At 67.6% G+C, this 57671-nt stretch carries 52 protein-coding genes (2 of these 52 running past the window's edge); 27 read left to right on the top strand and 25 right to left on the bottom strand.

Features of this window, described 5'->3' with window-relative positions:
• The 4 genes from OG394_RS34340 to OG394_RS34355 form a co-directional block, all read left to right on the top strand.
• Positions 1 to 829 carry the 3' portion of a 4-(cytidine 5'-diphospho)-2-C-methyl-D-erythritol kinase gene (locus OG394_RS34340; RefSeq protein ID WP_328991359.1) on the top strand. Its footprint begins 104 nt before the window's first position, so 829 of the gene's 933 nt are visible here — the last part of the coding sequence; the start codon falls outside the window, past its left edge; the stop codon is at positions 827 to 829.
• A complete protein-coding gene (locus OG394_RS34345) occupies positions 829 to 3153 on the top strand; it encodes an ATP-binding protein (protein ID WP_328991360.1) in 2325 nt (774 codons plus the stop codon). Before OG394_RS34340 ends, OG394_RS34345 begins: the two co-directional genes overlap by 1 nt.
• A gap of 158 nt (positions 3154 to 3311) precedes the next feature.
• Positions 3312 to 5159, top strand: a complete 1848-nt coding sequence (locus tag OG394_RS34350; RefSeq protein ID WP_328991361.1) for a translation factor GTPase family protein — start codon at positions 3312 to 3314, stop codon at positions 5157 to 5159.
• Positions 5160 to 5606: 447 nt separating this feature from the next.
• The gene (locus OG394_RS34355) at positions 5607 to 7421 is read left to right on the top strand and encodes an ABC-F family ATP-binding cassette domain-containing protein (protein WP_328991362.1); all 1815 of its coding nucleotides are present in this window, start codon (positions 5607 to 5609) and stop codon (positions 7419 to 7421) included.
• Between the two features lie 566 nt (positions 7422 to 7987).
• Here the strand turns inward: OG394_RS34355 and OG394_RS34360 are convergent.
• Complete coding sequence (locus OG394_RS34360) at positions 7988 to 8476, bottom strand: MarR family winged helix-turn-helix transcriptional regulator (protein ID WP_328991363.1); 489 nt, start codon at positions 8474 to 8476, stop codon at positions 7988 to 7990.
• 171 nt (positions 8477 to 8647) lie between these two features.
• On the opposite strand from OG394_RS34360, the gene OG394_RS34365 reads away from it, so the two are divergent.
• On the top strand, positions 8648 to 9454 hold the full coding sequence (locus tag OG394_RS34365) for a trans-aconitate 2-methyltransferase (protein ID WP_328991364.1): 807 nt from the start codon (positions 8648 to 8650) through the stop codon (positions 9452 to 9454).
• Complete coding sequence (locus OG394_RS34370) at positions 9455 to 9802, top strand: VOC family protein (RefSeq protein ID WP_328991365.1); 348 nt, start codon at positions 9455 to 9457, stop codon at positions 9800 to 9802.
• Between the two features lie 263 nt (positions 9803 to 10065).
• On the opposite strand, the gene OG394_RS34375 is transcribed toward OG394_RS34370, so the two are convergent.
• The 14 genes from OG394_RS34375 to OG394_RS34440 form a co-directional block, all read right to left on the bottom strand.
• The gene (locus tag OG394_RS34375; RefSeq protein ID WP_328991366.1) at positions 10066 to 12522 is read right to left on the bottom strand and encodes an ABC transporter permease; all 2457 of its coding nucleotides are present in this window, start codon (positions 12520 to 12522) and stop codon (positions 10066 to 10068) included.
• Position 12523: 1 nt separating this feature from the next.
• Positions 12524 to 13294: an ABC transporter ATP-binding protein gene (locus OG394_RS34380; protein ID WP_328991367.1), complete on the bottom strand. Its 771-nt coding sequence runs from the start codon at positions 13292 to 13294 to the stop codon at positions 12524 to 12526.
• 132 nt (positions 13295 to 13426) lie between these two features.
• A complete protein-coding gene (locus OG394_RS34385) occupies positions 13427 to 14122 on the bottom strand; it encodes a GntR family transcriptional regulator (protein WP_328991369.1) in 696 nt (231 codons plus the stop codon).
• Between the two features lie 47 nt (positions 14123 to 14169).
• Positions 14170 to 15459 (bottom strand): alpha/beta fold hydrolase, encoded by a 1290-nt coding sequence (locus OG394_RS34390; RefSeq protein ID WP_328991371.1) that lies wholly within the window; start codon positions 15457 to 15459, stop codon positions 14170 to 14172.
• Complete coding sequence (locus OG394_RS34395; RefSeq protein WP_328991372.1) at positions 15456 to 16301, bottom strand: ATP-binding cassette domain-containing protein; 846 nt, start codon at positions 16299 to 16301, stop codon at positions 15456 to 15458. The genes OG394_RS34390 and OG394_RS34395 overlap by 4 nt, the downstream gene beginning before the upstream one ends.
• Entirely contained in the window at positions 16298 to 17101 is an 804-nt protein-coding gene (locus tag OG394_RS34400; protein WP_328991373.1) for an ABC transporter ATP-binding protein, read from the bottom strand. Before OG394_RS34400 ends, OG394_RS34395 begins: the two co-directional genes overlap by 4 nt.
• Positions 17098 to 18081, bottom strand: a complete 984-nt coding sequence (locus OG394_RS34405; RefSeq protein WP_328991374.1) for an ABC transporter permease — start codon at positions 18079 to 18081, stop codon at positions 17098 to 17100. The genes OG394_RS34400 and OG394_RS34405 overlap by 4 nt, the downstream gene beginning before the upstream one ends.
• A complete protein-coding gene (locus OG394_RS34410) occupies positions 18081 to 19034 on the bottom strand; it encodes an ABC transporter permease (RefSeq protein ID WP_328991375.1) in 954 nt (317 codons plus the stop codon). The genes OG394_RS34405 and OG394_RS34410 overlap by 1 nt, the downstream gene beginning before the upstream one ends.
• 3 nt (positions 19035 to 19037) lie before the next feature.
• Entirely contained in the window at positions 19038 to 20732 is a 1695-nt protein-coding gene (locus OG394_RS34415; protein WP_328991377.1) for an ABC transporter substrate-binding protein, read from the bottom strand.
• Positions 20733 to 20779: 47 nt separating this feature from the next.
• Entirely contained in the window at positions 20780 to 22687 is a 1908-nt protein-coding gene (locus OG394_RS34420; RefSeq protein ID WP_328991378.1) for a glycoside hydrolase family 127 protein, read from the bottom strand.
• 43 nt (positions 22688 to 22730) lie between these two features.
• Positions 22731 to 23402, bottom strand: coding sequence for a response regulator transcription factor (locus tag OG394_RS34425; protein ID WP_328991379.1), 672 nt, complete (start codon positions 23400 to 23402; stop codon positions 22731 to 22733).
• Positions 23399 to 24583 (bottom strand): sensor histidine kinase, encoded by a 1185-nt coding sequence (locus tag OG394_RS34430; RefSeq protein ID WP_328991380.1) that lies wholly within the window; start codon positions 24581 to 24583, stop codon positions 23399 to 23401. Before OG394_RS34430 ends, OG394_RS34425 begins: the two co-directional genes overlap by 4 nt.
• Positions 24584 to 24659: 76 nt before the next feature.
• On the bottom strand, positions 24660 to 25301 hold the full coding sequence (locus OG394_RS34435; RefSeq protein WP_328991381.1) for a TetR/AcrR family transcriptional regulator: 642 nt from the start codon (positions 25299 to 25301) through the stop codon (positions 24660 to 24662).
• A 78-nt stretch (positions 25302 to 25379) separates the two neighbouring features.
• Entirely contained in the window at positions 25380 to 26399 is a 1020-nt protein-coding gene (locus OG394_RS34440; RefSeq protein ID WP_328991382.1) for an acyl-CoA desaturase, read from the bottom strand.
• A 295-nt stretch (positions 26400 to 26694) separates the two neighbouring features.
• On the opposite strand from OG394_RS34440, the gene OG394_RS34445 reads away from it, so the two are divergent.
• Complete coding sequence (locus OG394_RS34445; protein WP_328991383.1) at positions 26695 to 27282, top strand: suppressor of fused domain protein; 588 nt, start codon at positions 26695 to 26697, stop codon at positions 27280 to 27282.
• Between the two features lie 5 nt (positions 27283 to 27287).
• On the opposite strand, the gene OG394_RS34450 is transcribed toward OG394_RS34445, so the two are convergent.
• Positions 27288 to 27881: a DinB family protein gene (locus OG394_RS34450; RefSeq protein WP_328991385.1), complete on the bottom strand. Its 594-nt coding sequence runs from the start codon at positions 27879 to 27881 to the stop codon at positions 27288 to 27290.
• 166 nt (positions 27882 to 28047) lie between these two features.
• On the opposite strand from OG394_RS34450, the gene OG394_RS34455 reads away from it, so the two are divergent.
• The 3 genes from OG394_RS34455 (at position 28048) to OG394_RS34465 (ending at position 29729) form a co-directional block, all read left to right on the top strand.
• The gene (locus tag OG394_RS34455) at positions 28048 to 28680 is read left to right on the top strand and encodes a hypothetical protein (RefSeq protein WP_328991386.1); all 633 of its coding nucleotides are present in this window, start codon (positions 28048 to 28050) and stop codon (positions 28678 to 28680) included.
• 129 nt (positions 28681 to 28809) lie between these two features.
• Complete coding sequence (locus OG394_RS34460) at positions 28810 to 29424, top strand: hypothetical protein (protein ID WP_328991387.1); 615 nt, start codon at positions 28810 to 28812, stop codon at positions 29422 to 29424.
• Positions 29421 to 29729 carry a hypothetical protein gene (locus tag OG394_RS34465; RefSeq protein WP_328991388.1) on the top strand — a complete coding sequence of 103 codons (309 nt, stop codon included), beginning with the start codon at positions 29421 to 29423 and terminating at the stop codon, positions 29727 to 29729. Before OG394_RS34460 ends, OG394_RS34465 begins: the two co-directional genes overlap by 4 nt.
• 200 nt (positions 29730 to 29929) lie before the next feature.
• On the opposite strand, the gene OG394_RS34470 is transcribed toward OG394_RS34465, so the two are convergent.
• Entirely contained in the window at positions 29930 to 32656 is a 2727-nt protein-coding gene (locus tag OG394_RS34470) for a substrate-binding domain-containing protein (RefSeq protein WP_328991389.1), read from the bottom strand.
• Positions 32657 to 32726: 70 nt separating this feature from the next.
• Between OG394_RS34470 and OG394_RS34475 the strand changes: the two genes are divergently transcribed.
• From OG394_RS34475 to OG394_RS34495, 5 genes are all read left to right on the top strand, one after another.
• Positions 32727 to 33773, top strand: coding sequence for a LacI family DNA-binding transcriptional regulator (locus OG394_RS34475; protein ID WP_328991390.1), 1047 nt, complete (start codon positions 32727 to 32729; stop codon positions 33771 to 33773).
• A gap of 140 nt (positions 33774 to 33913) precedes the next feature.
• Complete coding sequence (locus OG394_RS34480; protein ID WP_328991392.1) at positions 33914 to 35923, top strand: glycoside hydrolase family 6 protein; 2010 nt, start codon at positions 33914 to 33916, stop codon at positions 35921 to 35923.
• A gap of 4 nt (positions 35924 to 35927) precedes the next feature.
• On the top strand, positions 35928 to 37214 hold the full coding sequence (locus OG394_RS34485) for a glycoside hydrolase family 5 protein (protein ID WP_328991394.1): 1287 nt from the start codon (positions 35928 to 35930) through the stop codon (positions 37212 to 37214).
• A gap of 93 nt (positions 37215 to 37307) precedes the next feature.
• Positions 37308 to 37919 carry a pYEATS domain-containing protein gene (locus OG394_RS34490; RefSeq protein ID WP_328991395.1) on the top strand — a complete coding sequence of 204 codons (612 nt, stop codon included), beginning with the start codon at positions 37308 to 37310 and terminating at the stop codon, positions 37917 to 37919.
• A gap of 35 nt (positions 37920 to 37954) precedes the next feature.
• Positions 37955 to 38500, top strand: a complete 546-nt coding sequence (locus OG394_RS34495) for a DinB family protein (protein WP_328991396.1) — start codon at positions 37955 to 37957, stop codon at positions 38498 to 38500.
• 162 nt (positions 38501 to 38662) lie between these two features.
• Here the strand turns inward: OG394_RS34495 and OG394_RS34500 are convergent, their stop codons facing one another.
• Positions 38663 to 39157 (bottom strand): hypothetical protein, encoded by a 495-nt coding sequence (locus OG394_RS34500; protein WP_328991397.1) that lies wholly within the window; start codon positions 39155 to 39157, stop codon positions 38663 to 38665.
• Positions 39158 to 39259: 102 nt separating this feature from the next.
• Between OG394_RS34500 and OG394_RS34505 the strand changes: the two genes are divergently transcribed.
• Positions 39260 to 40552 carry a hypothetical protein gene (locus tag OG394_RS34505; protein WP_328991399.1) on the top strand — a complete coding sequence of 431 codons (1293 nt, stop codon included), beginning with the start codon at positions 39260 to 39262 and terminating at the stop codon, positions 40550 to 40552.
• 45 nt (positions 40553 to 40597) lie between these two features.
• On the opposite strand, the gene OG394_RS34510 is transcribed toward OG394_RS34505, so the two are convergent.
• From OG394_RS34510 to OG394_RS34520, 3 genes are all read right to left on the bottom strand, one after another.
• On the bottom strand, positions 40598 to 41101 hold the full coding sequence (locus OG394_RS34510; RefSeq protein ID WP_328991400.1) for a DUF2199 domain-containing protein: 504 nt from the start codon (positions 41099 to 41101) through the stop codon (positions 40598 to 40600).
• A complete protein-coding gene (locus OG394_RS34515) occupies positions 41094 to 41483 on the bottom strand; it encodes a hypothetical protein (RefSeq protein WP_328991402.1) in 390 nt (129 codons plus the stop codon). The genes OG394_RS34510 and OG394_RS34515 overlap by 8 nt, the downstream gene beginning before the upstream one ends.
• Positions 41484 to 41575: 92 nt before the next feature.
• Positions 41576 to 42553: a helix-turn-helix transcriptional regulator gene (locus OG394_RS34520; RefSeq protein WP_328991403.1), complete on the bottom strand. Its 978-nt coding sequence runs from the start codon at positions 42551 to 42553 to the stop codon at positions 41576 to 41578.
• A 91-nt stretch (positions 42554 to 42644) separates the two neighbouring features.
• On the opposite strand from OG394_RS34520, the gene OG394_RS34525 reads away from it, so the two are divergent.
• The 4 genes from OG394_RS34525 (at position 42645) to OG394_RS34540 (ending at position 46288) form a co-directional block, all read left to right on the top strand.
• Positions 42645 to 43064 (top strand): VOC family protein, encoded by a 420-nt coding sequence (locus OG394_RS34525; RefSeq protein WP_328991404.1) that lies wholly within the window; start codon positions 42645 to 42647, stop codon positions 43062 to 43064.
• 10 nt (positions 43065 to 43074) lie between these two features.
• Positions 43075 to 43695: a hypothetical protein gene (locus tag OG394_RS34530; RefSeq protein ID WP_328991405.1), complete on the top strand. Its 621-nt coding sequence runs from the start codon at positions 43075 to 43077 to the stop codon at positions 43693 to 43695.
• A gap of 176 nt (positions 43696 to 43871) precedes the next feature.
• Positions 43872 to 45311 carry a bifunctional UDP-N-acetylglucosamine diphosphorylase/glucosamine-1-phosphate N-acetyltransferase GlmU gene (glmU, locus tag OG394_RS34535; protein WP_328991406.1) on the top strand — a complete coding sequence of 480 codons (1440 nt, stop codon included), beginning with the start codon at positions 43872 to 43874 and terminating at the stop codon, positions 45309 to 45311.
• A complete protein-coding gene (locus OG394_RS34540) occupies positions 45308 to 46288 on the top strand; it encodes a ribose-phosphate diphosphokinase (RefSeq protein ID WP_328991407.1) in 981 nt (326 codons plus the stop codon). The genes glmU and OG394_RS34540 overlap by 4 nt, the downstream gene beginning before the upstream one ends.
• Here the strand turns inward: OG394_RS34540 and OG394_RS34545 are convergent.
• Positions 46285 to 46668 (bottom strand): MmcQ/YjbR family DNA-binding protein, encoded by a 384-nt coding sequence (locus OG394_RS34545; RefSeq protein WP_328991408.1) that lies wholly within the window; start codon positions 46666 to 46668, stop codon positions 46285 to 46287. The genes OG394_RS34540 and OG394_RS34545 overlap by 4 nt on opposite strands.
• A 141-nt stretch (positions 46669 to 46809) precedes the next feature.
• Between OG394_RS34545 and OG394_RS34550 the strand changes: the two genes are divergently transcribed.
• Positions 46810 to 47538: a DUF1932 domain-containing protein gene (locus OG394_RS34550; RefSeq protein ID WP_328991409.1), complete on the top strand. Its 729-nt coding sequence runs from the start codon at positions 46810 to 46812 to the stop codon at positions 47536 to 47538.
• On the opposite strand, the gene OG394_RS34555 is transcribed toward OG394_RS34550, so the two are convergent.
• Both OG394_RS34555 and OG394_RS34560 read right to left on the bottom strand, forming a co-directional pair.
• Positions 47535 to 48209, bottom strand: coding sequence for a hypothetical protein (locus tag OG394_RS34555; RefSeq protein WP_328991410.1), 675 nt, complete (start codon positions 48207 to 48209; stop codon positions 47535 to 47537). The two genes, OG394_RS34550 and OG394_RS34555, sit on opposite strands and share 4 nt — an antisense overlap.
• 38 nt (positions 48210 to 48247) lie before the next feature.
• Positions 48248 to 48916 (bottom strand): hypothetical protein, encoded by a 669-nt coding sequence (locus OG394_RS34560; RefSeq protein ID WP_328991411.1) that lies wholly within the window; start codon positions 48914 to 48916, stop codon positions 48248 to 48250.
• 184 nt (positions 48917 to 49100) lie between these two features.
• Between OG394_RS34560 and OG394_RS34565 the strand changes: the two genes are divergently transcribed.
• Together OG394_RS34565 and OG394_RS34570 are read left to right on the top strand one after the other, a co-directional pair.
• Positions 49101 to 51050, top strand: a complete 1950-nt coding sequence (locus OG394_RS34565) for a sensor histidine kinase (RefSeq protein WP_328991412.1) — start codon at positions 49101 to 49103, stop codon at positions 51048 to 51050.
• On the top strand, positions 51038 to 51679 hold the full coding sequence (locus OG394_RS34570) for a response regulator transcription factor (RefSeq protein WP_328991413.1): 642 nt from the start codon (positions 51038 to 51040) through the stop codon (positions 51677 to 51679). The genes OG394_RS34565 and OG394_RS34570 overlap by 13 nt, the downstream gene beginning before the upstream one ends.
• Here OG394_RS34570 and OG394_RS34575 read toward each other — a convergent pair.
• Positions 51657 to 52367: an ABC transporter substrate-binding protein gene (locus OG394_RS34575; protein ID WP_328991414.1), complete on the bottom strand. Its 711-nt coding sequence runs from the start codon at positions 52365 to 52367 to the stop codon at positions 51657 to 51659. The genes OG394_RS34570 and OG394_RS34575 overlap by 23 nt on opposite strands.
• Positions 52368 to 52593: 226 nt before the next feature.
• Between OG394_RS34575 and OG394_RS34580 the strand changes: the two genes are divergently transcribed.
• The 4 genes in view from OG394_RS34580 to OG394_RS34595 are tightly spaced (at most 55 nt apart) and all read left to right on the top strand, a layout consistent with a single transcriptional unit that may run on beyond the window.
• Positions 52594 to 53220 (top strand): 50S ribosomal protein L25/general stress protein Ctc, encoded by a 627-nt coding sequence (locus tag OG394_RS34580; RefSeq protein ID WP_328991415.1) that lies wholly within the window; start codon positions 52594 to 52596, stop codon positions 53218 to 53220.
• A gap of 55 nt (positions 53221 to 53275) precedes the next feature.
• Positions 53276 to 53860: an aminoacyl-tRNA hydrolase gene (gene pth, locus OG394_RS34585; protein WP_328991416.1), complete on the top strand. Its 585-nt coding sequence runs from the start codon at positions 53276 to 53278 to the stop codon at positions 53858 to 53860.
• Positions 53857 to 57489 carry a transcription-repair coupling factor gene (gene mfd / locus OG394_RS34590; protein WP_328991417.1) on the top strand — a complete coding sequence of 1211 codons (3633 nt, stop codon included), beginning with the start codon at positions 53857 to 53859 and terminating at the stop codon, positions 57487 to 57489. Before pth ends, mfd begins: the two co-directional genes overlap by 4 nt.
• 15 nt (positions 57490 to 57504) lie before the next feature.
• Positions 57505 to 57671: the start of a hypothetical protein gene (locus OG394_RS34595; protein WP_328991418.1), read on the top strand. Its footprint extends 505 nt past the window's final position; the window shows 167 of its 672 coding nt (coding positions 1-167); its start codon is at positions 57505 to 57507; its stop codon lies off the right edge, out of view.

The raw sequence follows: 57671 nt of genomic DNA on the forward strand, positions 1-57671 counted from the left end.
CACGGTCTACCAGGCCGTCGCGCTGTACGACGACGTCACCGCGGTCTCCCGCGAGGATGGCGAGATCACCGTCGAGGTGCTCGGCGACTTCGCGACCGAGGTGCCGGCCGACGACACCAACCTGGCCGTGCGGGCCGCTCGGCTGCTGCAGTCCGAGTACGACGTTGACGCGGGCGTAGAGCTCACTATCCGCAAGACCATCCCGGTGGCGGGTGGGATGGCTGGAGGCTCTACGGACGCTGCCGCCACCCTTGTCGCGTGTAACCGGCTCTGGGGCCTACAACTGGCCTCTGCCGACCTGGAACGGCACGCGGCCACACTGGGCAGCGACGTACCGTTCTGCCTGGTCGGACACACAGCACTTGGCCGTGGCCGCGGTGAGCAGGTAACCGAGGTCATGTCGCGCGGGACGTTCCACTGGGTCTTCGCGATCGCTACAGGCGGTCTATCCACGCCCAAGGTGTACGGCGAGCTGGACCGGCTCAGGCCGCTGCGCCGGGTGGAGCCGCCAGAGGTTGCTCCCGAGCTCCTGTCGGCCCTCTTGACGGGTGAGCCGGCTGCACTTGCTCCTGCGCTCAGCAATGACCTGCAGGCGGCAGCGTTGTCCCTACGACCTGAGCTGGGGGAGACCCTGCAGTTCGGTCTGGACAAGGGTGCGCTCGCTGCGATGATCTCTGGCTCTGGACCCACCTGCTTGTTCCTCGCTCCGGACAGTCGCCGGGCAGTGGATCTAGCAGTTCACCTGGCCGACTCCGGGCTCTGCAGGATGGTCCGGCAGGCCGAAGGACCTGTGCCGGGTGCACGAATCATTCCGGGGCCGGCGCGCTAATGCCCGAGCCCTTCGCAGTGCTGCTGACCCGATGCCGTCGGGAGGCTGGACTGACGCAGGATGAGCTCGCCCATCGCTCTGGTCTGAGCGTCGAAGCCGTCAGCACGCTCGAACGTGGCGCCCGGCGCTATCCCCGCCGGGTCACGGTCGAGCAGCTCGCGGCGGCACTCGGCGTACCGGCGGATCCGCTGCTGGAGGCCATCCCTAGCCGCCGGGCCATGCCTGTCGTCGCGCCGCCGGACGTGCCTCGGCAACTGCCTATGGCGGTCAGTGACTTCACTGGCCGGACTGAGGATGTCTCGCGCCTCACGGACTTGTTGTCGTCCAGGCGAGGGCCGGTGGTCGTCGCGGTTACTGGCATGGGCGGAATCGGCAAGACCACGCTCGCGATCGAGGTCGCGCAGGCGGTCGCGGACGACTACCCAGACGGACATCTCTGGCTCGACCTGCGCGGCCAGTCGCCGATCGAACCGCTGTCGCCGCTTGACGCGCTGGGGCAGTTGCTGCGCGGTTTGGCCACTCCCTCGGACAAAATCCCGGCGGAGACCGGACTGGCCGCGGCAAGGTTCCGCTCGCTCTTGCACGACCGGCGGGTTCTGCTCGTCTTGGACAACGCGGCGAACGTTGCGCAGGTGCTACCTCTGCTACCAGCCGGTCCAGGCTGTGCCGTCGTCATCACTAGCCGCCATACGATGACCGGTCTGGCCGGGGCTCACCAACTGCCGCTAGGCCTGCTGGCGCCCGACGAGGCCGAGGGCCTCTTGCGATCAATGGTCGGGCCAGCCCGGCTAGAGGCCGAACCGGCCGCCGTAGCCGACTTGATCGAAGCTAGCGGGCTACTGCCGCTGGCTGTTCGGTTGGCCGGCGCGCGGCTTGCCGATCGGCCCAGCTGGCCCGTGGCCTACTTGGTCCAGCGGTTGAAGGCATCCCGGCTCGACGTCCTCGATGGGGCTGATGCCGGCATCCGAGCCGCCTTCGCAGTGTCGATCGATCAGCTCGCCAAGAGCTCTTCGGAGAGCGACCGGGCTGCGGCGGAGGCTTTCGCTAAGCTTGGCGCCTTCGATGGTCCAGACCTGTCGGGGCTGGTGGCAGGCGCCATGCTCGGGGTAGAGCCGTATGAGGCTGAGCGTCTGCTTGAGCGGTTGGCCGACCTACACCTGGTCGAACCGACTGCCGACGGGCGATACCGCTTCCACGACCTACTACGGGTCTACGCGCGCGAGCTCGGCGTACAGCCTGATGTGGAAGGTCTGACGGCTCTATTCAATGCAGTGGCGTGGCGGGCGTGCACACTGAACCGCCCGACCAGTGCGCGCCTGGCTTGGGCCGATGGACGCTGGGCCGGGGACGCACCTGAGCTGGGCGATCTCGTCACGACCCTCGATTGGCTGGAGGCCGAACATGCGAACCTGGTCGCGGCCGCTCTGCAGGGCACGCCTTCGGTGCTGCCGCTGGCGGTCGGCCTGGCGCAGTTCGGGATGTCGCGCGGCTACTGGCTGGATCACTTCCGCATTTGCGAGATCGGCCTGCGGGTCGCGATCGAGATGGGCGACCGGATGGCGGAGGGGTTCGTGCGCAATGACCTCGGCCTGGTCCGGGTCGATCTCGTCCCGGCCGGCCTGAGTTCGTTCGAACGGGCGCTGGACGAATTCCGCGAGGCACTACGGGTCTTCGAGCAGGTCGGCTCGGCTGGGGGGATCGGACAGAGCCTGGTCAACCTCAGCTATGGCCTCGAGGCGGCCGGGCATCCCACCGACGCCGTGCGCTACGGCGAACGCGGTGTCGAGCACGCCCATCAGGTGGGCGACCGCCATGGCGAAACCTGGGCCCGGATCAATCTCGCCCGGATCTACGGCGGGGTCGGGCGCCACCAGGCCGAAGTGGCCGAGTACACCCAAGCGCTCAGCCTCAGCGAAAGTGACGGCTCTACGTTGGCCGCGCTGCTCGGCCGGGGTGCGGCGTACCGGGGCCGAGGCGACTACGCCGCCGCCGAGCGGGACCTGCGCCAGTGCGCGGAGATCGCGGACCGCCTCGGGCATCGCGGCAGCCAGGCCCGGGCCCGCGCTGAAGTCGGCCGGCTGGCGCAACTGCGCGGCGACCATGAGACGGCCCTGCGCGAGCTGACCGCGGCGCTGGAACTGGCCCGCCGGTACGACGATCGCGGTGGCGAGGCCTCGACCCGTCATGGCCTGGGCCTGTCGCTGCTGGCGCTCGATCGCGAGCCGGAGGCCCGGGCGGAGCTGGCGGCGGCGCGGGCGATCTACGAGGTGACGGGCGAGATCGAGCTGGCCGCCGAGATGGACCGGATAATTCGCGAGCACTGACGGCGATTCGGCGGTACCGTCAGCGTGTTCATCGAGTGTGAACGTGTGTGAATCGTGGATGTGAGAGGAGTCGGGGATGCGCCAGGCGTCGCAAGACATCGGGACCTCCTGTCTCTTCGCACACCCTTGGACCCTTCTTGCGTACCTCTGCTCTGACCATGGGGATTCTGGCCCACGTTGACGCCGGAAAGACCAGCCTGACCGAACGTCTGCTCTGGCAGGCCGGGGTCATCGACACCGTTGGCCGGGTCGATGACGGCAGTACCCAGACCGACTCGATGGACCTCGAGCGCCAGCGCGGGATCACCATCCGCTCGGCCGTGGTCTCGTTCCCGCTCGGCGATCTCACCGTGAACCTGATCGACACCCCGGGGCACTCCGATTTCATCGCCGAGGTCGAACGTGCTCTGCGCGTGCTCGACGGCGCCGTACTCGTCATCTCGGCGGTCGAGGGCGTTCAGGCCCAGACGCGGCTGCTGATGCGGACGTTGATGCGGCTGCGCATCCCGACCTTGTTGTTCGTCAACAAGATCGATCGGGTCGGCGCGCGGTACGACGATCTACTCGAGTCGATCGCGGCCAAACTCACGCCGACCGCCGTACCGATGGGCTCGGTGACGGACCTCGGCACCCGCGTCGCGTCGTACCAACCCTTTGCCCCAGGCAACGAAAAGTGGGTCGACCGGGTCCGCGAGGCGCTGGCCGAGAACGACGACTCCTGGTTGCAGGCGTACATCTCCGGCTCATCGCCGGTCGCTGCTTTTGACGGCTTGGTCGATCAGACCCGGCGGGCGCTTGTGCATCCGGTCTACTTCGGCTCGGCCATTACCGGCGAAGGCGTGCCTGAACTCGCCGAGGGCATCCGCACTTTCCTTCCGGCCGCCTCCGCCCAGCCTGCGGATGGCGCGTTACAAGGCGAGGTCTTCAAGATCGAACGAGGTCCGGCCGGCGAACGCATCGCTTATGCCCGGCTCTTTGAAGGCGCGCTCGCTGTCCGGGACCGCGTCAGCCTTTTCGACGGGCCGACGTCGTACGACGGAAAGGTCTCCCGGCTGCAGGTCTTCGAAAGCGGTAAGGCCGTCCCGGTCGACCGTGCGGAGGCGGGCCGGATCGCGAAGATCTGGGGGCTCGGCGAGGTCCGGATCGGCGACCAGCTCGGCCGGTACGACGAACGCGCGGGCGCCATCTCGTTCCCGCCGCCGACGCTGGAGACGTCAGTGCGGGCGGCTGATCCGTCGGACCGGGTCCGGCTGTTCACGGCGCTCCAGAAATTGGCCGAACAGGATCCGCTGATCCGTCTGCGGGTCAATGGTCACGAGGTGTCGGTATGCCTCTACGGCGAGGTGCAGAAGGAGGTGCTCAAGGCCCTCCTGCTGGGCGATTTCAACGTGGCGGCCACGTTCGAACAGACCCGGCCGATTTTGCAAGAACGCCCGATCGGCATCGGCGAGGCCGTCCGCTTCATGGGCGAACCCGGCAACCTCTGCATAGCCACCGTCGGCCTTCGGATCGAACCAGGTGCCGGTGTTGGATACCAGCTCGAGGTTGAGCTCGGTGGTCTGCCGCGTGCCTTTCACACGGCGATCGAGGAGACCGTGCATTCCTACCTTCGGCGTGGCGGCCTGCACGGCTGGGAGGTGTCGGAGTGCCTCGTCACGGTGACCCACACGGGGTATTCGTCGGTTGCCAGCACGGCCGGCGACTTCCGCCGCCTGGTCCCCGAGGTCCTGCACCTGGCCCTCGAACGCGCCGGCACCCAGCTCTGCCAGCCGATGAACCACTTCGGCCTGGAAATCCCCGCCGACACCCTCGCCCCCGTACTCGCCAAGCTCGCCGAAAACGCCGCCATCGTGCAAGAAACCACCGTCACTCCCACGTCGGCCCACCTCACCGGCCTCATCCCAGCCGCCCGAACCCACACCTTCGAAACCCACCTCCCCGCCCTAACCCAAGGCGAAGCCCTCCTAACCACCACCCACCACACCCACCACCCCCTCCCCCACTAGCCCTCCCTCCCAACCCACTCATCGGTCCCTTGTGACGCGGCGTGTTGCCCTTCATCGGTCCCTTGTGACCAAAGGAGTTCTGGCGGGCCTACCGCACTTTGCATTCATTCGTCGGAATCCGCCCTCGTGGTCACAGCGGACCGGTGCAGGGGAGTTGACGGGCGAGGGCGGATTCCGACGAATGAATGCAAAGTGGAAGGCCCGGGCGGGACGCCGCGGAAGGCGCACGTGTGGTCAAAAGGGACCGATGAACCCCGACACACCGCGTCACAAGGGACCGATGAACGCCACCACGCCCGGTCAGAACGGTTCGATGACGCGCCGGGGTTTGGTCGGAAGGGACCGATGAACGCGGACACGCCGGGTCACGAGGGACCGATGAGCGGGATATCAGGGGGTGGTGGGGATTCGGGTGGGGGTGGGGTGGGCGGTTAGGCTGGGCGGGTTATGGCCGCTCCTGTCTCGAACCTTGTCAATCTCGAAGCCGTTACCAAAGGCTTTGGGACCCGGATCCTTCTCGATGCCGTCAGTCTCGGGGTGGGCCGCGGTGATCGTATCGGTGTGGTCGGCCGCAACGGTGACGGCAAGTCGACCCTGTTGCGGGTGCTCGCGCGCCAGGAGGAGGCCGACTCCGGCCGGGTGACGCATAACCGCGACCTGCGACTCGGATTCCTCGGTCAGACCGATGACCTGGATCCGGACTCGACGGTCGCGGCCGCCGTACTCGGCGACGTCGAGACCTACACCTGGGCCGCGGATCCGCGCGCGCGTTCGGTGATGGAACACCTGCTCGGTGGCGTCGACCACGAGGCGAAGGTCGCCAGCCTGAGTGGTGGGGAGCGGCGTCGTACCTCGCTGGCGAAGCTGCTGCTGACCGATGTGGACCTGCTGATCCTGGACGAGCCGACCAACCACCTCGACATCGAGGCGGTCAACTGGCTGGCGGCGCACGTGGTCGACCGGGCCGGCGCGTTGATCGTGGTCACACACGACCGGTGGTTCCTCGACGCCGTGTGTACGAACACGTGGGAGGTCCACGGCGGCGACGTGACGTCGTACGAGGGCGGTTACGCGGCGTACGTGCTGGCCAAGGCCGAGCGCTCCCGGACGGCGAAGGTCACCGAGGAGAAGCGGCAGAACGTACTGCGCAAGGAGCTGGCCTGGTTGCGTCGCGGTGCACCCGCGCGTACGTCGAAGCCGAAGTTCCGGATCGACGCGGCCAATGCGCTGATCGAGAACGAGCCGCCGCCCCGCGACCGCCTCGCGCTGGCCCAGCTCGCCACCTCGCGGCTGGGCAAGGACGTGTTCGACGCCGAGCACGTTTCGCTTGCCTATGGCAACAGAGTGCTGTTCGACAATCTGACCTTCCGGATCGGACCGGGCGATCGGCTCGGGCTGCTCGGGCCGAACGGCGCCGGGAAGACGACGTTCCTGCGACTGCTGACCGGCCAGGTCACACCGGACAAGGGGCGCGTCAAGCAGGGCAAGACCGTCAAGATCGCGCATCTCTCGCAGGCGCTGGAGGACCTCGACGGCTCGCTGACGGTGCTCAGCCACATCACTGGGATCCGTCGGGCGGCTCAGCTCGCGGGCTCGGGCGGCGAGATGACGGCATCGCAGTTGCTTGAGCGGTTCGGCTTCACGGGCGACAGGTTGACAACGCGGATCGGTGATCTGTCGGGTGGCGAGCGGCGCCGGCTGCAGTTGTTGCGGGTGCTGCTGGATGAGCCGAATGTGCTGATCCTCGACGAGCCGACCAACGATCTGGACGTCGAGACCCTCACGGTGATCGAGGACTTCCTGGACGGCTGGCCCGGCACGGTGCTGGTCGTCACCCACGACCGGTACTTCCTCGAGCGTGTCAGTGACAGCGTCTACACCGTGCCCGGCGACGGCACGGTCGTGCACCTGCCGCGTGGGGTCGAGCAATATCTTGAGCGACTTGGTACGACGCCCAGGCGGCGTACGGTGGCCGCCGCGCCGGAAGTTGCCGAGGACAACGATCCGGCGCCAGTCGTCAGTGCGGACGAGGCGCCGGCGGTGGATCCCGCGACGGCCCGGGCGGCGAAGAAGGAGCTGAACCGGATCGAGCGGCAGCTCGCGAAGCTGACCGAGACCGAGGCCAAACTGCACGACCAGATGGGCGCGAACGCCAGCGACTACGCCAAACTGGCCGAGCTGGACGCGGAGTTGCGCAAGATCGCCGACGAGCGCGGCGAGCTCGAACTCGCCTGGTTCGAAGCGGCCGAGCGCGCGGAGTAGCACCAAAGCGCCGAAGTGGTTCGCGGCCGGGTGGCGGCGGGTGGTGCACAAGACTGCGACGATCGGTCCCAATTTGCCGCTCTTCTGCTGCCTGTCAGCTGATCGCCGGCGGCCAGCGGCAAATTGGGACCGATCGTCGCAGTCTTGAGTAGGCGTGCGCACCTGGTCTTGTGTAGGCGGGCGTCTCGCGGCGGCGGTGCGTGGGCACAAGGGACCGATGAATGGCGACGTGCCGTGTCGTAAGGGGCCGATGAGTGGGGTTGGTGGATCCGCGACGTACCCTCCCATCCCCTGTCGTGGGGAGGGTACGGCGCGGATCCTGGGTCGGGCGGTCCCCAGACCGGCCGGTGTTGTCCGAGCCCCGAGCCCCGGACAGAACCAGCCGCTTTCGGCGGACCACCTCATTCCGCCGAAGCTTCGCAGGTACCGAATCGGACTGTAGTCAGTTGCTCACCAGGTGTCGATGGGGTCCGGACACAGCGCCTTTTCGATCTCGTTGCAACTAGCAACGATCGGTGACGCCACAAAGTGACGCGCTGGATTTTCAGATATCTCTGATCACGGTTTCAGGCGTCGAACGGCCGCACGAGTTCGCGCAATACGCGCGCGATCCGGAGCTGATCGCGCTCGCTGATCGAACCGAGCAATGCCCGCTCATGCGCGAGCAGATCGGCCATCGCGGCGTCGACCGAATCACGGCCGGCATCGGTCAACTGGACCAGCACGCCACGACGATCGGCCGGATCGGGCAGGCGCTCGACCAGTCCACGCGCGGCCAGCCGGTCCACCCGGTTCGTCATCGTGCCCGACGTCACCAGCGTCTCCTTGAGCAACCGCCCGGGGGAGAGCTGGTACGGCGAGCCGGCCCGGCGCAATGCCGCCAGCACGTCGAACTCCCAAGACTCCAGGCCGTACGACTCGAAGGCCTGGCTGCGGGCGCGGTCCAGGTGGCGGGCCAGCCGGCTGACCCGGGACAGCACCTCCATCGGCGCGACGTCGAGGTCGGGCCGCTCACGGCGCCAGGCCTCGATCAGCCGGTCGACCTCGTCTTCCATGGTGTCGAGCCTATGTCATCAAGACTCTTGACATCAAGACAACTCGCCAGCAAGATATCTTGATATCAAGAGACTTAATGGCCGGCACGGGAAGTTCGTCGAGTGGCTGCGGCGCCTAGGCACGCACCTCGACGAACTTCCGAGCCGATCACCTAGCGTCAGGAGGCGACGATGCGCACCTCACCGGTGTGGAATCCCCAGCAATACGGCAAGTACGCGGACCAGCGCGGCAGGCCGTTCGCGGATCTGCTCTCCCGGGTCCGGGCCGATTCGCCCATCACCGTGGTCGACCTCGGGTGCGGTCCGGGCAATCTGACCGTCACGTTGCTCGACCGTTGGCCGGGTGCTTCCGTGCACGGCGTCGACAGTTCGGCGGAGATGATCGCGGCCGCGACGGAGTTCGAGGGGGAGCGACTGACCTTCGAGGTGGCGGATCTGCGCGAGTGGATCAAGGTCACGCCGGCCGAGTCGGTGGACGTGATCGTGTCCAACGCGACGCTGCAGTGGTTGCCGGACCAACTCGACCTGCTGCCGGGGCTCGTCGAGCGCCTGCGTCCTGGTGGGTGGCTCGCGATCCAGATCCCGGGCAACCACGATGCGCCTTCGCACGAGATTCTCCGCGAGTTGGCGACCACCGCGCCGTACGCCGAATTCGCCGCGGCGAACGCCGTACGGACGAATTTGCCGGAGCCGTCCGACTACCTGGACGTGTTGACGTCGGCCGGGTGTGAGGTCGACGCGTGGGAGACGACGTACAGCCATGTCTTGCAGGGCGACAACGCGGTGCTCGAATGGGTCAAGGGGACGGGTGCTCGTCCGGTGTTGCAGTCGTTGCCGGATGAGTTGCGGGTGGAGTTCGAGCGGGAGTACGGCGAACGCCTGGCGCGGGCGTATCCCCGGCGGGCGTTCGGCACGGTGTTGCCGTTCCGCCGGATCTTCGCGGTTGCGCACAAGTCGGCCAATGGGGAGGAGAAGTAGATGCGGCTCGACCATGTGCAGGTCTCGTGCCCGCCGGGTGGTGAGGAGATCGCCCGCGCGTTCTACCGCGACGCGCTCGGCATGACCGAACTCGACAAGCCCCCGCTACTCGCGGCCCGCGGCGGCTGCTGGTTCCGCCTGGGTGAGGCCGAGATCCATATCGGCGTCGAGGCGGACTTCCGCCCAGCCCGCAAGGCCCATCCGGCGCTGGCGGTGGACGACCTTGACCACTACGCGGAAGTCCTTGCGGCCAGGGGCTTTCCGGTCACCTGGGACAACGAGACGATCCCCGGCCGCCGCCGCTTCCATACGGTCGACGGCCACGGCAACCGCATCGAACTCGTCTGACTCTGAAACTCCTTTTGTCCGCGAGTGGTCACATCTGGTCCGCACGGTCGCCTCTGCCGGAGCGCCGCCCGGACCAGATGAGACCACTCGCGGACAAAAGGAGTGGGCCCGCCGGACAATGGGGCCGCTCGCGGACCCAGGAGTCGGCCGCCCGCCGCTAGACCGCCCGCCCTGGACCGCCCGCCCTGGACCGACCGCCCTAGACCGCGCGCCGCTGGGCCGGCCGGCGCTGGGACGGCCAGCGCCGGACGGCCAATCAAGGGTTACTCGGTGGCGAGGGCGCCGGCGGGGGCTACCTTGGCGGCGCGGCGGGCGGGGAGGACTGAGGCGAGTAGGCCGGCTGCGGCGGCGACCAAGGCGATCGTGAGGAGCAGCCCGGCCGGCACGGCGTACTCGATGGTCTTGGCCTGGTTCCCCATCAACGCGGCGGTTCCGGCCCAGCCATAAGCCAGCCCGAGCGCGACGCCGAGCCCGGCCGCGACCAACGCCATCAGCAACGACTCGATGGCGAGCATGCTGCGCAGTTGGCGACGGGTGAGCCCAAGAGCGCGGAGTAGCGCGTTCTCCCGGGTGCGCTCGAGCACCGACAGGCTGAGCGTGTTGCCGACCCCGACCAGCGCGATCAGCACGGAGACCCCGAGCAGCGAGACCCCGATCGCGAGCAGTACGTCGAAGATCTTGGTGTAGCTGCTGCGCTCGGCCAGCCCACCCATCACGCCGAGATCCTTCACACTGGGGATCGACTGCGACACGTCGTCGACCACGCGGGCGCCGTCGGCCTTGGCGTTCGCGTCGAGCCAGTAGCCGGAGATCGCCGCCTTCGGAGCCAGCTTCCGCAGATCCGTCGAGCTGAGCACGACCGGGTCGAACCCGTCCGCGCGATGGACCTTCACCCGCAGGGACCTGCCGCCCTGCGTCAGGGTGATGTTGTCGCCTTCCTTCAGCTCGAGCCCCATCATCGTGTCCCGGTCGACCAGGGCGACACCCGGCTTCAGCTCACCGATTTGGGTGCCGCGGGCAACGGACTTGGCGGCGGCCGGGTCGATTCCGGTCACGTAGACCTCGTTCGCCCCCTTCTTCACCATCACGCTGCGCACCGGTACGACCTGGTCGATACCGTCGATCTGGTCGAGCTGGGCCTGCGCGTTTGCCGGCAGCTTCTCGCTGGTGCTGACGATCAGGTCGACCGGATACTCGTCGTCCATCGCGGTATCGAAGGTCTTCTCCACCGAGGCGATACCGACACAGGTCAAGCTGATGAGAGTCACACCGATCAGCAGGGCGGACGTAGTCGCGGCCGTACGGCGCGGGTTGCGAATCGCGTTGCCGACGGCGATCCGGCCGGGCACACCGCCACGGCGCGAGGGCAGTACGCCGATCACCTTGATCAGCGCGGGGACCAGCAACGAGCCGATGGCGAGAATGCCCGCGAACGACAACACCCCGCCGGCGACACCGATGAGCACCTGGACCGAGCTGGCGGCGACGTACAGCATGAATCCACCGGAGGCGATCAGTAGGAACCCGAAGGCCAGTCGGACCCTGCCGGCCTTCGACGCGGCGGCGGGCGCGGCGTCGGGCCGGAGCGCGGCCAGCGGCGCGACCCGGGTTGCCCGCCGGGCCGGCACGACGGCGGCGAGCATGGTGGCTACCAGGCCGAGCAGGAACGGCACGACCAGGCTGATCGCATCGGCGTACAGGCTGATCTTGGGAATGCCCCAGTCGAACCGGGTCGCCAGGGACAGACCGACGGCGGCGAGCAGTAGTCCGAAGGCCACGCCGATGGCGGAGGCCACCGCACCGACGATGGTCGCCTCGGCCAGCACCGTCCGGAAGACCTGGCGGCGGGAGGCCCCGACGCAGCGCAGCAGGGCCATCTCGCGGGTCCGCTGGGCGAGCAGAATGGTGAAAGTGTTGGCGATCACCAAGCAGGCCACGAACAGCGAGATCAGCGCGAACATGCCGAACACGCCACCGAGTACGTCGATGCCGTGCGTCATGCTCTGCACCTCGTGCTGGATGAACGCCTCGCCCGTGAACACCTTCATCCCGGGCACGGAAGTCTCGATGGCGGCGACCAGCGCCTCGGGCGTGACACCGCTCTTCGCGGCGACCAGCACCTGGTCGATATAGCCGGAGGGCGACCACTTCTTCACCGCGCCCGGGGTCGCGACGGTGTCGGATTCACCAAAGGCGGTGGAGTCGTCGATCGTGCCGACCACTGTGACGGGGTACGACCTCTCGGCCCGGCCTTCCCTGCTGGTCAGGGTGAACTTCGATCCGATCGGCAGCTCGCGCTTGACCGCCACCGAGGCGGGCAAGGCGACTTCCGCCGCGGACTTCGGGAACCGGCCGTCCTTCAGCTTCGGACCGGGCAGGCGCGGCTCGTTGCTGAGCGCCTGAATGCCGAGGTAGCTCGGCCGGACATCACCCTTCCAGGTGGTCTCCAGGTAGGCGCGGTTGGTACCGACGGCGACCTCGGTCTGCGGCAGCGCGCGAATGGTGGCGAGGCTCTTGGCGTCGAGCGACTCCTGCTCGCCCCGCACGACGGCGTCGACGCCCTTGTACTGCGCGCCGATGGTCTCGTCGATGCCGTGCGAGGCGGACGCCCGCGCGGACAGGGCGAGGGTGGCGAACCCGACGCCGAGCACGATCGCAAGGCAAGCGGCGACCAGGCGGCCCAGGTGGGCTCGCAATGAGTTGAGCACGGAACGACGCACGTCAGGCCCCCAGCCTGCGCAGCGCGTCGAGCACGGACTCCGGCGTCGGCTGGTCCAGTTCACCGGCCAGCTTGCCGTCCGCGAGCATCACCACGCGATCGGCGTACGACGCGGCCAGCGGGTCGTGCGTCACCATCACCACGGTCTGCCCGAACTCGCGCACCGACCGCCGCAGGAACCCCAGCACCTCGGCGCCGGAACGCGAGTCCAGGTTGCCCGTCGGCTCGTCGGCGAACACGGCCTCGGGCCGCCCGACCAGCGCCCGGGCCACCGCGACCCGCTGCTGCTGGCCGCCGGACAGCTCCGACGGGCGATGCGTCAGCCGGTCCCGCAGGCCGAGCACGTCGATCAGGGTCTCGAACCAGGCGGCATCGGGTTTGCGGTTGCCGAGCTCGAGCGGCAGCAGGATGTTGTCCTTGGCGGTCAGCATCGGCAGCAGGTTGAACGACTGGAAGACGAACCCGATCCGGTCCCGGCGGATCTTCGTCAGCTCCGCGTCGGGCATGCCGGTCAGCTCGGTCTCGCCGAGCAGGACCTGGCCGGACGTGGGGGTGTCCAGGCCGGCGAGGCAGTGCATCAGGGTCGACTTGCCCGATCCGGACGGTCCCATGATCGCGGTGAACCGGCCGACACCGAAGTCCACCGAGACGCCGTCGAGGGCGGCCACGGCGGTATCACCCTCGCCGTACACCTTGCGCAGGTCTTGGGCGCGGATGGCGGTTCGATGGCCGGCGGCGGGAGCCTGCGACAAAGTAGCCGCGGGGATCGTCATGGTTCTCCTTGGACACGGGCGGCAAGTTCGTCTCGCCGCGCTACCCAAGAAGCTATTGATCAATCGACCGCATTCCGTCCGACCATCGACTGCACTCCCCGTACGACCCTGGTCGTACACGGGGTCCGACGACTAGTCCTCTGGATGAGGGCCGGCCCAGAGGCCGCGGACGTGACCGATGTGCCGCAGCATCAATTGTTCGGCGCCGGCGGCGTCGCGGGCCTCGACGAGATCGACCAGTTCGTGGTGCTCGGCGGCGGACTGGCCGAGGCGGCCGCTCTCCACCAGCGGGGTCAGGCCGAGCAACCTGGTCTGTGAGCGCAGGTCGGACACGACGTCCACGAGCCGCGAGTTGCCGCTGTACGCCAGCAGGGTGACGTGGAAGACCCGGTCCGCCTCGATGTAGTCGATCAGGTTGCCGGCTTCTGCCGCGACCACGATGTCCTCGGCGAGCTCCCGGAGCCGGGGGAAGTCCTCCGCGGGGATGAGCGGTACGACGTCGCGCACGGTCGGCGGCTCGATCAGCAGGCGCAGCGAGGTCACGTTGTCGAGATCGTCGTCCGACATCTCGGTCACCCGGAAGCCCTTGTTGGGCAGCGAGATGACGAGACCCTCCTTCACCAGGTCGAGCATCGCCTCCCGCACGGGAGTCGCCGAGACGCCGAACTTGGCGCCCAACATCGGCGCGGAATAGACGGTGCCGGGCTCCATCTCGCCGGAGATGACCGCGGCGCGCAGGGCGTGCGCGACGTTGTCACGCAGGCTCTCCCGTTTGAGCCTGCGCACGCTGGGCAGCGGACGGGCGCTGCTGGCCTTCTCGGTCGACACGTCCACATTGTGGTCCACGATCGGTCCGAGGGGGAAACGACCGGCCGTCACGGCGTCGCTCGGACCCCGCCGCCAATGGATCGGACGAGTTCTGTCAGCCGGCAGTACACCTGTTCCGAGCTGAGGCCGTCGTGCTCGTACTCGTTGGTGACCCAGGCCTGCAGGTTCCCCACTCGTGCCGCCGTTTCCAGCTGCAGCCCGGAGTCGACGTACATGTCGTCGAAATAGACCGCGGCGGCCACCGGCACCTCGTTCGACGCGAGCCGGTCCAGGTCGTACAGCGGACCCCACGGTGAGCGCGCGGCGAGCAGCTCCACGGCGTCCCGGAACGGCCTGAGCACCCGGATCTCCTCGAACATCCAGGGGTACATCATCTCGCCCGTGAACAGCAGCGGCCGGGCCGATTCCGCAAAGGCAGGACGGGCCGCCCTCTCCCGCTCCGCCGCCCAAGACGTTCCACTGTCGCCGGATCCGTAGATGCTCTCCTGCAAAGCGGCGAACAACGGCCCGTCACTGAACGACGTACGGACGGTCACCTGGCTGAGGAACGTCTCGGACAAGTCGTCCCCCGTGAACGCCTCATCGAGCAGCCAGTGCATCCGCTCGTACCCCGGCTTCATCCCGAAATCGAGCCCGAGCGACTGGAACCGCCGTACGGTCAGCAGATCGCCATCCGGCAGCCGCACGTCTCCCACCGCCAGCCGATCGGCGATGGCCGCGACGACGTCGACGTTGTGCGGATAGCGGCGGTAGAACTCGCGGTTCTTCGCCTCGACGCGCGGATACGTACGCCGGTAGACCTCGGCGGCATCCGGCGTGACGGACGCGAGCCCGCCGGTGACGTAACAGGCCAGTAGACCTTCAGGCGCCTGCGAGAGGTACGTCAGCGTGATGAAGCCGCCGTAGCTCTGGCCTAGCGTCGACCACCGAACGCCGCCGTACACCGTAGTGCGCAGGTGTTCGGCGTCAGCCACGATCGAGTCGGCCCGGAAGCACGCCAGGTAGTCGGCCGCCTGCTCCGCCGTGTCGAAGGAGCTCATCCGCCGCCCGTCGACCGGCGTACTCCGGCCGGTGCCGCGTTGATCCAGGAGCACCACGCGGTACGTCTTCAGCGCCTCGCCGATCCAGCCCTTCGCCTCGGTCGGCCGTGGCGCCTTACCGCCCGGGCCGCCCTGGAGGAACAACAGGCAGGGCAGGTTCTCGTTCTTCCGCACAGGATCCACGAGCTCCCGCGCGAAAACGGTGATTCGCCGCTGGTCGGAGTCGTCCCACCAGTTCAGTGGCACCTCCAGCGTGTGCTCGCGGACGTGCATGCCGGGAATCGTGTAGCTCGTCATCTGGTGAGAGTCCGTTCCTGTTCGCGCGACCGACGCCGCCGGTCCCACTCCGGGTTGATCCGCGGAACGGCGGCCAGCAACGTCTTGGTGTATTCGTGCTGGGGCTGGTCGAAGACGGCGTCTCGCGACCCCAGTTCGACAATTCTGCCCTGGTTCATCACGGCGACCCGCTGGGCGATCTGCCGGACCACGGCCAGGTCATGCGCGATGAAGATGTAGCTGAAGCCGCTCTCGCGTTGCAACCGCATCAGCAGGTTGAGGATCTGCGCCTGGATCGACACGTCCAGCGCCGACACCGCCTCGTCGCAGATCACCAACTTCGGGCCGACCGCGAGGGCGCGGGCGATGCCGATCCGCTGGGCCTGACCGCCGGAGAACTGGGACGGATACCGCGCCGAGTGATCCGGGTTCAGCCCGACTCGCTCCATCAGCTCCTTGGTGAAGGCCCGGCGGCCGCCCTTTGGCGCGATGCCCTGGTAGGCCAGGGGAGCGGTGACGATCCGCTCCACCGTGTAGCGCGGGTTCAGTGACGAGAACGGATCCTGGAACACCACCTGTACGTCGTTGCGGAACCGCGCCAGGTCCTTCCCGGTCGCGCGCGTGATGTCCCGCTCCTCGTACTCGAGCGTCCCGCTGGTCGGATCGATCAAGCGGGCGGCGATCCGCGCGGTGGTCGATTTGCCGCTGCCCGACTCGCCGACGATCGCCAGCGTCTCCCCGAGTTCGACGTCGAAACTCACCCGATCCACCGCGGTGAACGGCACCTTAGGCGCCAGCCAGCCGCGGCCCTCGCCCCGGGTGACGAACTCTTTGGTCACTTCGCCCAACCGCAACAAGCTCATAGCGACACCTCATCGTCGATCCGCGGTACTGCGTCCAGCAGCGCGCGGGTGTACTCGTGCTGCGGATCCGAGAAGACCTGCTCAGCCGTGCCGTATTCGACCGGGTCGCCCGCGCACATCACCAGCACCCGCTTGGCGATCGAGCTGATCACCGCAAGGTCGTGCGTGATGAAGATCAGGCCGGCCCCGGTCTCGGCCTGCAGCTCGGCCAGCAGTTCGAGAATCTGCGCCTGCACGGTCACGTCGAGCGCGGTCGTCGGCTCATCCGCGATCAGCAAAGCGGGGGAGCAACACAGCGCCATCGCGATCATGATGCGCTGGCGTTGACCGCCGGAGAACTGGTGCGGGTAATGGTCGATCCGGCGTGCCGGGTCCGGAATACGCACCCGTTCGAGCGCCTCGATCGCCACCCGCCGGGCCTCGCGACGGGTCCCGCCCCGATGTGCCCGGTAGCCCTCCTCGATCTGCAAACCCACTGTGTAGTAGGGATTCAGGGACGACAACGGATCCTGGAAGACCATCGAGATCGCGTTGCCACGGATGCTCCGCAGCTCCGCCTCCGAACGGCCGAGCAACTCCTGGCCGTCCAGCCGAATGCTGCCGGTCGTCCGGCCACCCGGCGGCAGCAGCCCCAGGACGGCGAGCGATGTCATCGACTTGCCCGAGCCGGATTCGCCGACGATGCCGAGTGTGTCGTCGCGGTCGACCGTGAAGGAGACGTTCTTCACCACGTCGACCGGACCGCGACTGGTGGGCAGGGTGACGGTGAGGTCTTCCACCACGAACAGGGATTCGCTCATGACGACGTGACCCTCACTCTCGGATCGAGGGCGGTGTAAATGAGATCGACCACAACGTTGCCTAGGACAACGAAAAACGCCGCCAGCAGGGTGACCGCCATGATCACCGGCTGGTCGTTCTTGGCGATCGAGTCGGCGGCCATCTTCCCGATCCCGTTGAGGCCGAACACCGTCTCGGTGATCAGCGCACCGCCGAGCAGCCCGGCGAAGTCCATGCCGAAGATCGTCGTGATCGGTGTCAGCGCAGGACGGAGCGCGTGCCTGCGCAGGATCAACGATCGGTTCAGTCCCTTCGCCCGGGCGGTCCGGACGAAGTTCTCGGCCAGAGTGTCGATCACGTTCGCCCGGGTGAGCCGTGCGTACAGGCAGGCATAACCGACTGCCAGCACCGTCCACGGCATCAGGTAGGACTGGAACCACAGCCCGGGGTTCTCGCCGAATGCCGGCGCCGACGGGAACGGCAGGATCTGCAGCTTGACCACCAACACGTACTGCAGGACAAGCGCGAGCACGTAGTTCGGCACGCTCACCCCGGTCAGGGCAAGGGCCATCGCGCTCCGGTCCCACCAAGTGCCCTGCTTCACCGCGCTGATCAGGCCACCGACCACTCCGGCGAGAAGCCAGAGCACGGCCGCGCCGACAGCCACAGTGATACTCACCGGGAGGCGGGCAGTGATCATGTTCCACACCGGCTCGTTGGTCTGGAAGCTGTACCCGAGGCAGGGCGCCGAGCAATGCGCCGTCCCGTAATCGCGTCCAGCGAAAATGCCCTGCAGGAACTCCCAGAACTGGGTCAGCAACGGCTGGTTCAACCCGAGCACCGTGCGGATCGAGTCGATCCGCTCCGGCGTACAGGTCTTGCCGCAGATCATCACCGCGGGATCCGGCGAGAGCTTGAAGAAGATCAGGTAGGTGAACAGGCACACCGCCAGCAGGATCACCAGTACGCCGCCCAGCCGGCCGATCACGTAGCGCGTCATCAGGCCGCCTCTCCAGCGTCGACCACCGAGCGGATCTTGTCGCCGAGCACCGTCAGTGACAGCACGGTGAGGAACAGGAACGCGCCGGGAATGGCGAAGAACATCGGGTCCACCGAGTACCAGCTCACCGAGTTGGAGATCATCTGGCCCCACGACGCGGTCGGCGGCGACACTCCGACGCCGAGGAACGACAGGCCGGCCTCCGTACCGATATAGCCCGGTACGGCAAGAGTCGACATGACGATGATCGAGCTGCGCAGGTTCGGCAGGATCTCCCGGAACACCAGCGCGAGACTCGTCGCCCCGGAGGCGCGCGCCGCCTCGACGAACTCACGCTCGGCCAGCGTCATCGTCTGACCGCGGATCACCCGGGCCAGGTACGGCCAGCCGAACGCGCTGATCACCACGACCAGCAGCACCGGGCGGTTCCCGGCGGGCAATGACGACAGGATCGCGATCATGAAGATCAACGCCGGGAACGCCATCAGGAAGTCCATCAGCCGCGAGATCACCTGGTCCACCCAGCCGCGGTAGTACCCGGCCAGCATGCCGAACACGACCCCGAGGATCCCGGTCAGCACGGTGGCCGAGATCGCGATCGTGATCGAGATGCGGGCGCCGTACACGATCCGGGCGAACAGGTCGCGGCCGTTCTGCGGCTCGACGCCGAACCAGTGGTCGGCACTGACCCCGCCGAGCGATCCGTGTGGAACGCCGCCGAGATCGGAGTTGATCGCGCTCGAGTCGAACTCGTACGGCCCCCACCCGCTGATCTTGGTGATCAACGGGGCGAACGCGGCCATCAGCACGACGAGCAGCAGGAATGCGAGGCAGCACACCGCAGCCTTGTCATGCAGGAGTCTGGTCAGGATCCGGGAGGTCGGGGCCGGGGGACCGCCAGGCGCGGCGGTCCCCACCTCCTCGACCTCGAGCAACGTCGGGGCCGTGGACATCGGCTACTTCCCGGCGTCCGACACACCGACCGAGACCAGGTCGATACCACCGGAGAATCCGTCGTGCAGGTAGGCGCCGGCAATGTTGCTACCAGCAACGATCAGCACCTTCTCGTACAACAGCGGAACCACGGGCGCGAGCTTCATGATCTGCTTGTCGAGTTCGCCGTACGCCGCGTTGGCCGCGTTCACGTCCTTCTCGGCGGCGATCTTGTCGATGCTGGCGTTCACGCCCGGGTCGTTCAGCTGTGCCAGGTTCGAGTTGCCCTTGGCGGTGATGTTGCGACCGTCGAACAGCGGCGGCAGGAACGTCGCACCGGACGGCCAGTCCGGGCACCAGCCCGTGATCGCGGCATCGTGCTGCTGCGACGGCGTACCGATCACCTCGTAGTACGTCGAGGTGTCGATCGTGTTGATCTTGACCGTGATCTTCAACGGCTGAAGGGCCTGCTGGACCGCCACCGCCATCGCCTGCATCTTCGGCTGCGCGCGGGTGTCCAGCGTCAGGGTGAAGCCGTCCGCCTTGCCGGCCTCGGTCAGGAGCTTGCGCGCCGCCTCGACATCGCCCTTACCGTCCGGGCTCGGGTACGGGTCGTAGTCCGTGCGGCCGACGACGGTCGGCGGCTGGATGCTGGTGGCGAGGTCGGCCAGAGTCGAGCCGCCGACAGCGTCCCGGACGGTCTGCTTGTTGATGGCGAAGTTGATCGCCTGCCGGACGCGCACGTCGTCGAACGGTTTCTTCGTCGTGTTCAACCCCATGTACGTCGTACAGCCGCCGAGGCCGGACAGCGTTCGCTGCTTGAGCTGCGGGGTCTGCACCCGGGCCACCGTGGCGGCCTGGATCGTGCCGGCGATGGCGTTCGCGTCCGTGCCCTGGCCGGCGATCATCCGCTCGTCGATGGTGGCGCCGTCGAGCCCGAAGGTCCACTGGAAGCCGTCCGGCTTGGCCGCGCGAATGGTGTCGGTCTTGGCGTCCCACTTGTCGTTGCGGACCAGCTTCAGCGAGGCGCCCGGCTTGTACTCCGAGACCTTGTACGGCCCGGAAGCGATCGGCTTGCTGTCGAACTCGGTGCCCGCGCCGGTGCCCTTGGGGAACGGGACGAAGGTGTTCTGCGCGACCACGCTGCCGAAGTCGGCGTACGCCTTCTTCAGATGGAAGACGACGGTCTTCGCGTCCGGCGTCTCGATGGTCGGCAGGTCGCCCGACTTGTACGGACCCTCGTAGTTCGCGGGCGCGGCGATGATCTGCTTCGCATACGGCGAACCGATGCCGATCTCGGGATCCCAGGCCCGGGACACCGCGAACTTCACGTCAGCGCTGGTGATCGGAGCACCGGTCTCGAAGAACAAGCCGTCCTTGAGGGTGAACGTCCAGGTCTTTCCGCCATCGGTCGGCTTGCCGGTATCCGTCGCGAGGTCGGGCTCGATCTTCGTGCCTTCCGCGCCGGGCGCCGCGCCTTGGGTGGTCAGCGTCCGGTAGATCAGCCGGTAGAAGTTGTTCACCCCGCCGTCGAAGCCCCGCACCGGGTCGAGGTGCGAGAAAGCGGTGGTCGCGAGGACCTGCACCGTGCCGCCGGTCGCGGCCGGTCCACCTGGCCCGGCCGAGGCCTTCTCACCGCCGGCCGCATTCCCGGAGCAAGCCGTCAGCACGAGCGCGCCGGATAGCACGAGCCCCACCAGCATCGTCGATCTCTTCATGGATCCTTCTCTCACTTCGCGGGCTCGGCGAGCCCCGGATGGTGTTGTCAGCGGTTCTGGCGCAGCCAAACGCGCATCGCACGGGGTTGGCGGTTGCCCCAGAGGAAGTACGGAACGAACGTCGCCGTCAGCTCGCTTGCCGGGCCATCGGCTTTGGCTGGTAGGACCGGGTAGAGCTCGTCGGACGGAGGCGGCGCGACCCCGACCGTCATCTCCAGTACGACCGAATCCGTCGTCGGGACTGCGCGGGCGTCGGCCACTGCGGCCGGATCCAGCAGCAGGTCGTCGACGGCGGCCGCCACATCTTGTTGCTCGAGGCAATAAACGAGCGGCCCGCGCGCCACCGCGACGGCGCCACGAGTCGCATCGAGATAGGGGTGCGAACCATGCGCCCGGGCCGGCATCCGCAGCACAAGTCGTACGACGTCACCGGCGGCGAACTGCCGGCTCACCGTCAACCAGCCGCCGTCGGTCTGGCCGTCGGCCGGTACGTCGTTCAACTCCACGCCGTCGGCCCATGCTGGAACGCGCAGCGCTAGGGTCCGCTCTTCAGCCGGCGCGCGGTTCACCTCGATCCGGATTTCGCCGTCCCACGGATACGTCGTACGGACCTCGACGGCGAAGTCGCCCGCGTCGATGCGCGCGTCGGCGTACAGGCCGATGTAGAGCGTGCCGCCTCGCTGCGCCGCGACGTAGTCCTGGAGCTGCGCCATCCAACGGACGATGTTCGGCGGGCAGCACGGACAGCCGAACCACGACCGCCGCAACGGCTCGCCACCGCTCTCCGCGCCGCTGCGCTGCTCGTGGTCAGGGCGGCGCTGCAACGGATTGTCGTAGAAAAACGCCGTACCGTCTGCCGACAACCCGACCGCATAAGCGTTGTAGAGAACGGTTTCGAAGACATCCAGGTACGTCGACGCGCCAGTGGCGAGGAACATCCGCCAGGCCCATTGCATCGTCGCGATCGCGGCACACGTCTCGCTGTAGGCGCGTTCGGACGGCAGCTCGTACCGGTCGCCGATCGCCTCATCGGAGTGACGGCTGCCGAGACCTCCGGTGAGGTAGAGCTTGGTCGCGACCATGTCGGCCCAGAGCCGCTCCAATGCCGCCAGCAGCGTTGGGTCGCCCGTCTCCAGGTGTACGTCCGCCGCGCCTGCCGCGAGGTACGCCATCCGGACCGCGTGGCCGGTCACCGACGGGAGCTCGCGGAACGGCGCGTTGTCCTGGAAGTACTCGGCCGGGAAGATGCTGTGCTTCAGGTTGCCTCGGCCTCGCCGGTCGACGAACAGCCTGGCCTGCGTGAGGTAATCGTTGTTGCCGGTCTCGCGATACAGCTCGACCAGCGCCATCTCGACCTCGGGATGACCGCAGACGACTTCCGCGCCTTGCTCGCCGAACTTCTGGACCACGAGGTCGGCGAACCGGGCGGCGATTGCGAGCAGCCGGCCGTCGCCCAACTGCCGGTTCGCCGCGACCGCCGCCTGGATCAGGTGGCCGAGGTTGTACAGCTCATGGCCCCAGCCGAGGTCTTCCCACGGCTTCTTGGTCGACGCGGGGTCCTGGAAGAACGAATTGAGATAGCCGTCTTCCGCCTGGACCTGGGCGAGGAGCTCGACCGCTTCGTCGAAGAATTCCCTTGCGCCATTTGGCTCTTCCAGTCGTCCGAGCTCGTAGGCCAGACCCTCGAGTGTCTTGTAGATGTCGGTGTCGAGGAACGGGTAGCGGCCGCGGTAGCCGCCGGTGGACGGGTCGATCAGGCGGCGCAGGTTGTCGAGGTTGCCGGCCTTCCGCAGCTCCGCGATCGAGTGCGGGATGGTCGCCAGCCGGTTCCGCCGCTGCCAATCGAACAGCAATCCGCCGGTGAGCTGGACCGCGTCAGTACGCAATGGGGTGACCGCGCCGGCCGTCGTCTGGACCGCACTATTCCTCGTCGGCCGATCAGTGCTGTGTGACATTGCACTGACACTAGAGTGCGATCGACCGGCCTGACAAGCAGTTCTAGTGGTTGGGTCGGACGAGGCCGGTTTCGTAGCCGAGGACTACCAGTGCGACGCGGTCCCGGAGTCCGGTTTTGGCCAGAATGCGGCCGATATGGGTCTTGACAGTTGCCTCGGACAACGTGAAGAGCTTGGCGATCTCGCCGTTGGAAAGACCCCTCGCCACCTCGACCAGGACCTCGCGTTCGCGGGCGGTCAACTCGGCAAGGTCGGGTCGTTCCTGGTCGGCGTCGGGGAGTTGTCCGGCGAAGTGCTCGAGCAGCCGGCGCGTCGTACTGGGGGAGACGACCGCGTCGCCGGAATGCACTTGACGGATAGCCGTGAGCAGGTCCGCGGGTGGGGTGTTCTTCAGCAGGAAGCCCGCGGCGCCGGCCTTGATCGCGGCGAAGGCGTACTCGTCGAGGTCGAAGGTGGTCAGCACGATCACCTTCGGTGCCTCGGGCAACGACTGGAGCCGCCGGGTGGCCTCGACCCCGTCCAGGCGGGGCATTCGGACGTCCATCAGTACGACGTCGCTGGCCGTCACCTGCAACCGCTCGAGCGCCTCGCCGCCGTCACCGGCCTGACCGACGACCCGCATATCGGCCTGGGAGTCCACCAGCATGGTGAATCCGGCCCGCACCAGCTCCTGGTCATCCACCAGGAATACGCGGATCACGCCATCGTCGGTCACTGACTTCCTCCAACTTGCAGTTCATACGGGAGCCGGGCGATCACCTCGTAACCACCACCGGCTCGTGGTCCGGCACTGACCGTACCGCCCGAGATCGAGGCGCGTTGCCGCATCCCGACCAGGCCGTGGCCCGGATCGTTGCTCGTCGCGGCGGCGGCACCGCGCCCGTCGTCGGTCACCACCACGGTCAGCATCTCGCGCCCATACTCGAGATCGACGGACGTGTGGGCCCCCGGCCCGGCGTGTTTCAGCGTGTTGGTCAGACCTTCTTGAACGATCCGGTACGCCGTGAGGCCGAGCAGCGCGGGCAGGTCCCGCGCCTGGCCGCGAATCTCGAACTCGACGGTCAGACCCGCGTTGCGCACGTTCTCGATCAGCTCGGGCAGTTGCGATACGCCCGGCTGCGGTCGCGGCTGATCCGGGTCGAGCTCCGCCTGGGTGTCCGCCTTGAGCAGGCCGAGCATCTTGCGCATCTCGGTCAGCGAGGCCCGGCCGGTATCGCCGATGGTCGCAAGCGCCTTCTTGGCCTGATCCGGATTCGCGTCGGCGGCGTACAGACCGCCGTCGGCCTGCACGATCATGATCGACAACCCGTGCGCGACGACGTCGTGGATCTCGCGGGCGATCCGGGTCCGCTCGTTGGACACGGCGAGTTTGGCCTCGCGATCGCGGTCCCGCTCGAGCTGGGCCGCGCGCTCCTCCAGCTGGTCGACGTACAGCGTCCTGGTCCGTCGCCGCTCGCCGATCGCCCAGACGCCAAGGACCACCGCGCCGAACGTCAACAGCATGGTGAACTGCTGCTTCCAGTCGGACCCGGTGTAGTACCGGCTTACGGCCATCAGGACGCCGATCATGCCGACGCCGAGCGCGAAGCGGCTCTGTCTCTGGTTGCCGTACACCGCGATCGCGTAGAGCGCGACCAGCAGGCCGACGTTGCCGGCCATCAGGTCGATCCCGGCCAGCCACTGGAGCACCGCCGTACCGGAGCAGACCGCGAAGACCTGAGCGGTGTGGGTCCGGCGGAACAGCAGCGGCGCGAGCATGCCGAGGCTGATGATGCCGGTGTAACCCTCCTGCGTGACGGAGAAGATGACCCCGAAGAAGGTGAGTCCGCCGGCCAGGACGACGTCGAACGCCATCTCGCGGCGGTTGGTCCACCGCGCCTGCACGATCCCCTTCATGCCGGTCAGGGTACGGCGCTGCGCCTGGCCGAACGTCATTCCCCGGGTGGATGTCGCCGTACTACCAGGGGCTGGTCTATTTGTGCGGGCGCGTGGACAGGGTCGGCTTGGCCTCGAGCCCGGACAGGCCGTTCCAGGCGAGGTTGACCAGGTGGGCCGCGACGTCGACCTTCTTCGGTTTGCGCTCGTCGAGCCACCACTGGCCGGTGAGCGCGACCATGCCGACCAGCATCTGCGCGTACATCGGGGCGTTCTTCGGGTCCAGCCCGCGGCGCTTGAACTCCTCCGCGAGGATGTGCTCGACCCTGGTGCCGACGTCGCTCAGGATCGAGACGAACGAGCCGGTGGCGGATCCGACCGGCGAGTCGCGCACCAGGATGCGGAAGCCGTCGGAGGAGTTCTCTATGTAGTCGAGCAAGGCCAACGCGGCCTGCTCGACCAGTTCATGCGCACGCCCGGCGGTCAGCGAGGCCGTGACGCCTTCGAGCAGACTGCGCACTTCGCGGTCCACCACCACGGCGTACAGGCCCTCTTTGCCGCCGAAGTGCTCGTAGACGACCGGCTTCGAGACCTCGGCGCGCGCCGCGATCTCCTCGACCGAGGTGGCCTCGAAACCCTTCTGGGCGAACAGGGACCGGGCGATCGTGATGAGCTGCTCGCGCCGTTCGGCGCTGGTCATCCGCACCCGGGTGGACCGGCGCGGTTTTGCTTCCGTCACGGCTTCATCACACCTGTTATCTCCCGGGTCATCACGTCAGCATCATGCCGCACCCCAGGTCGAGTTGGTGGGATGTTTTCAAGCTCCCGCCGAGACTCGACGGGCCTCGAGGCGTTCTTTGACCGGCCAGCGGACATCGGAAACCCAGCCCATCTTCTCGAAGAACCAGATCGTCCGGGCGGACGTATCCAGCTGCCCTCTGAGTACGCCGTGGCGCGCGCAAGTCGGGTCGGAGTGGTGCAGGTTGTGCCAGGACTCGCCCTGGCTCAGGATCGCGAGCCACCAGACGTTGCCCGACCTGTCCCGGCTCTTGAACGGCCGGGTGCCGATGGCGTGACAGATCGAGTTGATCGACCAGGTGACGTGGTGCAGCAACGCGATCCGGACCAGCGAGGCCCAGAAGAACGCGGTCAGCGCGCCCTCGATCGACCAGGACCACAGCCCGCCGATGACGGCCGGCAAGAACAGGGAGACGAGCACCAGGTACGGGAACATGCGGGACACCTTGACGACGTCCTTGTCCTTCAGCAGATCCGGCGCGTACTGCCGCTGCGGGGTCTGCTCGGGATCGAACAGCCAGCCGATATGCGCATGCAGGAGGCCCTTGGCCAGCGCGCCGAGCGACGTACCGTATTTCCACGGGCTGTGCGGGTCGCCGTCGCGGTCCGAGAACTTGTGGTGCTTGCGGTGATCCGCCACCCAGCGCACCACCGGGCCCTCGACGGCGAGCGAACCCGCGATGGCCAGCGCGTACTTCAGCGGGCGGTTCGGCTTGAACGACTTGTGCGTGAAGTAACGGTGGAAGCCGATCGAGATGCCGTGACCGGAGATCGTGTAGAAGACGATGGCGATCACGATGTCGCGCCAGCCGAGGAACCCACCCCACGCGACCGGCACAGCTGCCAGCACGGCGAGGAACGGGATACCGATGAACAGCCCGAGCGCGATCTGCTCCCAAATATGCTTCTGCTCGCCACCCCGAGTACCAGTCTCAAAGCCTTCGGTTCCGGCAGCGGTCGTATCGCCGGAGGTCGTCGCGGCGGTTTTCTGGTCGGCGCGGGTGGGCGCCTCGGGGGTGCTGACGGCGGGTGGCGTCATCTCGATATCCCTTGCTGAAGGGTGCACTTACCTACGCCACCGTAACCTACGGTCCCGTAGGTTACGCAACCCCTCGGCGTGTTAGATCCCCTACTCATGGCAGAATCTCCGCCGACGCTTGTCCCGCGCGGACAGGCATCAGTCCCCCGTGGGGTAATCGGCAGCCCGCGAGACTTTGAATCTCGAAGATCTGGATCGAAACCAGGCGGGGGAGCAAGCCAACAAAACCCCGGTTCGGAACCCTCCGAACCGGGGTTTGTCAACGGAACTGCTAACACGGCGATTGGAGTGGATCGTGGCTGACCTTGAGGGCGAAGCCCCAGGCTGGGATGCCATCGAGGCCGCAGTCGCTCGGGTTGTGCCCGCCCAGCAGCCGCTGCATTGGTTAACGAACACACTGCCCGGCCAGGACGGCATCTACGGTCTAAGTGCCTACTTGGCGGGAGGGCATTGGCTGCTTGTCACCTTCGGGCTCACCGAACTGTTCAGCAAGGAAAGCGACGACCTGCTGAACAGCGGCTGGGGATTCGAGCTGACGCTGCGGGTGCCCGCAGCCGAGGCTGAGCCACCGGTCTGGGCGCTTCGCCTCCTTCAGCAACTCGGCGCCTACGTCTTCAGCGCAGGCCAGCCGTTCGATCACGGACACCGAATGGATCCGGGTGGGCCGATCACTGGCGCACCTGACACCCGCCTGACCGCCCTCGCATTCGCCAACGATCCACAGTTGGCCACCGTCACCACCCCTCACGGCGCGGTGCGGTTTCTGACAGTCGTCGGGATCACTGCCGATGAACTGGTCCGGATGAAGGCGACGAGTACGGCCGAGGTGCTGACCGAACTCTCCTTCACCTCGCCGCTCCTGGTCACCGACCCGCATCGTTAGGCCGCTTAAAGGCGTTCCGCGCCAGAGGTCGCATCGAAGTGGTTTGCGGCTGCTTGGACTGCGTTTCTCTGGGCGCGCCGGAAGGCCGGGTCTGGGTCGACGGGGTCCGCTTCGCTGCCGGCTCGGCCGTCGGTCAGTTCGCGGATGATGTCGGCATGGCCGGCGTGCTGTGCGGTCTCGGCGACCATCCGGATCAGCAGCACCCCCAACGTTGTCTCCTGGTGGCCCTCGGCCCAGTGTGCGACGTGGCCTGGGCTGTCCAGGTTCAGCTCGGCGACGGTGAGGTCGGAGTGCGCACAGGCCTGCCGGTAGACGCCTGCGATGTAGTCACTCGATTCGTCAGGTGTGGCCCACATGTCGATCTCGTCGTACGGGTCATCCCGGAACCAAGACGGCCGCTCGATTGGTGGGTGGCCGAACGACGCACCGAGATACGCGTACTCCAGGCCGGCCAAATGCTTGACCAGCCCGAGCAAGTTCGTACCGGTCGGAGTCGACGGACGACGCCGGTCGTACTCCGATAGGCCCTCCAGCTTGGCGAGCATCACCGCCCGACTGCCCTGCAGCACCCTCAACAGCTCGGCCTTGAGATCGACCATCACCCGCACCTCCTGCCCGGACCCTACCGAACGGGTCTCGCCAGCAAACGGGCGTGGATCTGGCTGTCGGCCGGACGTCCACGCAGCTCGTGCCATCGGGTACGGCCCTCCGCGCTGGCTAGTCTGCTCGCGGATATGCCAGTACGAGATCTGCGGGGGTTAACGCATGGGTGCGGCACGTGAGCTACCGGTCGAGATCGAGTTGCGCCGGTCCGGCTTCGCGGACTGGCACACCAGCGGTTCCGGCGATGGAACCGAGCTCCTCCTTCTGCCGCTCATGGTCTTGGTCAACTGGATGACCAACCTGCTGCTCTGGCGCGGCGGCTGGACCCTGCACGTCATCGTCCGCGGCGCCGGCCTCGGCCGCAGCCACCGCAAGGTCCGCTACCGCACCAAAGCCGCCGCTCAGGCCGACATCGACAACCAACGCCGGCTTGCGATCGCCCGCCAGCAGTCCGCTGACTCGAAGCCTGGGGTGGTGGAAGCAGAGCCGCAGAGGTTGACCGATCGCTGGCCGGTTCTTGCTAACCAGTTGCGTGCCGCGCTCATCGCCGACGACGAGCGCGAGCTGGTCGGCCAGGTGGACGAGCTGCGGGTCGTCGAGCTGTGCGACTGCGGTGACGACTTCTGCCAGAGCTTCTACACGCAGCCACCGCCAAGGGGTTCCTATCCGTACGACGAGAACCGCGCGCGCAACGTGGCTTTGCGCGAGCCGGGATGGGACGGCTATCTGTTACTCGACGTCGTTGATGAGCAGATCGCGTTCGTCGAGGTGATCGGCCGCCCATCCCTCGATTGACCGGACCTTCCTCTTTGCGTCGATCTGGTCGCCAGGCAGAAGCCAACTGCCGACTTCGTACGGCGGTCCGGACGGCGAGCGGCCTTGGTAGGGGAGAATGCTGGCGGTGCCGATTGGAGGGAGCGCGTGATGGATGGTGGTCCCGAGGTGGATCGGCAGGGTGATCGGGCGAAGGTGCTGGCGGATCTGGGGTTCAGCATCGGGTTGGCCGTGGCCGCGCTGATCCTGGTGATGTCGCCGTTGGTGTTCGAGTGGGGTTTGACCGCGCGGACCATCTCGTTCGTACTCGCGCTCCTGGTTGCGGCATTCGGCGTCTTCGGGTTGCTGAACGATCTCGGCCGCCTGGCGGGACGGCCGTCGCTCGTCGAGTTCGCGACCGCCGCCGGGCTGGTCACGGTGGGACTGATCCCAGTGGTGATTCGCAACGGCTACGGGATCAAGGGGATACCTGGTGGTCTCTTGATCGCTGTGGCGCTGGCGATCATTCTCTTCGCGGTCACGGTTGCCGGCACCGGCCTCGGCAAACTCGCCGCCGAACGAGCCCACGCCCCGGCACACCGAGCCACCCGAACACCGACCTCACCCACGACATCACCCTCGAAACCGACATCGAGGCCGGGATCTCCAACCCCGCAGAGCGAATCCCGGCCGCTGAGCCGCGACACGAAGGTGACCATCTTCGTCACGTTGTTCGTCGGCGTCCTCACCGCCGTCGCGACCCTGGTCGCACCCCTCCTCGAATGACCAACGACGATGAGCTATACCCGTCGCCGATCAGAGACGGCGTGTACGTCGACCAGGCGGGCGTCCGCTGGCATCGCCGAGGTGGCGAGCTGAAGCGCGTTCGCATCCGGCGGCTCTTCGCCGACGACCAGACCCACGTCGTACACGTCTATTTGGATCGGATCCGCGACGTCGCACCCGCCGAGCGGCAAGAGTTGCTGGACCACATACGAGCCTTGGCGGACGACGAGTACAGCGACTTCCACTTCGCCGAATTCAAGGATGACGACCGACGCGCAATGCTCATCGTCGAAGAAGACTGCTGATCAGTCTGACGGGAATACGCGAAGGACGTGCCCGTCAGGATCCACAACGCGAAACTCGAAGCTGCCGAAACCACCGATCCGGCCAAGGGCGAGGCGCAAGCGTGTCCGCAGGCCGGCCCAAAACCCACCGGGCCGTCGGCCTCCGCACGTACGCGCCCACCCACGGAATGACTGCAGAGCCCGATTTCCGCTTGGACGGGTTAGCGGGCGGGGGAGCGGGGGCCTCGGGTTTGGGCGCGGAGGAGGGCGATGTCGGCGCCGCGCAATGCGTCGTCGGCATCCTTGAACTGCTGAATGCCCGGCAACACGCCAACGGCGATGCCGAAAGACGTCACCTGCGCGAGCAGTTCGTCGACCCGGGCTGGATCCGCGGCCACATCGTCAAGCAGTACGGCGAATTCGTCCTGCCGAAGGCGGGCCGCCGAATCGCCTTCGCGTAACGCGAGCCGCAACCGCCGTACGATCTCCTGCCGCAGCTCACCCTCGGCGAAGGCCGACCCCGCCCCTGACGCCGACCACGAGCCCGACCCCGATGCCGACTCCGAGCCCGGCGCCGGCGCTGATGTAGACGGTTCGAGGATGCGCAAAAGGACCACAGCGCAGTCGTAGTCCCGCCCACGACGAGTGCGTTTGATGGCAGCGCTCAGCCGGTCAAGGAAAAGCATCCGGCTGACCAACCCGGTCTCAGGATCACGCAAGACGTGGCGACGCAACGCGAGCTCCTGCTCCTTGCGCTCAGTCATATCGACAAGCGCCCCCACCAACCGAGCCGGACACCCAGCATCGTCCAGAACAGTCACAGCCCGACACATCATCCACCGATAATCCCCAGACGACGTCCGCACCCGATGCTCGATCTCAAGCGGCGTCCGAGCCCCTCCCAACTGCGCCGCGATCGACGCAGACAAGTCCAACCGATCATCAGGATGAACCCGATCGAGCCACTCCGACGGCGACGAGCCGATCTCATGCTCGCCATACCCCAACGTCTGCTTCCACCTCGGCGAGTAATACACAGTCCCCGCCGACACATCCCAATCCCAAGTACCATCCTGAGCCGCCATCGACGCCAAGGCGTACCGCTCCTCGCTCGCACGAATGGTGTCGGCAAGCGCCCGCTCCCGCCCAGCCGCCTCCTCCAGCGCCTGACGCTGGTCGCGCAACGACGCCATCAACCGTTCCTGGTCCAGCGCAACGGCCAGCAACGCCGCCCAATGGTTGTACTTATCCCGCCCACTCGTCATCCGCGTATCCACGTTGCCGTCGATCGCCAGCAACCCCCAATCGCTGCCGCCGAACGTCACCGGCAAGACCAACGTGAGCTGACTGCTACCCACCATCCCGACCCGAGTCAGCGCGGCAGGCGGGAATTGGCTAGCCGGCGTACGCACTCCAACCAGCCGCGACAGCGCCCCGGAGTTGTCGCCGACCCCAACGATCTCCACCTCCCGATCACCCGGCGTATGCCCGACCCACAACCCGAGGCAAGCGGCGCCGCGTCCGGCCCGAGGCAACCAGGTCAACGCGCGCGGACTCGGGCCGTTGCCACGCAGCAGATCCATGTCGACCTCGTACTGATCGGCGATGGTCCGTTCCAGGTAACCGCTGCGCGCGAGCATCGGACGCGTACAGCCTTTCGTCAACGCCAGCAGGATTTCCGTGCTGACGCAATAAAGCGCGGGCAGGCGGTCGGACCCGGCCGGCAGCGTCGCAGCCAGCTCCCGCTCGAGTTCGCGAATGACGGAGACGAGTTGTTCCAGCGCCTCCGGATGCGGCCGCCTAGCCGTGGTCAGCTCGGCCAGCCGGCCCAGCGACGTCCCAGCAGGCAGCGAACCACGCTCGACCGCGGCCGTCATCGGATCAAGAACGGCATGCAGCCAACGTGCGCGAGCCTCGTCATCGCCCGTCCGATGGGCATCGGTGACCAGCGACGGCGCGCCGAACCCGGTGTCGGCCAACCGCCGCAACCGCGCCCGCGCCGGCGTCGCATGCGACGAGGATGAGGACGACGACGAGGACGAGGACGGCGGACCCGAGTCGAGCCCAGCCGACTCGCCACACCCGCAGGACTCCCGGATCACGAGGGTCGAAGGAGCACGATGTACGCCGCTCGCCACCGTCACTCCGCGCAGACGAGCGAGCAGCAGATCCACGGCCAGCCGGCCCACCCGGTCGTTATGCGGATCGACCGTCGAGAGCCGCGGCAACAGCCGAGCACCGCTATCGGTGTGGTCGAACCCGATGACGGCCTGATCCCGCGGCAGCACCAACCCGCCGATCCGCAACGCCCGCAGGAAGCCGATCGCGTTCCGATCCGTCGCGGCGATGGTCGCAGTGGTCGGCACACCGGCGGCGAGGAATCGCGCGGCGGCGTCAGCGCCCGCCTGCTCATGGTTGTCGGCCGTCTCGTGGAACCAGTCCTGCTCGATCCCATGATCCGCGAGCGTCGAGAGGTACGCCTCGTACCGCTCCCGAATATCCCGCTGCGACGGATTACCAACAAACCCGATCCGCGTATGCCCGTGATCGAGCAAATGCCGCACCGCCGCCCGCACCCCGCCCGCGTTGTCCGGCACCACCACGGGCGCCGGCAGGCTGGTCTCGTCCTCGCTGATCATCACGACCGGCCGGCCCCACTCCTGGACGGACGCCAGCCGGTCGTGTCGTACGGCCTTGGCGATGATGATGAGCCCGTCCACCGCGCCAAGCGCCACCGGAACCTCGAGCAACGGTTCGTCGGGATAGCGCTCGCGATCGAGGCCGGCGGGATAGGTCTGTACGGCGACCACCCGGTGGCCGGCGTTGCGTGCGGCGCGGGTGATCCCACCGATCAGCGCGCCGAAGTAGAACCCACCGACGACCGGCGAGAGCACCCCGATCGTGCGCCGGGTGCTCGCAGCCGTTGGACCGCGTCGGATCGTGTCCATGCCCCACCTCGTCATATCGCCGGAGCCGAGCCGATGCGCTTTCGCGCACCGGGCGACACACTAGGTAATTGTGGCGCCACCGTCAGCAGACAGTCCCGGATCGCCCGCGCGCCGTCCCACGATCACGGATGTCGCCCGGGCCGCAGGTGTGTCGATCGCTGTCGTCTCGTACGCCTTCAACGGCCGCCCGGGCGTCTCGGCGGCGACCCGCGAGCGAGTGCTGAGGATCGCCGAGGAATACCGATGGCGCCCTAGCGCGGCGGCGCGTTCGATGCATACCGGACCACGTGCGGTCGGGCTCGTGGTCAACAGCTCGGACGGCGCGGCGGCGTACGCGTCCTCGTTCCTCGACTTCGTCACCGCGACTCAGGACGTCCTCGCGGAGCACGGATACGCCTTGCTGCTGCAGATCGTGGACTCCGCCGAGGCGGCCGTGGCGACGTACCAGAAGTGGTGGGCGGAACGCCGGTTCGACGTGATGATCGTGACGGACGTGCTCACGGAAGACCCGCGGCTGGAGGCCGTACGGCGGATGCGCGCGCCGGCCGTCGTACTCGGGCCGCCGGACGTCGCGCAGGGGCTGGCGTCGGTTTGGCTCGACGAGGAAGAGGCGTACGCACGCGTCGCGACGTACCTGGTGGGCTTGGGACATCGCGAGGTGGCGGCCGTGACGGCTCCGGCTGGGCTGCACCGGACCCGGCTGCGGATGGACGTGCTCGACGGCGCCGGCGTTTCGGTGACCCACGTGGCGACGAACGCCACCGCGGAAGAGGCGGCCGTGGCGACCCGGCGGCTGCTCACGGGACCGACGCCGCCGTCCTTCATCGTGTACGACTCTGACCAGATGGCGATCGCGGGGCTCGATGTGGCGCGCCGGCTCGGTCTCGAGGTGCCGTGGGATCTGTCGATCCTCGCGGCCGGTGATTCCGCGCTCTGCCGTCTCGCCACGCCGTCGATCACCGCGCTGCCGCATCCCCTTACGGAATTGGGGTCCGCTGTCGGTCAGGCGGTGCTGGCCGTGCTCGACGGGCAGGCCGGGATCAGTCGCGTCGTACCCATCGGAGGCATCGCCATTCGGGGCAGTACCGGGCCGCATGCCCGGATCGCGACGGAGTAGTTCGCGGCCAACTTAAACGCTTCACCCCATCCCGGTCGCGGCTCGCCGCATGTGAAGTTCGGGTCAGCCGCCCGTGATGGCAGCGGCTCGTACCGGTTCTCCGTCCGGACCGGTGCGCCGGACTGATCCTGGAGGACCGCGTGTCCAAAATCCCGAAGCGGCTGTTGGCCGCAAGCACCGCAGTCGCGACCGCCCTCGTCGCCCTGCCGCTGTTCACCCCAAGCGCCAGCGCCGCCGAACCGCATGTCGACAACCCGTATGCCGGCGCCACCCAGTACGTGAATCCCACCTGGGCCGCCTCCGTCGAAGCCGCCGCCGGCCGCGTCTCCGATCCCGCGCTCGCGGCCAAGATGCGCGTGATCAAGACCCAGCCGACCGCCGTCTGGATGGACCGGATCAGCGCCATCACCGGTAACGCGGATGGCAGCGGCCTGCGCTTCCACCTCGACAAGGCCTTGCTGCAGAAGCAGGCCGGTACGCCGCTGGTCGTCAACCTCGTCATCTACGACCTGCCCGGTCGCGACTGCTACGCGCTCGCGTCGAACGGCGAACTGCCCGCCACCGCGGCCGGACTGGCCCGCTACAAGACCGAGTACATCGATCCGATCGCGACCATCCTGGCCGATTCGAAGTACGAGGGGTTGCGGATCGCGGCGACGATCGAGCCGGACTCGTTGCCGAACCTGATCACGAACAGCTCCCACCCCGAGTGCCAGGTGGCCGCGCCGTACTACCGCGAAGGCGTCAAGTACGCGTTGGACAAGCTGCACGCCATTCCGAACGTCTACAACTACATCGACGCGGCCCACTCGGGCTGGCTCGGCTGGGAGAACAACGCGACTCCCGCCGCCAAGCTCTTCGCCGACGTGGTCCGTACGACGCAGGCGGGCTTCGCGTCGGTCGACGGCTTCGTCACCAACACGGCGAACACCACGCCACTGGAGGAGCCGTACCTGCCGAACTCGTCGCTGACCCTCAACGGCAACCCGATTCGGTCGGCCAAGTTCTACGAGTGGAACGTCGACTTCGACGAGGCCGACTGGACGGCACACCTCTACAACCTGCTGATCGCCGAGGGCTTCCCGGCGAGCACGGGCATGCTCATCGACACCTCGCGCAACGGCTGGGGTGGCGCCGCACGACCGACGGCCACCTCGACCAGCACGGACCTCAACACCTACATCAACGAGTCGCGAGTGGACCGCCGCGTCCATCGGGGTGCCTGGTGCAACCCGCTTGGCGCCGGCATCGGTGAACGCCCGCGCTCCACGCCCACCGGCTATCCCGGCTCGCACCTCGACGCCTTCGTCTGGATCAAGCCGCCGGGTGAGTCCGACGGCGCGTCGACCGATATCCCGAACAACGAGGGCAAGCGGTTCGACCGGATGTGCGACCCGACGTTCGTCTCACCCAAGCTCGGGAACCAGCTCACCGGCGCCTCGCCGGACGCCCCGCTGTCCGGCAAGTGGTTCGAATCGCAGTTCGTCGAGCTCGTCCGCAACGCCTATCCGGTCATCGGTGGCAGCACTTCGCCGGACCAGACTGCGCCCTCGGTCCCGTCCGGGCTGCAGGCGGGGACGATCTCGAACACCTCGGTTTCGTTGACGTGGACCGCGTCGACCGACAACGTCGGCGTTACTGGGTACGACGTCTATCGGGGCACCACGTTGGCGGGTAGTTCGGCGACCACGAGCTTTACCGCGACCGGGCTCACCGCGAGTACGGCGTACTCCTTCACCGTGCGGGCGAAAGATGCCGCAGGCAACGTTTCTGCCGCGTCGGCAGCGTTGTCGGTGACGACGACCGGGACAACGACGCCGCCGCCGGGCGCTTGCCGGGTTGCCTACTCCGCGAACAGCTGGAACACGGGCTTCACCGGTTCGCTGAAGCTGACGAATACGTCGACTTCGCCGCTGGCCAACTGGCGTCTCACGTTCGACTTCGCCAATGGTCAAACGGTTCAGCAGGGGTGGAACGCCAACTGGAGTCAGGCTGGTGCGACGGTGACGGCGACAGCGACGGCCGGGTCCTGGAACGCGACGATCGCGCCTGGTGCGACGGTCGACATCGGGTTCAACGGTACGCATTCGGGCACCAACAACGCCCCGACCGCGTTCTCGGTCAGCGGCCAGACCTGCACGATCGGCTGAGCTCATGTGGAAGTCATTCTTCTTTGCGGCCGTGTTCTTACTCGCGAGCCCACTCACCACGCCCGCCCAGGCAGCGCCGACGATGGACTGGTTGCATGCCCAGGGCAACAAGATCGTCGACGAGACCGGCAAAGAGATCTGGCTCACCGGCACGAACTGGTTCGGCTTCAACACCAGCGAACGCGTCTTCCACGGACTGTGGTCCGGCAACCTGGAAGGCATCACCAAGTCGATGGCCGATCGCGGTCTCAACGTCGTCCGGGTGCCCATCTCGTCGCAACTGCTGGACGAGTGGTCCAAAGGCCAGACGATCATGCCGAACGTCAACACCTGGGCCAATCCCGACCTGGCCGGCAAGAACAACCTGCAGGTGTTCGACCGCTTCCTCGAACTGTGCGAGAAGTACGGCCTGAAGGTCATCCTCGACCTGCACAGTGCCGAGGCCGACAACGCCGGACACGTGTATCCCCTTTGGTATAAGGGATCCATCACAACAGAGGTCGTGTATGCCGGGTGGTCCTGGATCGCCACCCGGTATCGGAACAACGACACGATCATCGGTGCCGATCTCAAGAACGAGCCGCACGGCCAGTTCTCGGAAGCTCTGTTCGCCAAGTGGGACCGGTCGACCGATCCCACCAACTTCAAGCACTTCGCCGAGACGGCGGCTCAGCGGATCCTGGCCGCCAACCCGAACCTGCTGATTCTCGTCGAGGGGACGGAGGTCTATCCCAAGGACGGCGTCTCGTGGACGTCGAAGAACCCTGCCGATTGGTACAGCACCTGGTGGGGCGGCCAGCTCCGCGGTGTCGCCCAGCATCCGATCAACCTCGGGGCGCACCAGGACCAGTTGGTTTACTCGCCGCACGACTACGGACCGCTCGTCTACGAACAGCCTTGGTTCCAAGGCAATTGGGACCGTACGACGCTCGAGCGCGACGTCTGGGACCCCAACTGGCTCTACATCCACAAGCAGAACCGCGCGCCTCTCCTGATCGGCGAGTGGGGCGGCTTCATGGATGGCGGCCGGAACCAGAAGTGGATGACCGCCATTCGGGACCTGATCAAGGAGCAGCGCCTGCACCACACGTTCTGGGTGCTCAACCCCAACTCCGGCGACACCGGCGGCCTACTCAACCACGACTGGGCAACCTGGGACGAGCCAAAGTACGCCCTGCTCAAACCCGCCCTGTGGTCCCAGAACAACAAGTTCGTCAGCCTCGACCACCAGGTCAAACTAGGCGGCCCCGCGAGCACCACCGGCATCTCGCTCGCCGAAGCCACCTCCTAGCGGCTTCAACCCCGCCGTCCCGCGTTGTGAGGCGGGCGGTGGGGTTGTCGCGGGCCTATCGACTAAGGGCGGTGAGGCTGTCACGATGCGTAGGTGGAGGACTGGGTGCCGTTGTTCCAGACACTGGCCTGGATCGCCTTTGTGGCGGTCTTGCTGTTCCTCCTGCGCGGGTCTTTGCCGAAGATCGTCAAGGCGATCGTGGATCGGATCGAGGCCGGAGACCCAGTGGCATTGCACCTCCCGGGCGGTGGGTTCGAGCTCGGCCAGCGGGTGGCCAAGCTCGAGCGAGTCGAACCAAGCGAACCCGCGGCGAAGGAACTGGTCGCGCAGCCGTCCTGGACGTCCGCGAAGAAGGAGCTGTCCGCGGAGAGTCGCGGGATCTTCCTCGCGCACGTCATCGGCCCGAGCAGCCAGGGTCCCGGATGGGCTGACGTGTACGTCTATCTCGTCGGTCATCGGCGCGACCGCGCGGGTTTTCCCGACGACCAGTCCGATGTCGTGAAGGCCGAGTTCTACCTGGGACGGCATTGGGGTGGCCGGGCATTCGAGATCACCCGCAACTCCGACGGCATCACCGGGCTCCGCACGTCGGCGTACGGGCCGGTGCTCTGCGTTTGCCGGGTCCACTTCAGCGACGGGCACACCGTCGTACTGAACCGCTACCTCGACTTCGAAATGGCAGGCGTCATCGGGCTTGAGCGATGATTCCGGCGTGACGGGGTTTGAGCGATGATTTGGGCATGACGCAGCGACGAGCCGAGATCTGGGCCGAGGCGGGGAGCGAAGCGCGGTTCGAGGGTAGGGCGACCGGAGACGAACGCGGGGTGGTGATCGACTTCCTCGCCGCTCAACGGAAGACGCTCGAGTTGAAGTGCGCCGGCCTCGAGGTCGAGCTGGCCCAGCGTTCGGTCGAGCCGTCGACACTGTCGCTGATCGGCCTGGTGCGACACCTCGCGGACGTCGAGCGCCGTTGGTTCCGGCGAGCGCTGGCCGGCGAGGACGCGCCCGCGCTCTTCTCCTCCGAAGACCAACCAGACGGCGATTTCGACAACGCCGAGTCCGACCCCGCGTCGATCGCAGCCGCCTGGCAGGCGTGGCGCGACGAAGTAGCCTTCGCCAACCAATTCGTTGCCGAGTCCCCGCATCTCGACGTCGAAGGCTCAGACTCCTGGCGCGGCACGATCTCCCTACGCTGGGTCCTCATCCACATGATCGAGGAATACGCCCGCCACAACGGCCACGCCGACCTGCTCCGCGAACGCATAGACGGCACCATCGGCGTCTAACCACCCCCCGCCCGCCTTCTCAGGACGGAGGACGCACGCCTTCTAAGGACGGCGACGATCGGTCCCAATTTGCCGCTGCCCGCCGCCGTGCACCTGACAGGAAGCAGAAGAGCGGCAAATTGGGACCGATCGTCGCCACCTTCCGACCCACTCGGGCCGCACCTAACGGCCACGACGGAACCAACGATGTCGGCGCCGCCACTCGCGGAGCGGCACCAACCGATCGACCCCGACGATCCCGGCGATGACCTCCCGCTCGCTCGGCTCCAACTCGACCACAAGCGAGGTCCCCTCATCGGCCAGCCGCACAGGTGCGCCTGCATCAGCCGACCAGACCGACGCATCGAACGCCCACGGCGCGAACGTCACGAACGCCTCCCGCACCCGCCCCGACGCGCCCTCGACGACGCCGGTCTGCCCATAACCGCCGCGCTCGATGCGGGCCGACGGCAACGACCGCAACACCCGAGCCGCCGCCCGCACGTCCTCCGGCCAATCGCCAGTATCACTGCGATTCCCGGGATCCCCAGGCACATCGCACTCAAACTCGACCGCCCGGCCCTGTACCGCTGTCAGCACACTCCGGCAGACCGACACGACCTCGTCGCGGCTCCAACCGTCACCATCGACGACGTACGTCTCCATAGCTGTGAGCATGCCGCACAACCCGTACGACGTACGTCATTGGGGCGGCGAGAATTGTCGGCTGCGGGCGCTATCTTGATGCCCTCGGTTGAACCGAGGCTGGAGGGGCTTGGGATGGGGATCGGGATGGGCGTACGGCGCTGGGTGGTGCGCGTCGTGGTGGTAGTGACGGCGACGAGCGTGTTGGCCGGCGCGGGCTGGTTCGCGCTCGGGCGCGCGCCTCTGCTCGACGTGCCCGGAGTGAGCCGTCGACTGGCCGACCCGGCGGCCGAGGCTGAGCGCAAGGTCGGTGCGGCGGTCGACGTCATCCTGCAGCGACGGGCTCGAGCCGTGCTCACGGGAGATCAGGCCGCCTTCCTCCAGGACCTCGATCCCGCCAACGCGGCGTTGCGGCGCAGGCACATCCAGCTCTTCCGGAATCTGCGCACGCTCGGATTCCGGGCGATCGCCTACCACCGTGCCGAAGTCTGGCTCAACGACAAGGCGGCCTCTGGTTCGTCCGCCTTCCGCGTGGTCATGCGCTATCAGCTCGCCGGTCCCGGGCACGTGCCGACGGTGACCGAGCTGGGCTACACCTTCGCGCCGAAGGCCGGCCGCTGGCTACTGGTCGACGACGATGACCTGGATGCCGACCTCGACGAGGCGCACCGCCAGCCATGGGATTTCGGCCCGATCCAGGTGATCCGAAGACCCGGCGTGTTCGTGATCGTCAGCGCTGGCGATGGTGCCTTTGGTCGCAAGGTGGCAGCTGATTCGCTGGTCGCGCTCGCCGAGGTTCGCAAGGTCTGGCTGTCGCGATTGCAGCCGACCGTGATCGTGGTGGCGATGAAGGAGCGGGAGGCGCTCGTCAGGTCCTGGCAACTGCCCGGTCACGGCATCGCCGCGTTCGCGATGCCCCTGGTCGACAACACCGTGCCCACCGATCGCACCACCGGCAAGGTGGTCGGCGGCTGGGTGGTGATCAACCCCAAGGAGCGGAAGGACGTCGACACCGGATTGCTGGCGCACGAATTCACTCACGTCGGCGCGGTCCGGCTAGGCGACGGGACGCCGCTCTGGCTGGTCGAAGGCCTCGCCGAGTACGTCAGCTACCAAGTCGTTGCCGACCGCTCGCGGGGTTGGGCCATGGGCGTGGAGAAGTACCGCGACGAGATCCGTGCCGACTCGCTCGCCGACCTGAAGGTGCTGCCGATCGACGGCGTCTTCCACGGCGACTTCGGCGAGGACACGTACGGCGTGAGCTGGCTGGCGGTCGAGCACCTCGTGAAAGCTGTCGGCATCCGCAAGGTCACCAACTTCTACGCCGAAGTCGCCAAGTCCACCGAAGACCGCGAGCAACTACTCCGCAAACACACCGGCTTCACCGAACCCCAACTCGTCGCCGCACTAAAAGCCTCCGCCCGCTGAGCCTCGGCGCGCCCGCCGGGTCTCTGCGCTTGAGCCTCGGCAGGCTTACCGGTCGGGGAGGTGGGCGGCGGCCTCGTCGTGTGGCCAGGTGTCGTGGAGGATTCGGGTCATCAGGTGGTCCGGTGATTCGGTGCAGTAAGGCGTTTGGTCGGGGTCTAGCACAGTGGCGATGACGGGGGTCCCGAGCAGGCCCCAAGGCTGGATCGTGTTCGCGAGGAGGCCGTCCAGCCGGAGGTTTCGGTAGACGTCGGGGTCGCCCCACCACACTGCGAAGGCCTCATGCAGCTTCTCGTCCGGCACGCCCAGCCAAACGCCGTACGTGAGCTTGTCGCCGTCCTCCAGGTGGATCGGCAGCAGGACGCGGATGAAACAGCCGACGTCCTTGACCTGCATCATCACCGACTCGACGGGGGTGTCGTGACTCATCCAGACATCCGGTGACCGCTCCTGATCGGGGAGGTCGAGTACCGGGTCGGGAAGGGTGAAGCGCACGTTCCGGTGGTGCGCGTCCAGGGTGCCGCCGCAGGTGGGACAGGTGTGGTCAGGCATGGGTCGGGGCCGAGCGGAGGGCGGTCCACCAGGTGGCGATGATGAGGCCCGCGACCAGGCCGAGGTCGTAGAGGAGAAGCGGGAGGGTGCCGAGAGTCCACGGTCCGGTGGTGATCGGTAGTAGGAGGAAGATGCCCGCGGCGATCATCGCGAGGGCGGGTAAGGCGAGGCGGTCGGACAGGTCGCGGGGGTCGAAGCAACCCCAGAGGACACCGACGACCACGCCGAGGAGGGTGGCCATGCCGAGGAGCGGCTGGTCGGCTTGGGTGAGTGGATCGTCGCCGAGGTTGGCGAACGTGTTGATCGCGCTCGCGATGCCCATGGGCACCACCCAGCCGAATCGCCGCCGAAATGTGGGGTCGTCCTGCTCTTCGAGGAACACGCGCGGAGTATCGCAGGGCAGGCGGGCATCTGTCCCCGGATCTGCCGGAAGTTGCAGACCCTGGGAGGTGCAGACCCCGGGAGGTGCAGGCCTCAATGGCTACTGGCAGCGGCTTGGGCGAAGCGGGTGGACCAGTCGGTGGCCATGGTGGCGAGTTCGGGTGGGGTGATTACGGTGAACGGGGCGCCGATGGAACCGAGGGCGAAGAGGGGTCCGTCGAGCGAGTCCGTTTCCATGACCAACGTGCAGCGGTTCGGCGTACTCGCCCGCACCTCAGCCCAGCGGCCGAAGCGCGCGCTGACGGTATCGGCGGACGCTTCGACGATCACCTCGACGCGGTGCCGACCGCCCGACGCGCTGCCCGATACCCGCCCGCGTACGAAGGCGGCGACGTCCTCGAAAGGCGGCGTACGTGGCGCGAACGACGTACCGGCTCCCTCCGCACCCTCGATCCGGTCGATCCGGAATGTTCGCCAGTCGCGCCGGTCGAGGTCGTACGCCACCAGGTACCAGCGCCTGCCCAGCGCGACAAGCTGGAGCGGCTCGACCTGCCGGGAAGACCGCGAGCCATTGATCGCCCGATAGCCGAACCGGACCCTTTCCGAATCACGGCAGCCAAGGGCCAGCGTGGTGAGTACGTCGTGGTCGACCGACGCCACGGTCTCGGTGCTCCACAACGCCGGCGTAGTCGACGAGCGAACGGCATCGAGCCGGGCGCGTAACCGTCGCGGCAGCACCTGCACGATCTTGGTCAGCGCCCGCAACGCCGCATCGCCGCTGTCCCCGTCGGCGAGAGTGGCGAGGTGGGACTGGATGGCCACGGCAAGCGCCATCGCCTCGTCATCGTCGACAACGAGCGGCGGCAACGCGGCACCAGGGGCGAGCGCATAGCCGCCGTCGACACCGGGATTCGCATCCACCGGATAACCGAGCTCGCGCAATCGGTCCACATCACGGCGCAAGGTGCGCGCCGAGACCCCGAGCCGCTCGGCCAGCAAGGGCCCTGGCCAATAGCGGCGAGCCTGCAGCAAAGACAGCAGCCGCAGCGTGCGAGTACTCGTATTCGCCATTTCCCCATCATCGCCACAATCGCGGTCAAAAACTGGCCGCGATAGTTCCTACATTGGCGGCACATCACCAATTCGACGAAGGGGAAACGCCATGACCATCACCACCACCACGCACCTGAACTTCCGCGGCGACGCTCGCGGGGCGCTCGAGTTCTACCAGTCCGTCTTCGGCGGCGAGCTCGCCATCGTCAGCTACCAGGACGCCCAGAACGTTCAGGACCCAGCCGAGGCGGACCAGATCATGTTCGGCCAGCTCCAAGGCGGCAACGGCATCCACGTGATGGCGTACGACGTACCGGTCCGCATGCCCTACGAGCCGGGCGTCAACTCGGTGTTCGTCTCGGTGAGCGGCGAAGACTCCGACGAGATCACCTCCTACTGGAAGGGCCTGTCCGAAGGCGCGACCGTCGTCCAGGAACTCGCGCCGGCCGGCTGGTCACCGCTGTACGGCATGCTCAAGGACCGGTTCGGCGTCGTCTGGATCCTCAACGTCACCCCCGAAGGGCGGTAGCGTCGGGCAGGTGACGGCGGAGGACTTGATCGAGTCGGTGCAGGCGGAGTTGGCGCCACGGGATGACGACAACCGGCTGGTACCGCTCGTCTCGAGTGGCGAGGCGCCGCGGGAGGTGTTCGCGCGGCTCGCGGCCGAGGAGTACCACATCGTCCGGAGCGACTGGCGGAGTTGCCTGACGCTGGCCGCCCGCGCGGAGCAGCCCGAAGTGCGCGACTGGTTCGCCGGACTGGCAGCCGGGGAGCAGCTTGCCCTCGGCAAACTCCCGGCCCTCGCTGCCGAGGACGAGCGGTACGAGCCGCAGGCCGGCTGCCAGGCCTACCCGTCGTACTTCGCCTGGCTCGCGCTCAACGCCGAACCGGCCGAGGTCGTCGTCGGGCTCTACGCGAACTTCGCCGCCTGGGGCCGGTACTGCGCCGCGCTCGCGGAGGCGATGCGCAGGCATTACGGGTACGACGATGAGGCCTGCGCGTTCCTCGACTTCTTCGCGACGCCTCCGCCGGACGGCCACGCGCAGGCGGTCGCCGCCGTACAGGCCGGGCTCGACGCGGGCGTGGTGACCGGCAAGGTACGGCGGTACGCGCGGCTGGTGCAGAGCTACGAGCTGATGTTCTGGAACAACCTCGTCTGAGGCAGCAACCAGGTCCCAGAGCAGTTCACGGGTCACATCGGTCACATCCGCGAGCGCCGATTCGGAGCAGGCGCGGTCCCGCAAGTACGCTGACGAGCGGAAGATGTCCGTCCAACAGCGTCTGACAGCGTCTATACCAGGGCCCGACCACCCAGGGAACCCGAGGAGAACACCGCGTGACTTCCCACCGTCCTGCGGCGGTCATCATCATGGCCGCCGGTCAGGGGACCAGGATGAAATCCGCCACCCCCAAGGTCCTTCACAGCCTCGGCGGGCGCAGTCTCGTCGGGCACGCCGTGGCCGCCGCCCGGGAGCTGGAGCCGGAGCATCTGGTGGTTGTCGTCGGCACCGGCCGGGAGCTGGTCGAGGCGCATCTGGCCGCGATCGACCCCGATGTCCGGACCGCCGTCCAGGAGCAGCAGCTCGGCACCGGTGACGCTGTGCGATCGGGCCTCACCGCCGTACCGGACCTCGATGGGGCGGTTGTCGTCACTTCGGGTGACGTTCCGTTGCTGCAGGCCCAGACCTTGCGGGAGCTCGTCGCCGAGCACGACGCGAGCGGAAACGCTGTCACGGTGCTGACCGCGCGAGTGCCCGACCCGACCGGTTATGGGCGCATCATCCCGGGCGAGAACGGCAGCGTCGCGGGCATCGTCGAGCACAAGGACGCGACTCCCGAGCAGCGCCAGATCGACGAGATCAACGCCGGCATCTACGTCTTCGACGCGGCTACGTTGCGTGACGGTCTGACCCGGATCACCACCGACAACGCTCAGGGCGAGTTGTACCTGACCGACGTACTGGCGATTGCGAAAAGTGACGGCAAGCGGGTGGGCGCTTTCGTGACCGACGACGCCATGCAGACCGAGGGCGTGAACGACCGGGTCCAGCTGGCCGCGCTCCGCGCCGAGATGAACCGGCGCACGCTCGACCGGCTGATGCGCGCCGGCGTGACCGTGGTGGATCCGAGTACGACGTGGATCGACGACACGGTCGAGCTCGAGGCCGACGTCACCCTGCTGCCGAACACCCAGCTGCACGGCGCGACCACGGCCGCGGCCGGTGCCACGATCGGGCCCGACACCACGCTGACCGACGTACAGGTCGGAGCGAACGCAACGATCATCCGCACGCACGGCTCGGGCGCCATCATCGGCGCGAGCGCGAGCGTCGGCCCGTTCGCCTATCTCCGGCCCGGCACGGTGCTCGGCGAGAGCGGCAAGATCGGCACGTTCGTCGAGACCAAGAACGCGAACATCGGTGTCGGCGCCAAGGTCCCGCACCTCACGTATGCGGGTGACGCCACGATCGGCGACGGCGCGAACATCGGCGCCGGCACGATCTTCGCCAACTACGACGGTGTCACCAAGGCGCACACGACCGTCGGCAAGCACGCGTTCGTCGGCAGCGACTCGGTTCTGGTCGCGCCGCGGGTGATCGGGGACGGCGCGTACGTCGCCGCCGGATCGACCGTGACCGATGACGTCAAACCGGGGGAGATCGCGGTAGCCCGCGGCCGGCAGCGCAATATCGCCGGCTGGGTCGCCCGCCGCCGGGCCGGTACGAAGACCGCCAAGGCAGCCGCCGAGGCCATTGAGAAGGAGTCGCGGCCATGAGCGGGATGAAGCGCACCACCGAGAAGAACCTGATGGTCTTCTCCGGACGGGCCCACCCGGGTCTGGCCGAGGAGGTCGCCGAGCAGCTCGGCGCCGGCCTCGTGCCCACCTCGGCGTACGACTTCGCCAACGGCGAGATCTACGTCCGGTTCGAGGAGTCCGTCCGCGGTAGCGACGCCTTCGTGATCCAGAGCCACACCTCGCCGATCAACCAGTGGATCATGGAACAGCTGATCATGATCGACGCGCTGAAGCGGGCCTCGGCCAAGCGCATCACCGTGGTGCTGCCGTTCTACGGTTACGCCCGGCAGGACAAGAAGCACCGCGGCCGCGAGCCGATCTCGGCCCGTTTGATGGCCGACCTGTTCAAGACCGCGGGCGCGAACCGGCTGATCTGCGTCGACCTGCACACCTCGCAGATCCAGGGCTTCTTCGACGGCCCGGTGGACCACTTGATGGCCCTGCCGATCCTGACCGACTACGTGCGAGAGAAGTACGGCGACCAGCAGCTGGCCGTGGTCTCGCCGGATGCCGGCCGGATCAAGGTCGCCGAGCAGTGGTCCGCCCGGCTGAACAACGCGCCGCTGGCCTTCATCCACAAGACCCGCGACATCGACCGGCCGAACGAGACCGTCGCGAACCGCGTCGTCGGTGAGGTCAAGGGCCGCGTCTGCATCCTGGTCGACGACATGATCGACACCGGCGGCACCATCACCAAAGCCGCGGACGCACTGATGGCCGACGGCGCCGCGGGCGTGGTCATCGCCGCCACCCATGCGATCCTCTCCGGCCCCGCGGTGGATCGGCTGAAGAACTGCCAGGCCAAAGAGGTCATCGTCACGAACACGCTGCCGATTCCCGACGACCGGGAGTTCGACAAGCTCACCACCTTGTCGATCGCGCCGCTGATCAGCCGGGCCATCCGCGAGGTCTTCGAAGACGGATCCGTCACCAGCCTCTTCGACGGCCGCGCCTAAGTCTTAGCGTCATACTCCTTCACCAGTTTGCGCGGGGCCTGCACCCGCCAGGCGTCGACGAGCAGTTCCCTCAGTTCGGCGACGCCGATCGCCTTCAGCCGAACCAGGACGGCGGGATAACCGTTGTAATGGTCCTCGGTGAAGAACTTGTCCGGATCCGCCTGAAGTAAGGCCGCCTTCTCGTCACCATTGGCCACCCGGACGGCCAGCACCTCCGGTTGTGGGACGCGGGCCTGCTTCGGTTCGAGCCGCTCGAGCCAGACCCACGCGAGGCCCTTCTCCTTCGCGCCGACGCGCACGCTGAAGGCGAACCGGTCTGCCGCTTCCACCGTCTCCGGCAGCTCGGCCACGATGCGCCGTACATTTTCCTGAGTCGCCATCGACCCAGGCTAGCCCTCCATCCCTTTGTCGTTCATTCGTCGGGATACGCCATAGATACCGGCCGTATTCCGACGAATGAACGACAAAGGGATGGGTGGTTAGCTGGGGGTATGCGTATTGCCGTGTTTCACCCTGGCGCGATGGGTTCGCGCCTCGCGGCCGAACTCGTCGCCGCGGGCAACGAAGTGTTCTGGGTGCCCGAAGGCCGAAGCCCCGCGAGCAGCGAGCGGGCTGCCGCGGCGGGATTGACCGGTACGTCGTTCGCGGACGCCGTCGGACGGGCCGAGCTGGTCCTCTGCTCGTGTGCTCCGCAAGGCGCCGTCGCGATCGCCCGGCAGGTCGGCGCCACTGGATTCACCGGCCTGTACGTCGACGCGAACCCGTTGTCGCCGTCATCCCTAGCGGAAGCCGCAGAGGCCCTCGCGGCAGCGACATTCGTCGACGCGGGCGTCATCGGTCCGCCCCCGATCGCGGGCAGTCGTACGGACCTCCTACTCGCTGGACCATCGGTGGAGGTTGTCGCCGACTTGTTCACCGGTACGGCGGTCAGCCCGCGAGTCGTCGGTACGACGGTAGGCGCCGCGAGTGCCGCCAAGTCCGCGTTTGCCCTTTACAACAAGGGAAAACGCGCCCTCGCCGTATTGGCGTTCGGTCTGGCCGACCACCACGGCGTGACCGATGCCCTGGTGGCCCAGTCGACCCGCAAGCAGGCGGGCGACCTCGGTGATCCGAGCCTGCCCGAGGACCTGCGGAAGGTCGCGTGGCGCTGGGGCCCCGAGTTCGACGAGATCGCCGAAACCCTCACCGCCGCCGGTCTCGACGCTGCGCCGATCCAAGCCCTGCGCGAGGTCTGGACGCGCTTGAGCTAGGCCAAGGGATGGCCGTAGTCGCGCAGGACGAACGGCGGGATCAGGTCGGCGATCCGGGTCAAGACGGAGAGCCGGGCGACGGTCTCGGGACCTTCCCAGCGGCCCAGATTCCACGAGATCAGCGTCGGACCGGCGAGCTGCCAATCGAGCCAGGTGCTTGCCAGCATCAGCTCCATCATTCGCGGATGCAGTATCGCCGAGGCATAACGATCATCGGGCGTCTCCACCCGGAACGCGTCGTTGAAGGCCTTGCTCTCCAGCTGGAGATCGCTCTCTCGCATCCGGCCCATCGCGGATTCCTTGGTCAGCCGCAACCAGGGCATTGCCGCCGGCAGATAAACCGCGACCACATGGCAGGCCTGGCTGCTACTCGTCACATTGCCCTGGCCGTCGGTCGTACTCACCGCGTACTCGAAATCCATCACGCCGACCGGCCGCCCGTTGAAGCTGCCCCCCACCATCGACATCGGATTGCCACTGGAGCTGCCGAACGCGATCGACGCCAGCTCCGTGACCCACGGATCCGGCTGCACGTATCCCCAGCCGAACCGAGCAAGCGCCTCCGCCCGCCGCGCTTCGAACGCCCGCCGCCCTCGCTCCACCACCGCGATCGCCACAACCAGCGGCACCACAAAAACCAGCACCACCCCCACCAGCACGATCAACGCCACCCGCCGACCCTAGGCCCACTCCAGCTCACCAGTAAGGATCACTGGCGGTGCCAGGCGTGGTAGGCGAGGGCTATCGCCGACACGGTGATGGGGAGGCCGACGAGGGCGCCGGTGAGGCCGTTGCCTGGTAGGACGAAGGTGGGGATGATCGCGAGCGTCAGGATGGGGATCCAACGCGGTACGGCTCGCGAGCGCAGTAGGCCGACCGCCTGGATTACGGTGCCGAGGGCGACCAGCAGAGCGCCTGGAATCATCACGCCGAATAGGTGCCCAGTATCGGCGGAGATCTGCTCCATCACCGACGTACCAACAGCCGGATCGAGCGCGGGGTCGGTCGCGAAGTAGTACGCCGCGGCCCAGCCGGCCCCGCCGACCGAGTAGAGCGCCGTGCCGAGCCACATCATCGCGCCGCCGACGGTCGCCCAGCCGGCGCCGCGTCGCCTTACCAGGATCATCGTCGCAAGAGCCTGGAACGGCACGTTCAGGACCAGGGCCGCGCTGAGGAAGACGAGTAGACCCCACCACAGATCGCGGATCGGGGCGATGTCGGCGTACGTGTAGGTGTCGCCGCCGGCGGCCGGTTCGGGCCAGAGGTAGCTCCCCGGCAGGGCGGTGATGGACGTGATGGTGAGCGCCAGGGCGAGGAGCCCCACCCTGCGCCTGGTCGCAGTCTCAGGAGTGGTGCTGAAAGCTGTCTCGGTGGACATGACTGGGATTCCTCCGGTTGAAGGTGGATCGAGTTGAACCCCTCCAGAGAAACGCCGGCGGTACCACGAGCACATCGTGGCGAGCGCGGGGAAAAACCTCCGTGCTGCCTCGGAGCCGACCGCGCGGAAAACCTCCGTGCTGGCTCGGAGCCATCCGGGGCAATCCGGCCCTTACAGTGGCGACATGCGGTGGCCGCGATGGCTTGCGTTCGGCACCTTCCTGCTCGTCCTGACGATGCTGGCAGGCAGCGCCTGGGTCCTGGAAAGCACCCCGAAGAACTTCGCCGGCCTCGCCATCGTCGGTACGGCGATCACCGTGCTGGGTCTGGTGATCACCCACCGAGTGCCGGGCAATCCGGTCGGTGCACTGGTGGCCTGGATCGGCGGGATCGTGGTGTTCCTGGCCGCGCGGGACGTCTACTACACCGCCGCTCTCCAGTCGGACCTGCCGCTGGACACCCGCGTGGTGGCGTTGCTGGACGAGAGCGGCTGGTGGCTGATGATCGCCGTCGCGCTTCTGCTGCTCTACTTCCCGGACGGCCGCCTGCCCGGATCGCGATGGACACCGGTGCCGATCGCCCTGGTCATCCTGGGCTGTTGCCAGCAGGCCTTCGGTGCGGTGGCCTCGGCGCCGTTCCTCTCGCCGCTGCAGGACCTCCCGCGCCCGTTCGCCCCCGCACCGGCGCCGGTGCGAGTCGTCGGCGACGTCGCCTTCTTCCTCATGCTGGCGCTGTTCCTGGTCTCGGCGGCCTCGCTGGTGGCCCGATCCCGGCGATCCGCGGGCAAGACCAGGGCGCAGCTGAAGTGGCTCGCGCTGGCGGGCGTCGCCGCCGTGCTCTACCCGTTGGTCTGCCTGGCGGAGATCGTGGTCGCCGGCGAAACGGGGCCGGTGGCAACGATCTACGGAGTCATCGTCCTGGTCGCCCTGCCTGCTTCGGTGGCCGTGGCGATGCTTCGTCATGACCTGTACGACGTCGACCGGGTGCTGGCCGACACGGTCACGTATGCCGTGGTGATGGTGGTCCTGCTGGGCGCCTATGCGCTGGCGGCCCTCACCCTCGGACTGGTACTCGGCCAAGGTTCGGCCGCGGCCGCCGCGGCTGCGACCGCCGCCTGCGCGCTGGTCCTTGCACCCTTGCGAACAAGGCTCCAACGGCTCGTCGACCGGCGGCTCTACCCGCCTCGCCGAGCCGCCCTGCTGGCGATCGAAGACCTGCAGCGGCGAATTCACACCGAGCAGGCACAACCCGAAGAGCTGGAGGCGACACTCCGCCGGGCTCTGCGCGATCCGCAGTTGCGCGTCGGTCTGCTCGTTCCCGGCGCGTCCGGATTCGTCGATTCGGCCGGCCGGCCCGTCGAGGACACCGGCATGGTGCCCGTACTCCTCGGCGGCCTGCAGATCGGCGTACTTGCATCCTCAGGTACGGCGGGGCCGCCCGTGCTGAGGGCAGTCGCGGCCAATGCGGCCAGTCTGGTCGAGGTGGCACGGTTGCGTGCCGAGTTGGCTCGCGCGCTGCGCGAAGTGGAGGCCAGCCGGACGCGGCTGGTGCAGGCTGGGGATGCCGAGCGACGACGGCTCGAACGGGATCTCCATGACGGTGCCCAGCAACGCCTCGTCTCGCTGGGGATGGCGATGCGGCTCGCTCAACGGCACCTCGACAAGGGCACGGTCGACGTCGACGCGCTACTCGACCAAGGCGTCGCTGAGCTGACCACGGCCATCGCTGAACTCCGCCAGATCGCCCACGGCCTGCGTCCGACCAGTCTCGACGACGGTCTGCAGGCAGCCCTTGCCGCGATCACGCAGTCGCTACCGATCCCGGTTCGGCTGCACATCGCCGCGGGCGACCTGCCGAACGACGTCATCGTCACCGCCTACTACGTCGCGGCCGAGGCGGTCACGAATGCGGCCAAGTACTCGCGCGCCACCTCTATCGCCGTACAGGTCGAACAGTCGCCGGAAGACGTCCAGATCCGGATCGAGGACAACGGTTGCGGTGGCGCCGCCGCACGTCCCGGCTCCGGGCTGAGCGGTTTGATCGACCGGGTCGCGGCGGTCGGCGGTTCGTGGTCCCTGCACAGCCCGCCCGGTCAGGGCACGACGATCGAGGCGGTGCTTCCGTGCGGATCGTGATCGGGGAGGACTCCGCCCTGTTCCGGGAGGGCCTGGCCCGGCTGCTGGCCGATGCCGATCACGAGATCGTCGGCCGGGCCGGGGATGCGGAGACCCTGGTCAGCGTCGTTGCCGAGACGCGGCCCGATCTGGCGGTGATCGACATCCGGATGCCGCCCGACCACACCGACGACGGCGCGCGCGCCGCCCGCCGGATCCGGGCGGCGCATCCGGCGATGGGGATCATCCTTTTGTCCCAGCACGTCGAGACCCGTCACTCGGTGGAGCTGGTCAGTAGCGGCGGGTTCGGCTACTTGCTCAAGGACCGCGTGCTGGACGTGGACGAGTTCCTCGACGCCCTCACCCGGGTGGCGGCTGGTGGTTCGGTCCTGGATCCGGAGGTCGTCGGCCGGCTGATCGGCAGACCGCATCGCGACGATCGGCTGGCCACGTTGACCCCGCGCGAACGCGAGGTCCTCGCGCTGATGGCAGAAGGCTGTACGAACGCCGGCATCGGCCGCCGCCTCTGGCTGAACGAGCGGACCGTCGAGACCCACGTCGGCAGCATCATGGCCAAACTGGGCCTGGTGAACAACGCCGAAGGCCATCGCCGCGTTCTGGCCGTCCTCACCTACCTCGGCCAGCATTAACGAACCCGGCGGGCATAAAGCGGGTCGACCTGTCCGGTGCAGCGGCAGCCACCTCGGCCCAGGTGGTCGGAAATGACCGCGCGCCGATGGAGCCGAGGACGTTGATTCCGCCGGCGACGGAGACCATTTCGGGGATCCAGTGGCCCGGGGCGTACGGCGGATCGGTCCACTCCAAAAGCATCACGCGCACGGGCGGTACGCCGTACCGGCTGCTCTTCACGGACGAGACCCGCTCGCGCAGACCTTCGAGCAGGTACGACGCCTGGGACGTTCGGCCGAGCGCCTTGCCGATGAGCTCGACCGATGCCCATACGCCCGCGAGGTCCCGCGGATCGGTCGTCACGACCTCCGCCGTACATCCCAGGTAGGCAAGGGCCTCCGTGACATCGCCCGAGTCGAGCGCGCACACGGCGCAGAGGTCCTGCGTGATCACGACGTCCGGGTCCAGGCGGGCGAGAGCGTCGCGATCCAGGTGGTAAAGGTCGGTCCCAGCGGCGATCAAGTCCCGTACGGCGGCATCGATCCCAGCCGGATCCAGGCCTTCCGGCAGCGCTGTGGACGACACGATCGGGCGTGTTCTGGCCTCTGGCGGGTAGTCGCACTCGAAGGTCACTCCGACCACGTCGGACCCGGCGCCCAGGGCGAAGCAGATCTCCGTGGCCGAGGGTGAAAGAGACACGATCCGCACGCTTGAACGGTAAGGGGATACCGGATTTCCTTCTGTGGCGGGTCGGTGGGTAGACTGAATAGGTTGCCTCGGCGAGGGACGCCCCCCGGAAGGTGCGGGCGCGGCTCCGTGATCGACGCGGTGGTTCGTTGCGTGACGTCTGAGATGTCATAACGCGCCCGCTGAGGCCAGCAACTTGGTTTCCATCGATAAGCAGATCACCGCAACGTTCTGAGGGAGTACTTTCGTGGCCGAGGTCAAGATCCAAGCCGAATCGCGTTCGGAGTTCGGCAAGGGTGCTGCCCGCCGAATCCGTCGGGACCACAAGGTGCCCGCCGTGCTCTACGGCCACGGCACTGACCCGGTCCACATCACCCTTCCCGGTCACGACACGATGCTGGCGCTGAAGACCGCCAACGCGCTGCTGCTGATCGAGGTCGAGGGCAGCGAGAGCCTGCTGGCGCTGCCGAAGCAGGTCCAGCGTGACCCGATCCGGAACACCATCGAGCACGTTGACCTCGTCATCGTGAAGCGTGGCGAGAAGGTCCAGGTCGAGATCGCCGTGCACGTCGAGGGCGAGGCCGTCAGCGGCACCCTGGTCGTCACCGAGGCGCAGACCATCCTGGTCGAGGCCGAGGCCACCCACATCCCCGACGGCGTCTCCGTGTCGATCGAGGGTCTGGACGCCGGTGCGCAGATCCACGCCTCCGACCTGGTCCTGCCGAAGGGCACCACGCTGGCGATCGAGCCGGACACGCTGATCGTCAACGTCACAGCCGGCCAGACCGCCGAGCAGCTGGACGCCGACATGGCGACCGCCGAGGCCGAGGCGGGCGTCGTCCGCGACGAGCCGACCGCCGCGCCGGTCGAGTAGTAGCACCACGTAGCACCACTTTTTCAGAACGTTTGACAAGGAGGGCCGGGGATCCGTGGCGGACGACGCGTGGTTGGTCGTCGGGCTGGGGAATCCCGGCCCTTCTTATGCCGGTAATCGGCACAACATCGGCTACATGGTGGTCGATGAGCTCGCGGCCCGGATGGGCGGCAAGCTGAAGTCCGCGAAGCAGGTCCAGGCGGACGTGACCGAGGGGCGCCTCGGCGGGATACCGGGCGTCCGGGCCATCGTCGCCCGCCCCCGGACGTACATGAACGAGTCGGGTGGACCGGTCTCCGGCCTGCTGCGGTTCTTCAAGTCCAGCCCGGCCAAGCTGGTCGTGATCCACGACGAGCTGGACATCGGTTTCGACACCCTGCGGACCAAGTTCGGCGGTGGCGACAACGGCCACAACGGCCTGAAGTCGATCCGTCGCTCGATCGACACCGGCGATTACTTCCGGATCCGGGTCGGCGTGGGCCGTCCGCCGGGGCGGCAGAGCCCGGCCGATTTCGTGCTCGACGACTTCAGCTCGACCGAGCGGAAGGACCTTCCCTTCGTCATCGATCGCACGGCCGACGCGGTCGAGTGCCTGTTGATGGAGGGGCTCGAAGCAACTCAGGGGAAGTACAACTCGTGACCAAACTGGCCGGACTCGTCGATGCTCTGGTCACCGATCCGGTGGTGGCGGGCGCGCTCACCGATGCCCGGTCCGAGGTCGCGACCAAGCTGGACCTGAGTACGCCGGGCCCGATCCGGCCGGTGCTGCTCGCCGCCCTCGCCGAGGCGCGCGGGGCCGACCGCCCGATCCTGGCGGTGACGGCCACCTTCCGCGAGGCCGAGGACCTGACCGCGGCGCTGGGCTGCCTGGTCGATCCGGCCTCCGTCGCCTACTACCCGGCCTGGGAGACGCTGCCGCACGAGCGGTTGTCCCCGCGCTCGGACACCGTCGGCCGCCGGCTCGCCGTGTTGCGCCGCCTGGTTCACCCCGACTCGTCCGACATCACCACCGGCCAGATCAAGATCCTGGTCGCGCCGGTTCGCAGTGTGCTCCAGCCGCAGGTCGCGGGCCTGGCCGATCTCCGGCCGGTCCAGCTGCACCTCGGCGACACGATCGAGCTCGAGGACGTCGTTGAGCGTCTCGCCGCCGCGGCGTACAACCGGGTCGATCTGGTCGAGCGCCGGGGCGAGTTCGCCGTCCGGGGCGGCATCATCGACGTCTTCCCGCCGACCGAGGAGCACCCGCTGCGGGTCGACTTCTTCGGCGACGAGATCGAGGAAATCCGGTACTTCGCCGTCGCGGATCAGCGCTCGCTGGAGATCGCGGAGCACGGCCTATGGGCGCCGCCGTGCCGCGAGCTGCTGCTGACCGATGACGTTCGCGCGCGGGCCGGCGTACTGGCGAAGGAACATCCCGAGCTCTCCGAGCTGTTCGAGAAGCTCGCGCAGGGGCATGCGGTCGAGGGCATGGAGTCGCTCGCGCCGGTGCTGGTGGACGAGATGGAACTGCTCGTCGACCTGATGCCCGAAGGCACCCACGTCGTCGTCAGCGATCCCGAGCGAGTCCGGGCCCGCGCGCACGATCTGGTCGCGACCAGCCAGGAATTCCTGGAGGCGTCGTGGGCCGCGGCCGCCGGTGGTGGCGATGCCCCGATCGACCTGGGCGCGGCGGCGTACATGTCGCTGGCCGACGTCCGTTCGCAGGCGCTGGCCCGGGGCCTGGCGTGGTGGAGCATGTCGCCGTTCGCGGCCGCTCCGACTGGCGATGATGCCGTGCTGCGCGACTCGATGGGCGAGGTCGTCAGCTTCGACATCGACCCGGACGAGGGCGCGGTCAAGAGCCGGAAGGTCGACGCGCACGAGGTCGAGCCGTACCGCGGTGAGACCAGCGCCGCCGTCGAGGACGTCCGCGGCTGGCTGCGCAACGGCTGGCGCGTCGTCTGCATCACCGAGGGCCACGGCCCGGCGCAGCGGTTGGCGGAGATCTTCTCCGAGAGCGAAGTCGCGGCCCGGATGGTCGACGGTATCGGTGCCGATCCCGAGCCCGGCGTGGTGCTGATCTCGCAGGGACAGCTCGAACGCGGGTTCGTTGCCGAGGGCATCAAGCTCGCCGTACTGACCGAGAGCGATATCGCCGGCCAACGGTCGATGGCCGATCGGCGTTCCCAGCAACGACTTCCGAGCCGCCGCAAGAAGACCGTCGACCCGCTGGAGCTGCAGCCCGGCGACTTCGTCGTCCACGAGCAGCACGGCGTCGGCCGGTACGTCGAGATGATGCAGCGTACGGTCGGGACCGGCCAGCAGAAGGCCACCCGCGAGTACGTCGTGATCGAGTTCGCGCCGAGCAAGCGCGGTCAACCGGGCGACCGGTTGTACGTGCCGACCGACCAGCTCGACCAGGTGACGCGGTACGTCGGCGGCGAACAGCCCACGCTGGACAAGATGGGCGGCGGCGACTGGGCCAAGCGCAAGGGCCGCGCGCGCAAGGCGGTCCGCCAGATCGCGGCCGAACTGATCAAGCTGTACGCCGCGCGCCAGGCCACCAAGGGTCACGCCTTTGCCGCGGACACCCCTTGGCAGCGGGAGATGGAGGACGCCTTCCCGTTCGTCGAGACGCCGGACCAGCTCGCCACCATCGACGACGTGAAACGCGATATGGAGCGGGTCACGCCGATGGACCGGGTGGTCTGCGGTGACGTCGGGTACGGCAAGACCGAGATCGCCGTCCGGGCCGCGTTCAAGGCCGTCCAGGATGGCAAGCAGGTGGCCGTACTGGTGCCGACGACCCTGCTGGTGCAACAGCACTACGCGACTTTCGCCGAGCGTTATGCGAACTTCCCGGTCAACGTGTCGCCGCTGTCGCGATTCCAGACCGACAAGGAATCCAAGGCAACGGTCGACGGGATGGCCGACGGCTCGGTCGACGTGGTGATCGGGACGCACCGGCTGCTCAGTGGCGAGGTGACGTTCAAGGATCTCGGCCTGGTCGTGGTGGACGAGGAGCAGCGGTTCGGCGTCGAGCACAAGGAACAGCTCAAGCGCTTGCGGACCGCGGTCGACGTACTCACCATGTCCGCGACGCCGATCCCGCGAACGCTGGAGATGTCGATCACCGGCATCCGCGAGATGTCGACGATCGCGACCCCGCCGGAGGAGCGCCACCCGGTGCTGACGTTCGTCGGGGCGTACGAAGAGGGCCAGGTGACCGCCGCGATCCGGCGCGAGCTGCTGCGCGAGGGCCAGGTCTTCTTCGTGCACAACCGGGTCAACACGATCGAGAAGGCCGCCGCGCGAATCCGCCAGCTGGTGCCCGAGGCGCGCGTCTCGGTCGCGCACGGCCAGATGCCGGAGCACCACCTCGAGCGCGTCATCCAGGACTTCTGGGAGAAGCGGGCCGACGTCATCGTCTGTACGACGATCGTGGAGTCGGGGATCGACATCTCGAACGCGAACACCCTCATCGTCGAGCGGTCCGACCTGCTCGGCCTGTCCCAGCTGCACCAGTTGCGCGGACGCGTCGGCCGTGGTCGCGAGCGGGCGTACTCGTACTTCTTCTACCCGCCGGAGAAACCGCTCACCGAGACCGCGCACGACCGGCTCGCCACCATCGCGCAGCACGCCGACCTCGGTGCCGGTATGCAGGTCGCGATGAAGGACCTCGAGATCCGCGGCGCCGGCAACCTGCTCGGCGGCGAACAGTCGGGCCACATCGCGGACGTCGGCTTCGACCTGTACGTGCGACTCGTCGGCGAGGCCGTCGCGGAGTTCCGCGGCGACACCCCGGCCGAGGAGCCCGAGGTCAAGATCGAGCTGCCGATCGACGCGCACCTGCCGCACGACTACGTGCCCTCGCAGCGGCTGCGGCTCGAGATGTACCAGCGGCTCGCGTCCGTTCGCGACGAGGACGGCATCGCGTCGCTGGTGGAGGAACTGCACGACCGGTACGGCGACATCCCGGCGCCCGTGCAGAACCTGCTCGAGGTCGCGAAGTTCCGCAACCGGGCCCGCCAGGCGGGTCTGACCGACGTGACGCTGCAGGGCAACCTGATCCGGTTCGGGCCGGTCGACCTGCCGGATTCCAAGGTGCTTCGGCTCAACAGGCTGTACCCGAAGAGCTTGGTCAAGGCCCAACTGCGTACCATCCTGGTGCCGAGACCGACCACCAGGCCGGTCGCCGGGCAACCACTGCGCGACGTCGAGTTGTTGCAGTGGTGTACCAGACTGATCGATGACGTCATCGCCGAGCCGGTCCCGGCTCAGCGCTCGTAGCTGGAGGAGATTCGGGTGAGCACGAACAACGCGCTGCGCAGGGCCCTGTTGGCAGCCACGGCAGCCGGCGCCCTTGTGGTCCTCGGCGGTTGTGCCGACGGAACCCACCCTGGCGCCGCCGCCGTAGTCGGCAACGAGCAAATCTCCGTTTCGGAGGTTCAGGACCTCACGACTGCGGCGAA

The organism is Kribbella sp. NBC_01245, assembly GCF_036226525.1.
Lineage (GTDB): Bacteria > Actinomycetota > Actinomycetes > Propionibacteriales > Kribbellaceae > Kribbella.

Excerpts from the sequence above, each read along its gene's own strand:
- OG394_RS34345 (WP_328991360.1), top strand. The coding sequence starts at position 829 with ATGCCCGAGCCCTTCGCAGTGCTGCTGACCCGATGCCGTCGGGAGGCT.
- OG394_RS34350 (WP_328991361.1), top strand. The coding sequence starts at position 3,312 with ATGGGGATTCTGGCCCACGTTGACGCCGGAAAGACCAGCCTGACCGAA.
- OG394_RS34355 (WP_328991362.1), top strand. The coding sequence starts at position 5,607 with ATGGCCGCTCCTGTCTCGAACCTTGTCAATCTCGAAGCCGTTACCAAA.
- OG394_RS34360 (WP_328991363.1), bottom strand. The coding sequence starts at position 8,476 with ATGGAAGACGAGGTCGACCGGCTGATCGAGGCCTGGCGCCGTGAGCGG.
- OG394_RS34365 (WP_328991364.1), top strand. The coding sequence starts at position 8,648 with ATGCGCACCTCACCGGTGTGGAATCCCCAGCAATACGGCAAGTACGCG.
- OG394_RS34370 (WP_328991365.1), top strand. The coding sequence starts at position 9,455 with ATGCGGCTCGACCATGTGCAGGTCTCGTGCCCGCCGGGTGGTGAGGAG.
- OG394_RS34380 (WP_328991367.1), bottom strand. The coding sequence starts at position 13,294 with ATGACGATCCCCGCGGCTACTTTGTCGCAGGCTCCCGCCGCCGGCCAT.
- OG394_RS34390 (WP_328991371.1), bottom strand. The coding sequence starts at position 15,459 with ATGACGAGCTACACGATTCCCGGCATGCACGTCCGCGAGCACACGCTG.
- OG394_RS34395 (WP_328991372.1), bottom strand. The coding sequence starts at position 16,301 with ATGAGCTTGTTGCGGTTGGGCGAAGTGACCAAAGAGTTCGTCACCCGG.
- OG394_RS34400 (WP_328991373.1), bottom strand. The coding sequence starts at position 17,101 with ATGAGCGAATCCCTGTTCGTGGTGGAAGACCTCACCGTCACCCTGCCC.
- OG394_RS34405 (WP_328991374.1), bottom strand. The coding sequence starts at position 18,081 with ATGACGCGCTACGTGATCGGCCGGCTGGGCGGCGTACTGGTGATCCTG.
- OG394_RS34410 (WP_328991375.1), bottom strand. The coding sequence starts at position 19,034 with ATGTCCACGGCCCCGACGTTGCTCGAGGTCGAGGAGGTGGGGACCGCC.
- OG394_RS34415 (WP_328991377.1), bottom strand. The coding sequence starts at position 20,732 with ATGAAGAGATCGACGATGCTGGTGGGGCTCGTGCTATCCGGCGCGCTC.
- OG394_RS34420 (WP_328991378.1), bottom strand. The coding sequence starts at position 22,687 with ATGTCACACAGCACTGATCGGCCGACGAGGAATAGTGCGGTCCAGACG.
- OG394_RS34430 (WP_328991380.1), bottom strand. The coding sequence starts at position 24,583 with ATGAAGGGGATCGTGCAGGCGCGGTGGACCAACCGCCGCGAGATGGCG.
- OG394_RS34440 (WP_328991382.1), bottom strand. The coding sequence starts at position 26,399 with ATGACGCCACCCGCCGTCAGCACCCCCGAGGCGCCCACCCGCGCCGAC.
- OG394_RS34450 (WP_328991385.1), bottom strand. The coding sequence starts at position 27,881 with ATGGTCGATCTCAAGGCCGAGCTGTTGAGGGTGCTGCAGGGCAGTCGG.
- OG394_RS34455 (WP_328991386.1), top strand. The coding sequence starts at position 28,048 with ATGGGTGCGGCACGTGAGCTACCGGTCGAGATCGAGTTGCGCCGGTCC.
- OG394_RS34460 (WP_328991387.1), top strand. The coding sequence starts at position 28,810 with ATGGATGGTGGTCCCGAGGTGGATCGGCAGGGTGATCGGGCGAAGGTG.
- OG394_RS34465 (WP_328991388.1), top strand. The coding sequence starts at position 29,421 with ATGACCAACGACGATGAGCTATACCCGTCGCCGATCAGAGACGGCGTG.
- OG394_RS34470 (WP_328991389.1), bottom strand. The coding sequence starts at position 32,656 with ATGGACACGATCCGACGCGGTCCAACGGCTGCGAGCACCCGGCGCACG.
- OG394_RS34485 (WP_328991394.1), top strand. The coding sequence starts at position 35,928 with ATGTGGAAGTCATTCTTCTTTGCGGCCGTGTTCTTACTCGCGAGCCCA.
- OG394_RS34495 (WP_328991396.1), top strand. The coding sequence starts at position 37,955 with ATGACGCAGCGACGAGCCGAGATCTGGGCCGAGGCGGGGAGCGAAGCG.
- OG394_RS34500 (WP_328991397.1), bottom strand. The coding sequence starts at position 39,157 with ATGCTCACAGCTATGGAGACGTACGTCGTCGATGGTGACGGTTGGAGC.
- OG394_RS34505 (WP_328991399.1), top strand. The coding sequence starts at position 39,260 with ATGGGGATCGGGATGGGCGTACGGCGCTGGGTGGTGCGCGTCGTGGTG.
- OG394_RS34510 (WP_328991400.1), bottom strand. The coding sequence starts at position 41,101 with ATGCCTGACCACACCTGTCCCACCTGCGGCGGCACCCTGGACGCGCAC.
- OG394_RS34520 (WP_328991403.1), bottom strand. The coding sequence starts at position 42,553 with ATGGCGAATACGAGTACTCGCACGCTGCGGCTGCTGTCTTTGCTGCAG.
- OG394_RS34525 (WP_328991404.1), top strand. The coding sequence starts at position 42,645 with ATGACCATCACCACCACCACGCACCTGAACTTCCGCGGCGACGCTCGC.
- OG394_RS34540 (WP_328991407.1), top strand. The coding sequence starts at position 45,308 with ATGAGCGGGATGAAGCGCACCACCGAGAAGAACCTGATGGTCTTCTCC.
- OG394_RS34545 (WP_328991408.1), bottom strand. The coding sequence starts at position 46,668 with ATGGCGACTCAGGAAAATGTACGGCGCATCGTGGCCGAGCTGCCGGAG.
- OG394_RS34550 (WP_328991409.1), top strand. The coding sequence starts at position 46,810 with ATGGGTTCGCGCCTCGCGGCCGAACTCGTCGCCGCGGGCAACGAAGTG.
- OG394_RS34560 (WP_328991411.1), bottom strand. The coding sequence starts at position 48,916 with ATGTCCACCGAGACAGCTTTCAGCACCACTCCTGAGACTGCGACCAGG.
- OG394_RS34565 (WP_328991412.1), top strand. The coding sequence starts at position 49,101 with ATGCGGTGGCCGCGATGGCTTGCGTTCGGCACCTTCCTGCTCGTCCTG.